We start from the raw sequence: 57,671 nt of genomic DNA on the forward strand, positions 1-57,671 counted from the left end.
CCGTTCTCTACCGGCTTGCCGGGTCGGATGAAGTCCAGCTTCACTCCATGCTGGTACGCCCAGCCGTCCATGATTCGGCTGCAAAACTCTGTCCCATTATCCACCGTGATTGATTGGGGATAGCCGCGCTCCGCCGCGACTCGATCCAATGCATACACCACCTTTGACGCGGTAAGCGATTCGGTCGCTTCCAGCACAGGGCACTCCCGCGTATACTGATCGACTACCGTCAACGTGCAGAAGTATCGGCCGTTTTCCAACCGGTCGGTTACGAAGTCCATTGACCATCTCTGATTGGGAGCTTGGGCCGCTTCAACAAGACCCCGCTGCATGCTCGCCAGCTTCTTGCGTTTCTTGGTTCGCATCTGCAATCCAAGCTCGCTGTAATGCCGGTATACTCGCCTTTTCCCTACGGTACATCCTTCTCGGCGCAGCATGACCGTCAGCCGTCGATAGCCGAATCTCACCCGCGTCATGGCGATATCTCTCAGTCGCATTTTTAATGCACTTAGATCTTTCGCCTGGCTTCGATAGTAGAATGTGCCCGGTTCATCATGAAGAGCCTGCATGCCCGCCGGGAGCCGATTTCAAACCGCTCTGTGATTTGCTTAACCAGTTCCCGCTTGCGTGCAGGCTTCAGAGCTTTTTTGAGATGACCTCTTGCAAAATGTGTTTATCCAGGCTCAGGTCGGCTACCAGTTGCTTTAATTTCCGGTTCTCCTCTTCGAGCTGCTTCAGACGCTGCAGCTCGCCCACTCCCATCCCGGCATATTTACGCTTCCTGTTATAAAGCGTCTGTTCGCTGATTCCCATTTCCCGGCACACTTCCAGCCCCTTCGTACCGGTTTCCAATCGCTTCATCGCGTAGATGATTTGCTCTTCGCTGTATCTTTTTTTCATTGGGTCTCCTTCTTCTCGGAGAACCCCTTATACCTTGAATCACTCAAGTTTCACCGGTCCTGTTTTCCGAGGCAACGTCAGGGGAACCCCTTGACTCAGGATAATCGACCCACTAGACTCTAGCCAACGATCCGCTACTTTTAACGCTCGGTAGGACATCAATGAGATCGCATAGAAATAAGTTTGCAAAATCGAATAAGCTATCCGGCATCAATGCTCGAGCCGCAAGGGAAAATCCGAAACGGAGCTCAAGTCGAGGGAGGTCACGATGAATCCAAACGCAGATACACCCCACTATGATGTGGTCGTGATGGGAGGAGGAACAGCTGGGGCGATTGCCGCCATCCAGTCCGCCCGCGCCCAGGCTCGCACCCTTGTCGTTGAAAAGAGCGGAACCCTAGGTGGAACCATCACGCTCGGGGGGGTCAATTTCCCAGGACTTTTCCATGCGTGGGGGCGCCAAATCATCGCGGGGATAGGCTGGGAACTGGTCAGTCAATCGGCGGCCTTGAGTGGGCAATCTCTTCCGGATTTTTCCAACTACTATCGACCTCATTGGATGCTGCAAATCCCGGTCAACCGTACCCTGTTTAGTGCGCTTGCCCACACAAAGGCTCATGCATCGGGTGCAGATCTGCTTTTCCACAGCATGCCTGCCGCCGTGGAATGGGATGAAGCACGCCAGCGGTGGAATCTCCAAATCTGCTGCAAGGAGGGGCTCATGTCCATTACAGCCAAAGTCATCATCGATGCAACGGGCGATGCCAATGCCGTGCGGATGGCCGGGTTCCCTCTGCGAAAGAATTCCGCACTCCAACCGGGAACACTGATGCTCCAATGTAGCGGCTATGATCCAGCGACCCTCCATTACCCCCTCATCCAGCAGGCATGGAACGATGCGCTAAAGACTGGAGAGGTCCGCCCCGGTGATGTGGGGGGCAAGGAGATGTCCGTCGAGCACTTTCTCCATACTTATGGGAAAAACTGCATTCATATTACTGGCATCGATGCCTCGACCAGCAAGGGAAAATCAGAAGCGGAACTCAAAGCACGGGAGGCCGTTTTACGCATTTACCGATTTTTCCATCAGCAGCCAGGGCTAGAACAGTTCTCTATCGAAGACAGCGCAACAGAATGCGGCATCCGCGAAAGTTGTGTGATTGAAGGCGAGGCGGATGTGACGATCCAAGATTATCAGTCAGGACGCCTATGGAAAGATGCGGTTTGCCACAGTTATTATCCCATTGATATCCACCGGGAAGATGGCAATGGAGTCGACGTTCGCCCTCTGGCGGAAGGTGTGGTGCCAAGCATCCCCCTGCGGGCGATGATTCCCAAGGGATCGACCCGGCTGATTGTGGCCGGACGCTGTATCTCTGGAGATAAGGGGGCGAGCTCTGCCTACAGAGTCCAAGCCTCATGCATGGCTATGGGCCAGGCAGCAGGAGCAATTGCTGCATTGTCTGTCGCGCTGGATCGGGATATCCGAGACATCCCGCGCGCTAATCTAGTTCGCCTACTACAACATCACGGTGCTATTGTTCCGGGAGAACCTCTGTCTGCTTGTCCGTAAAACGCCGATTTTTTAAGGGGGCGCGGATGTCTGGGTAATATGGATTAGCAGGCGACATCCGAATTCGGATAGGGGCGCGTTTTTCTAGCGCAAAACCCTGTTTGGGGCTGTTTTCTGGGTAGGCTCTGCCCTTGGTTGACGCTCGGTGTCGCCGGTCAGTCAAAGTGTACCAAGTAAGGTCGAAATGAAGTGGTTCATTCAAAATGTACCACCTATGAGGGGCGAAAACGGCTCCGTATGACCGCCTGAAGGCGGTTGGAATGGGGCGCATGTCCAACGTCTTCAAAGTGAGTCATCAAGAAACGATCCGTAATTTACACGAATAAGCGTGGTCGCAGCAGTGCATTGCGCAGGAGCTTGGACCGTGGGAGCAAGTTTCCACGCGCTCTGGCGCAGAACGTCCCCTACGCAACGTGTCAGCTCAGTGGCTTGATTACAAATCGGTTTGATGCTTTGACGGCTTCGACTTCGATGGCTTGCGCGAGGTGGCTTTAGGCGGGCGGGCCGACGAAAATGATGTCGCGGTGCTCTTTGGGCAGTGGAGCAACGTAGTGATGGGGCCCGCCGTGCTGCTTCCAGCCCCGGTAGACTAGGAACATGGGAAAGATGGATAGCGCGAAAAGCGCGGCGCTCCAGAAATAGATCATCCGGTAGTCGCTGTGGACCAAGTCCATGAATTGGCCCACAAGGTAGTTACCCAAGATGAGCGCGCCGCAGCCGAAGACGTTGAGGCCGGATGAAAATTGGCCAAATTTCTCCTCGGGGAATATCTTCATGGTCATCGCTTGCGATCCCAATCCCCACCCAACGCCGGGGATGGCGACGATGAGAGTGCAAATGAGGAAGCTGGTTTTATCGTTGACTAGATAATAGGTGCCGATGGCTCCAAGAATCTGGCCGACGAGTGCTAATAAAACAACGCGCAAGGCGGAGTACTTGTCGCAGAGCCAGCCCATAGGTAAGTAGGCCACGGCGGAGGCCGCCGAACCCCACGCAAATACTTTGCCCATGTTGTCCATGCTGATGCTCAGGGTGTCGCGATTAAAGAGCACGGTGAAAGGACCGGCACAAGATCCGGCGCAGGTGGCGAGGACGAAGGCGATAAAGAAGTTGCGGTAAATCGGGATGGATAGGCATTCCCGGAAGTAGATGGCGAAGGATTTCAGAATACCGGGGCGGTCTTCGACAGGCGGAGGGGGTAGGTATTCGCCTTCCTTTACGTGGCGGCACATCAGCATGAACGAGATGAGGTAAAAGACGCCGACACCTAGACACACTTCCTTGCGATGGGCAATCACATGGGGAAAAACGAACCAGAGAAATAGGGCACTGCTGACGGTGCCGACGATGCGGAACCAGGAGAGGAAGCGGGCCATGAGTTCCAGGGGAACCACATCGCGCAGGAGCCAATTGTAGGCGTTTACCAACACCATGTTGAAGAAGTGGAAGGAGACGACCAATGTGCAAAGGAGGGTCAGAATGACTGTCGTGATGGAGACAGCTGGAGCTAGGTGGAAAAGGATATGGATATCAAACCAAGTGGCAATTTCGGGGGCAAAACCAACGGCTACTAGCGCTCCCACGGTGAGCGGGGTGACGACGTAGAGGAACGGGATGCGGCGGCCCCACCGACTACGGTAGTTATCACTCCATTGGCTGATATTGGGGAGGAATAGGATGTTGACGAGCCCAGCGAAGCTCCCTGTCATGATGCCGATGAGGGAATTGGAGGCGTGCAGATCTTTTAGATAAAGCGGGATGAACCGGCCGAAGATTTGCTCGAAGAAGGTGAAGGCGAAGTCGCCCCACAGGAGCCACAGAAAGAGGACAACCAGCCCGCGTAGCGTATACTGAAGGGTTCCTGCCGAGTATACTTTCTTTGAGATGCGCTCTTTGGCGGATTCAGCAGAAGATTCCGGGGGAAGCTGGGCAACAAATGTTTTTGAAGGGGGGATATTCATATTGGGGGCTCAGGAGGCGGCCATGTATTTCGCTCTCAATGATTCGATGCGGTAATCCGGCTGATTGCAATCGGGGCGGTGTTTCAGAGAATTGTGGGGCTGGAAATATTGAAGTTTATCGGGCAGTTGTAGAAATTCCGAATTCTTGGTGGTAAGAGCTGTTGCAAAAGAACAGCAGCCATAGCCCCCCTCGCGCTATGGCTGCTGAATTTGTCCCAACTGGTATAGAGCGGGATCCCCTTGATTCTTACCTGATCGCACGCCGACGCAGGCGCTGACCAAAGGCGAGCATTCCCAGCCCGCCTACGAGCATTACCCAAGTGCCCGGTTCGGGAACCACCGTCAGGGTCACGTCGTTGAAATTGGCACCGCTGGCACTGTCCGTGTTGTAGCTCAAGAGGTATTCCGTGGTGCCGACCGTGAATGTATAGTCGGAATTCGAGGTGACCGTATAGGTGGAACCGCTTGTGATGATCGTGGAGAAGTAGCCCGTCGTGGTGCCGCTGCCTGTGTTGTCGATTAGGGTAATGGTGCTGCCCAGTGTCAGGCCGCCCAAATCCCTCAGATCCAGCGTGCCGGCAAGGGTGACAATTCCGTTGACCTTCACCTGGTCATAGGAGATTCCCGCCACCGTTCCGCTCACTTCCGCCACCAGCGTGGCCGTGGAGTTCAGGGTGAGATTTTCCGTCACCGTGCTATTACCCTTCAACCAACCGCTGATGTTGGCGCTTCCGGCAATGGTGCCGTTGGCGTTTAACGTGGCTCCCGCTGAGACCGAAAGCGTGCCGGTTGACTGTGTGGTGCCTGTCAGAGAAGTAGTGCCGCTATTCACCGTCACGCTGCTGGCGATGTTATAGCCGCTCAGCGCGCTATTGCCGTTTAGGGTGGTGGCTCCAATGCTCAGGCCGCTACCGTTGATCGTTGCGCTACTGCCGGAAACCGTGCCGATCACTTGGCCGCGACCAGCGAGGTTCGCCCCGCTGTTCACTGTCACGCTGCTGGTCGTCGTACCGCTGATGGTCAAGGTGCCTGAGTTGTCAGTGATACTCGTGGCATTGGTGATTCCGGCCAGGGTGCTGGCTCCGTCAAACGTTGTGGCTCCAAGGGTCAATCCCGTGCCGTCGACCGTGCCGTTCGTCACGCTCACGTTGCCGTTCGCCGTGCCGCTGCCCGCGAGGGTCGCACCGGTGACGCTCACCGCGCTGCCTGCCGCGAGCGAGCCATTGACAGTCAAGGTGCCTCCTGTAACCGCCGTTGCGCCGGTGTAGCCGTTGCTGCCGCCAAGCACAAGATTGCCGCCGCTTACGATAAGCGCCGTGGTGCCCAAGCCGTTGACAATGCCGCCGTTATACGTTCCGCCGCCGGTAACGGTCAAGGTGGACGTCGTGTTGGCTCTGCCGTTGGTCACGGTCTGGATGCCGGTTCCCGTGCCGGTCAGCGAGGTAATGGTTTGATTGTAGCCGTTCAGGTTGTAGGTGTTGCTGCTGTTATCCGTGCCGCCGCTTGTTCCGCCGAGCACCAAGGCCGTGTTGGTGGGCAGCACGTTGGCTGCGCCATTGACCAGAACGCCACCGCCGTAAACCCAAGTGGGACCGTAGTAGGTGTTTACGGCACTCAACGTGACGGAGTCGCCGGTAACATAAAGATCGGAATTGTAACTGGCGTTGGAACCGCTGATGACACCGGTAACGTTGATGCCGCTCGAGCCGCCGTTCAAGACCAGGATCGTGCCGTTCTTTACCAAAGATCCGGAGAGGATCAGCAAACCGCTGCCGCTGTTCTTCACGGTGTTGAGGCCGTTACCTAGAGCGTAGATTGTCTTGTCCAGCGTTCCCGCAGCGCCGGTATATTGCAGCGTGCCGGAACTGGTGGCCGCCCCCCCCAATGTCACCAAGGTGCCCGAACCCAGTGCTTGAGCTACTGCGCCACTGGCTACCGAGTTGAACGCCAAAATACCGCTCTGCACAATGGTCGAACCGCTGTAGGTGCTGGCACCAGTAAGCGCCCAGTAACCGATACCACTCTTTATCAAATTCGTCGTTTTACCGGTGGCTGGGTCGAGAATCCGCAACCCCATGATGTTGTTTGCGGTATTATTACCGGTTAATGTAATCGTTCTATTCGCCGTCCCGGAGGCACTTGTGTTATTCGCTAGAGTGCCCGCAGTATTTGAAAAGACCAGCGCGCCCGAGCCCTCGTTGTCAATGATACCGGCCGTATCAATCATCATGGTTCGGTCCGTTAACACCCCCGTCCCCGTATAAACCAAAGCGGCCCCACCGGACAGCTGAAGCAGATAACTGCTAGTGCCTGAGCTGCCAATGCTGCTGGCCACACCGCCATTGGCAAGCGTACTAACAGCCAACGTTCCTCCCTGAACTATCGTGGCGTATGTATATGTGTTTGAACCATTCAAGGTGAGGGAGCCATTCCCTGTTTTTGTAATTCCGGCAGTGCCGGAAATCACTCCCCCAACAACCAAATTGCCGCTAGTCACATTAATGGTCACAAACTTGTTGCTACCCACCCCGAGTGTAACCGCGCCAGTCCCCAAGTTTAGCGTATCGCTTGACGTATAACTGAACCCTGCTTCGTTCGTCCAGTTTTGGGCGTTATTCGTGGCTAGTGTGATCGCGCCGCCGGAGGTGTTGCCGAGAATGCCGCCCGAAATCGTCAGCGTGCCAGTGCCAATAGCATAGGCATTGTTGAGGTTCAGTTGCCCGCCGGTAAGTTTCGTACCGCCGCTGTAGCTGTTGGAGCCGGAGAGTGTCTGCGTTCCTGAGTTCTGTTTCGTGAGGATCATTCCCAACGCACCGTCGCTAATGGAGCCTGAATAGGTATCAGTGACTCCGCTGGCCGTGTTTAACGTGATACTCGTAATAGTGTTGTAGTTACCCGTGATCAGCGACGAGAGATTTTTACTGCCATTAAGACCGCCGACAAGGAGATTAGTGATGCCGCTGCCCATGGCAATAACGCCCGTCCCCGAGGTATCGATGCTGCTATATTGCAGTGCGTAGATGCCGCCAATCTGCAAAACACCGCCATTGATCAGCGTCGATCCGGTAAACGTATTGTTACCGGTGAGAACCCACGTTCCGACTCCGCTTTTCACAAGGTTTGTCGTTCCGGAAGTAGCGGGATTACCTATCATCAGCCCCATTGTGTTGTTGTCGGTGTTCGTGCCTGTAAGTGTGATCGTACGGCTGGTGCTGGCCGCGGTAGCCGCATTCGTGGTAATGCTTTTCGCTGTATTCGAAAATATAAGAGCCCCCGAACCCGAGGCATCAATGGTGCCGGAATAATCAATCATCAGCGCACGATCGGTCGATGAACCGCCCCCTGTATAAAGCAGCGTTGCACCACTGATAAGTTGCAAATTGCTGGGGCTATTGGACGAACTGCCGGTGCTGCTTGCCACGCCGCCATTGGCAAGCGTGTTGACGCTGAGAGTGCCACTCTGGACAATCGTCGCGTACCCATAAGTATTGAGTCCATTGAGCGTCAAGGTGCCGCTGCCGCTTTTGGTCAGTGAGCTTGCCCCGGCGCTATTGTCGGCAATGATTGCGCTGATGGTCGCAGTCACGCCGTCGGCGACCGTGATCGCACTTGACTTGTCATTCGCCAATCGAAAGGTCCCGGAAATGGCGTACCCCGATGTGTTAAAAGTGATGTCGTTGACCACCACCCCCGACGCGGTCACTGTGCCGCCCGTGGCGTTGAATAGAGCGTCGGAGTTTGCGACCCAGGTTGAACCGCTCCAGTTCGCATCCGTCGCATTCCACAAACTGGTGTTCGCCCCGTTATTCCATGTCATGGTGGCGGCGTGGAGGGGGCAAACCGACAGCCATGCCAATGCCACGAAGGGTAAAATGCTTTTGGAGGGACACGGGGTATTCATGGGGGATATATTGGTTATGGGGTTTTGATGCGGGCAGAGTTTGTCCGAAACGAGGGTTACAATAACTCTTTGTGTAGCGAGGGCAATAATTTTTTCCAATATTTTCAGCTCGCTGGTGTCGAGTAATAGAATGCTGCTGATTTTATTAAGAAACATCCGATAAATAATAGGCAACGGTAGAGATATTAGCATCGAGGGCACAATTGAGCGGCGGAAGTTAGGGCAACTTTTGGGTTCAGGCCAACCAACTGTTGAGGGCCACCCCGTCGGATTTTATTGGCGGACGAAGTGCGGGCTATCTGTGGCCCTGTATACGCGGAGGCATCCAGGGGCGGGCGACCGAGGATTGATCTGGTGGGATATCTCAAATTGCACATGGTAGCTTCGACGGCCTGCCCAGCGAACATTCAATCGCCTCACGCTGGGTCGACTCGCCCTTCGTCCGGGACTTGCTCGGCTACAGCGCTACAGAGACAACGTCCGACCATTCCTGCCTGAGCGTCATCCGCATCCTGCATGGAAGTTTACGGTCAACGGCTTGAGCAATCGCCGACTTCAAGTATTGCTGCCCAACGGTCTCGCAGATCGCCTGCATCCTGCGCCGTCTGCGCAATCATGGCCTGCTTAAGAGGGTCGGAAATACCTACCGCTATTACCTCAGCGCGCTTGGCCAATGATTATTGGTGGACGCACGCGAATTGACCGAACACCTCACCCCTCTTCAACCTAACTCAGCCAGCCTGTATATCCCGCGCTATCTGCGAAGAATTTAAGAAATAGGGGACTGATATTTCCACTGTTGCCTATTATTTGTCGGATGTTTCTCGATAAAAACAGCAGCATTTTTGAACTCGACACCAGCGAGCTGAAAATAGTGAAAAAAATTATTGCCATCGCAAACAAAAGGGTTACATTAACCCTATCGTTTCGCGCGAACTCCACCCCAGCCAACCCCCATATCTGCACCCTCAACTTTGTGACTATTCTGGTTGTTTTTAACATCCCTGGATATTATGCGCTCATTACTACCGTTTTTTTTGATTATAGCACTCATCCGTATCGCTCATGCGGGGGGATTTTCAGAGACTTTTGAGTCCCTCTCGGACGACACACTTGTTAATTCTGGTTCTATTCCGGACTGGTCTCAACGAGGCGATAATCCTGATGGAAAAGCTGTCGTGAAAGTGAAGTCCGGGTACAATGACAGCAAGGGGCTCGTGATTGAGTCGGCGAGCACTTTTGTTCAGTGGCAATCTAATAAAGCGGCATGGCGCGCCGCCGACGGTCCGGCAGAGTTTTCAGTGGATTTCTGCCTCATTGGAAAAATAGGTCAATTGAATATCGTTGTGTCTCAGTATGGATATTCGGGCTTTTGGATTGGAATCGAGCCTCAGACAATCAAAGTTTCGACCGGTGGAAAAACAGCCTTTGAGTGCAGTTCGCAAAGCTGCATTGCAACGATTGAGTCAGTGAAATGGTATACTTTAGTGCTTAAAAATATTGAACTTTCTGAATCCGTTGCGGGAGGGCCCATTTCCGGAATGTTGTATATTTATGAGAAGGCCAAGCCGATTAATACTGTATTGGATGGCATCAAAATTATTGCCGCCGGCCAGGATAGACCCTTTGTGGCTATCAATCAGATCGATTTTAGACGCTTTGGCGGAGTTGCTAACGAGGCTAATATACAACTGGACAACGTCCATATTGGCGAAAGCAAAAAAGATAGTGGAGCTAAATAAGGAACAGTCATGAATCGCTACATTCTGATTTCCATTGCAAGTATTTGGGGTGGATTAGTGTTTTCTGCACCCCTGCGGGCTGAGGCGCCCTTCTTAAGGATAGCTACTCCTTCTTCCTCTGAGGACAATGTTTTTTTTCCCGCTGAGGAAAAATCAGTTAAGGTTGTTGCTTTCAATTCCTCAAAAACTCCGATCACCGCAAAGATATTCGTTAAAGTAAAAACAGATCAAGGAAAGCTGCAGGAACTTGCCAAGGATATTGAGGTTCCCGCAGGTGGTCAAGTTGAAGCAGACTTTAAACCTGATCTGCCGGAACCGTGCTTTGCGACTCTTAAGGCAGTTTGTTTCAACGAGAATGGCGATGTCTTGGCGAGCAGCGAAACAAGTCTTGCTGTCGTCCGCCCGCCCGCATTACAGGATGTTCTATTTGAAAAAGCATTTTTCGGGTTTTCTTTTTTCGGCAATCCCGAAACGGCCAAAAAAATCGGCGGGCGCTTCATTCGAAGCATGATTCACTGGAAATTCTCAAATCCCGCCCCCGGAAAGTTCAACTTTGGCGAGTTTATTGATCAAGGAGCAAGGGCTCAACGAGCGGGCGTTGGCATGATTTATACTTTTGCCCTGTATCATCACCCAGATTGGCTAAAGACGAATAATACCGCTGAATTGGGATCGGAGGATGGATTCAGACTTTTCGACGATTGGATCGCGGCGGCGCTCAAACAACTTCCGAAAGGACCTTTCGCTATCGAAGTTAGCAACGAGCCGGATTTGGAGTTTGGAGGATCAAAAACATTAAATCGAAGGGAATCGGCTAAAGTAGCTTCCTCTTTTCTCGAACACGGATACAAAACAGTCAAGGCAGCCGACCCAAAAATCCCCGTGCTCGGCGCAGGTGTCTCGGGTGTGGATTTTCACAATAACCTTTCTTTTGCCCGCCAAATGCTGGAGGACTGTGCGGGTAGTATTGATTATTTCTCCCCCCACCCTTATACGGATGCTCGCTTCATTAATGCGGAGGGTTCAGCAGACTGGCCTGACTCATATCCGTTGGATTCCTATCTTCAGAAGTGCGCCGATATGGCTACCCAATTCACCAAGGGAAAGGCGGTTTGGTGTACGGAACTTGGGTGGGCAATTTCAAATGAAGCTCCGGCTGATTCCCCTCTATCGAGAGATTTTGCGGCCATTTGCGGCCAAGCGATGGTGTTATTTAAGACTGTTCCGCATGTAGAGAAATTTGCCTACTTTGCGGGACAGGTCGTCTGGCTCGAAAATAGATGTACTTATTCCCTATTCGGGGCCGACGACAAGGATGTAGGAAAAACCCACAAGTGGCATCCGCTGGCACCAGTAAATGCCTTCGCCACCGTTTCATCCCTTCTAGAAGGCAGCGAGACTGGACAGTTGCTTGATTTGGGCCCCGCAGTGAAGTCCTACCGATTTGAAAACTCTGCAACCGGCCAAACGGTGATTGCGCTTTGGGCCTCCAGTTACGAGGTGTCCCTTCGAGGTTCTCTGCCGAAACAGCTGAAACAAATAGATCTCTACGGTCGCGAATTTGATGGGGCCTCGGCATTAAATCTGACTCGCACCCCAACTTTTCTCTCCATCCCATCCTCAGAGGGAGAGCGGCTGGTCAAGTCCTTGGCAAAAGCCGAATGGAAGCCCAAGGTTCCTTTTCAAATTACACATATTTCGGCTGAAAAACTCGGCGTTTGGAAAATATCCACTCAATGCCTTCTGCAGAAACCAGCGACTGCAGAAATCTCGTTTGCGGGCTCTACGACGAAGTTCACTTTTAGCGCCGGTGCCAACCAGTCCATGATTTCGGCACCTGTAGAGGTTCCCCGTAACGGAAAACTCGAAATTCCAGTTTCCATCGATTCTTCTGCTGGCCATACCGAATACCGCTTTAGCAAGGCGTTTTGTTTGGTACCTTATGTTAATCGGGACGATCTATTAATCGACGGAAAAATATCCGCAAGCGAAGCGACCTTGCTTAACGGCACCCTTAATGATCGTTTATCAGTGCTGCCTCCTGACCCAGCAATTCACTGGGATGGTCCCAACGACCTCAGCGTTCGTTACGGCTATGCATGGAACGAGGAAGGGCTATATCTGGCTGTGAACGCCACAGATGACGTATTGGCCGCCAAACCCGAGGGTGGTAACTATTTTTGGAACTACGACAGCCTGCAGGCCGGGTTTGACATTGGGGCAGAGAGTTCCAACAACTACAAACCAGGCGACAGGGAGATCGGAATAGCGTTGAATAAATCAGGGAACGCCGAGATTTTTCAGATATATCCACCCAAAACTGATCCCCCAAGCATTCAGGCGGCAGTGAAGCGAGAGAATACCACAACGATTTACGAATTGTTTGTTCCTTGGTCGTATTTCCGAATACCTGAAGGTCAGTCCATGGAGAACGCTATCATCGCCGCCAACTTTATCATTAACGACAACGATGGAGCAGGCCGGAAGTATTGGATGGGGCCTGCGGATGGAATTGCGTCTGGAAAACGTCCGGCATCTTTTCCATGGCTTGTTCTTGCCCCCAAAAAAACACCAATTCACCCTTGAAAAAAATTCTAAAAGCAACAATGGAGACCACCCCTCCACTCAAAAATCGCCTCACGCTCAAGGACATTGCGGATGAATTGGGCGTCTCCACAATGACTGTCTCCAAATCCCTTCGGGGCATAGGACGCATCAGTGAGGAAACCCGCCGTCTTGTAAGGGAGAAGGCAGAGGAAATCGGGTATTTTTCCTCCAGAGAGCGGCTCTTTCCCTTGCTTGCCAAAATGTTAGGAGGCGGCGAACACCGGATGAGGCTTCTCTGCCCCACGGTGGGGGACTTGGACCGAGGCGATTCGCGCGTCTACCGTAATGACATGATTGTTGGTCTCGAATGCGCTCTGCAGCATCAAAACGGAGATCTTCTCACCAGATCTTTCACGGCGTTGGATGATCTGTTGGCGGCTCTGGATAAGGAACTCATTCACTGTGTTGTTCTTAGCGAGCCCTATCCTTCGGACTGGGTCGAAGCCATTAGCAAGCGATCTCCTGTCGTTTATGCGTGCGGGCATGATTTTCAGCTTGGGGTGGACGCGGTGTATTACAATGAATCTCGCGCAGCCGCGCTAGCGGCGGACAAGTTGCATGAAGCAGGGCACCGACACATCGCATGGCTCGGCATCCTGGATCGGCATGCGCCATTTCTGGAACCTGACGAGGCGTTCAGCCCAGACAAGACTGCGGATTGGCTATCCCACTCGACGCATGGAACTCGCTATGCCGCATGGCTCTATCTCGCCAACCAGCATCCCGGTCTTGTCAATTGGCCGGTTAAGTTCGTCGATCGTGACTGGAAAACATGCTCCCTCACTGACGCGGTCAGACAGGGATGTCGGGAAATCTTCAATCTCCAACCGAGACCTACAGCAATTGTCTGTGTTGGTATATCGGTTGCCAGGGAGCTCATTCTTCAACTCGAACAATCAGGATTGAGAGTTCCTAAGGATGTGAGTATCGCAGTCTACGGTGCTGAGGAACAGAGCAGCACAGAGAACGTTCTCCAAATTTCAGGGCTCTCGATGCCCATGGACAAGGTAGGCAACCTCATACCCGAAGTCGTACAACGACGCCTTGCGTATCCCGAAGGATTACCTCTCAGCCTGCAACTCGACGCCAGTTGGTTTCCAGGAGAAACAATACATCAATTACTCACATGATATCAGATACACAGCCGACTTCTTTACTTTACCAAAACGGCATTCTCGAACGGCATTCTCAAAACCCAATCATCAGCCCCGGCGATATGCCCGTACGTTGTTCGTCCGTTTTTAATTGCGGGGCGGTCTGGTTTGAGGACCGTGTGCTTTTATTGCTGCGGGTTGAGGATATGGCGCGCGATAACAAGTTTTACGTTGCCACGAGCGAAGACGGAATCGATTTCGATATTTGCGACACGCCAATTGACTATCCGCTGCGTGACATGGAAGCGCGGTATTTGGAGAACCGCTTCGATATGCGCATCACCCCCTTGGAGGGACGCTTTTATGTGACCCATGCCAGTTGGCTGGGTGGATACGGAAGCTGCATCGGTACTGCAAAAACAAAAGACTTTCAAAAATTTGAAGCAGTCGGGAATCTTTCCGTGCCATCAAATCGCAACGCAGTGCTATTTCCAGAAAAAATCAAGGGCCGCTATGCACGTCTGGAGCGTCCTCAGGATATTAACGGCACCGGCCGTATTTGGGTTAACTACTCGCCAGACCTCCTCTATTGGGGGCAGGGGCAGCCTATAGTCCTGCCAAAAACCCCTTGGAGCTCGGAAAAAAATGGAGCCGGAGCGGTCCCCATCAAGACAGATCGAGGATGGCTCTGCGTCTACCATGCAACGGCAAAAAACTGCGCAACTGAGAACTATTACCTTGGCGTAATGCTGCTTGATCTTGAACATCCAGAACGGGTTATCGCCGCCCCGAGGCAATTTATTCTGCAAGCGGAAACGCCTTATGAATGCATGGGGCAGGTACCAAATGTAGTTTTTACCAATGGCGCAGTGGTTATGCCTGATGGGACATTGAACATTTATTATGGTGCGGCAGATACGCGTATATGCCTCGCGCAAGTTCCGGTAAATGATCTTCTGAAATATTGCCTCTCTGAGGCTTAAACTAGGCCATCGAAAGTCATTCTTGCATATGTAATTGCGATATTGACGTTATAGCAAATTGCCAAAAGCATCCGGGCGCGGGTCATTTTTGGGGGGTGTTGACGGCTTTTTTGATCGTTTACGGTCTCCTATGCACGAGTCTCCTCAACTCTTCGCTTCAGCATTTCCTCACGTCACGAAGGGCTTCACGCTCTTGGAGTTGATCGTCGTGATTTCCATCATGGTCATCATCGTCTCGCTCTGCATTCCCGCTGCCACCTCTATCCAAAAAAGCTTCCAACTTACTGCGGGGGCACAAATGGTCGGCAATCAACTCGGGCTTGCCCGGCAGGTGGCGATCACTCGAAATCATTCAGTTGAGATCCGCTTTTACCAATTCGGCGATTCGGAAGTCCCTGGCGAGCAGGTGACCGTTCCGGGTTCGGGCCAATATCGCGCATTCCAGGCTTTTGAAATCCAGGAGACCGGGTCAGCGAATGCAATGGGCAAAATGCAACGTCTTCCAGTCTCAATCGTCATGGATTCCGGGGTGACGCTTTCTTCGTTGATTAGCGGATTTGTCCCGATGACCGGTGGGACGCTGGGTGTTTCGCTCCCCCGAGTGCAAACGCAATACAACGCGGTCTCCTTTCGCTTCCTGCCCGATGGTTCGACTAACCTCGCAAAAACAGAGCGGTGGTTTCTTACCCTCCACAATATGAACGATGGCAACGCGCTTGCCCTGCCGCCCAAAAATTTCGCAACCCTCCAAGTCAATCCATCCAATGGACACATTAAAAGCTACCGACCTTAAGCACGCTTCCGGTGCTTTGAAGTCCTGGAAAAACGCTGCCTTCAGCCTGGTAGAAGTAACCCTGGCGCTCGGTATCATGGCGTTTTCCTTCACCTCTATTATTGGACTGCTTCCGCTCGGTCTGACGGTTTTTCGGCAGGCGATCGACGTTTCGGTGAGTTCTCAAATCGTGCAACGGGTTGCCAACGATGCGCAGCAAACAGACTTTAGCCTCTTGATTGGAGATGTCAGCGGTACGCCCCTTGTGGGCACCGATGGAACTAAGGCAACGCGCTACTTCGACGAGCAAGGCAGTGAGATCGTGCCCGCGACCCCGGGGGCTAATCTGACGAGTGAGCAAAAAAAACGGGTGATCTATTGGGTCAACACTCGCATCCGGCCTGCCACAACCCTTGTGGGTAACGCCAATGCCAATGCGAGGCTGGCGACCGTCACGGTTCAAATCGCTAATAACCCGGCGAACCAAACCCCCAACATGGATACTTCCACCAAGCTTTGGAAGGAATCGAATTTCCCCGTGACCACCTATTCAGTGCTGGTATCCGGCAAATGAAAACGAGCGCACCGCACAGGCGTCGATGGGAGCGAGGGTTCACCCTCGTGGAAATCCTGGTTTCCATGGCCATCCTCACGCTACTGTTGCTGACTTTGGTCGCCGTCACGGATTCCATTCGCCGGACTTGGACCTACACCTCGGGAAAAATCGAGCAGTTCCGCGAAGCCCGCGAAGCTTTCGAAGCCATCAACCGCCGCGTCAGCCAAGCCACACTCAATACTTATTTGGACTACCAGAGGGATCCATCCGGCAATCTGTTGCTCACCGGCACCAATAACTATGTTCGCCAATCCGAACTCCGGTTCATCAGCGGCCCAAGCCTGTTGGATGGAGGGACACATCCCACCCACGCGATTTTTTTCCAGGCTCCACTCGGCTATGTGGAAACCTCGACCTATTCGGGCATGGAAAACCTCCTCAATACGTGGGGTTACTACCTCGAGTTTAGCGATGACAGTGCCTTGCGCCCCCCGTTTCTTAGTGCCGCTATTGCGCCGCTCCACAGCCGCTTCCGGCTTATGGAACTCATGGAGCCCGCCGAATCGCTTACGCTCTATTCGGCAGAAGTCGCCGCGGGAGGCAACTCCAGCTACTCGGCCAAAACATGGTTCACCACGCCGCTTGCGAGCAAATCGCGCGTACTGGCCGAGAATATCATCGCCCTCATCCTCCTGCCCAAGCTGAGCCCGCAGGAAGACACCACCGGCACGATGCTTTCGCCGAATTACACCTACGATTCCACGACCATCGGCCCGAATGGTTCGAACAAGGACTACAACACCAAAAGCCAACTTCCCCCCGTCGTCCAAATCACTATGGTCGCAGTGGATGAAGTCTCGTACAACCGGTTGCAGGGAAACAGCACAATGATGCCTGACCTGGGTCTGAGTGCGCTATTTGCAAACGTAGGCGATATTCAGGACCCCTCCAAACCTGGTTACGCCCAGGATTTGAAGACGCTTGAAACTACCTTGAAAAGCAAGAAACTCACCTACCACATCTTCACTACCAACATCAGCATCAAGGGGGCAAAGTGGAGCCGCGAGCAGAAGAACTAAATTTATGAGACTAAATCTACAGGGATTACGGCTGCGGGGGAAAAACCGCGGCGTTGCGCTCGTTCTCGTCCTTGGTTTTCTTGTGCTCATTACCGGGTTGATCATCGCCTTTTTTTCCAGCGTCTCCACGGAACTGAGCGGGGCAAAGAGCTACGCCTCGGGCGTCACTACCCAACAAATGGCCGATTCCGTCGCGCAAATCGTGATGGCCCAAATCTCGACGGCCACCTCCGGAACCAACATCGCCTGGGCCTCGCAACCGGGTATGATCCGCACCTACGGCGACGGCAGTGGCGGCGCATCACCGAACGAACTGGCCTTTTATAAGCTCTATTCCTCCGATGTCATGGTCGTGACCGGTTCCTCGACGCCGTCGATCACTTCCTTCAAAACCAATCCCGCCGCCGATTTCCCATCCGCCTGGAGTTCTCAACCCGCCGTCTTCACCGATCTCAACGCCCCAGTAGTCACCGAAAGTGGCACGAACTACCCGATCCTCGATCCGAGCGCCTTCGGGAATGTCGAGGGAGCCAACATCTCTGGCGCGCCCACGGCCGGAACGACCAACACCGCGCCCATGCCCACGCGCTGGCTCTACGTCCTCAAAGACGGCACGCTCATCGCGCCCGACTCGCCAGCAGGCGCCAGCACCACTGCTACCTTCCTCTATGCATCTACGCCACCCAGCGCCACCAACCCCATCGTGGGCCGCATCGCGTTCTGGGCCGATGACGAAACATGCAAGGTCAACATCAACACCGCATCAGAAGGAACCTTTTGGGACATGCCGCGGGTTAAGACAGATTACGACTACACCAATCTGGCCAAAAACCAGCCCCTACACCACGAATTTCAGCGTTACCCTGGACATCCGGCTATGACGAGCATCTCCACCGTCTTTCCCGCCCTGACGGCTGAGGAAATTTATAAGATTGTCCCCAGAGTGAATGGGGGCGGTTCCGTGGGCGGAACTGTGTTTGCCTCGGGAACACTTGCGCTACGTACCGACCGTCTCTACGCCAGCTTGGATGAGTTGATGTTCACCCCGGGGCGCACTCCTAACAACTCTGCAGTTCTTACCAAGTCCGCACTCGAAGCGTCCAAATTCTTCCTCACGGCCCATAGTCGCGCCCCCGAAACCAATCTCTTTAACCAGCCGCGCGTCGCCTGTTGGCCGATCTTCGAGGGGCTCGCCGCAAATAGGGTGACACCTTACGACCAACTCATCGCGTTTTGCTCCTCTATTCCAGCGACAAACGCGCTCCTGCCCTACTACTTCCAGCGGAACGATCCCTACAGCACTAGCAATGACATCGGCATCGGGAGAAATAGGGATATCTATTCGTATTTGCAAAACCTCACCTCCCGCGACATTCCGGGTTTTGGCGGAAAATTCAGCAACAAATACACGACAGTCAATGGGGTATCTGAGCGCGATCAAATCCTCACAGAGATCTTCGACTATATTCGTAGTACCAACCTGCGTGATTGCAATCTTGCCGGAGGCAATACGTTCTCTTACTGGTGGAAGCCCGGTTGGGGAAGTTCGCCTGGCTGGGTCGTTCCCACTCACCACCCTAACGGTACGGCTGGATTTGGCCGGGCATATACGCTTTCGGAGCTCGGGATCGGCTTTATTTGCAACGCCGATTACAATGAATCATCGAGTAATATTACTTCTGGACAGGGGGCCAACCTAGTACTTGGCGGCACAGATCAACTCAAGTCGGGCGAGAAATATATCCAAGCCATCATTGTGCCTGAGTTCTTCTGCCCCATGCTGGGGTTCCCCAGCATGTATATGGATATGCAGGTACGAATCACCGGGCTGGACCAATTAAAAATTACAGTAGGTGGAGTCACTCATCCGTTAAATTTTCCCCACCAAGACAACAAAATCTACAATCACAGGGGAGATTGGGTGGATTGCGGACAAATATTTGGCGGAAACCCCTCTTGGCGTTTGTTTAGTAACAGCGTCAATGGCTCGATTGCCCGCGGCCCTTTTACCGCAGATCCCTACCCATCAGCATCCAATGATCTCTCAAATCTCTATCCTTTTATCAGCGAACCTGTGAAAATCTCAGGAACAAGCGCAACCATGGGGTTCACTGGCGGGCCAATCACGATCGAAATCTACGCGGGGCAATATGCCAGTCAGCTCATTGCGGAGAATCTTCTTCAAACCATAGCCATCTCCCTTCCTGATGCCCCGGCCTTTCCCATACCAAACCTTGTGACGAAGGATACTTCCGGGAACTCATCTGATAGCTGGAACCCGCCGACAACCAAAGAAAACTGGTGGGCTTTTTCCAAAAATGGAGCCGTTTCTGGGAAGCCGGGCCGATTGTTTTATATAAATTATTACCCCGGGGTTTTTTATCCAAACAACCAACCCCATGCAGGCGCATTCTTTCTGGCCGACTTCGACGTTGTGCGCACGGTGTTGCCAAAGCATGGGGACTACCGGCTTGTGGCCGCTCGCCAAACAGTTGAATCCTCGGGTTTTGTCAAGCATCCCTACTATGATGACCCAGGCAGAAGGATGGCCTCCAATTTGACCTCGCAAATGCAGGCCGACATGGATCAAGGCTACGACAATGGCGGAAGATATATCAGCTCATTGAATTACAGCAACTGCGCCGTTCCGCCCGACATCCCCTCTAGTGCCTATCAAACCGACTCAGAACACCTCACTCCGACGGTGACAGGCGATTTTGATTCTACACTGCCTTTCAATCAAGACGGAGCTTTTATCAACAAACCCGACGAAGGAAGTACGGTGGATAGCAGCGGCGACGTTCCCTATTTCGATCTACTAGGCAGTGAGAGATTGAACACCCTTACTTACTTTTCCCCGAACCGCCAGATGCCATCGCCCGGGATGTTCGGCTCGCTCTCAACCGGGGTTCTGCATGATATTCCCTGGAAGACATTGCTCTTCCGTCCGCAATCCACCCACCCCAGTTATGTGGATCCTGACAACTACGCCGCCAGCCCGAACAAGCCGAGCGACCACTTGCTGCTCGATCTCTTCTGGATGCCCGTGGTAGAGCCGTATGCCATTAGCGACCGGTTTTCCACATCGGGCAAGATCAACCTGAACTATCAGATCGTTCCATTCACCTATATCGAAAGATCTACCGGTATCCGCGCCTTGCTAAAAGCAGAGAAAGTGACAGCGATCCCCAATGATGCGATGGCAACCTACAAGTCGAGCGATGTTAAAACATCAAACATCCGCCCCGATATCGACGTGAATGATGCCTCCTGCGCGAAAAAAAAAGATATGGAGATTGGAACCCTTAGCCAGTTCGCGCAAAAATTTACGCACGGCGGCATCTTCAAATCCGCCTCGGAAATATGCGACCTGCACATCGTGCCTACCGGCGTGACCCTGGATAAGATGAAGGACTTTACCACCAACGGCTTCTGGCCTCTACATGCCCTTACCGGCGAAAATCTGAGAGAGAAGATATACACCACCCTTTACCCCAGGCTCACCACCAAATCCAACACCTTCACCGTTCACTTCCGGGTCCAGGCGCTGCAGAAACGCAAGAACGACCCGAATCAGGTCCAGTGGGTGGAGGGCAAAGATGTGGTCACGGGTGAGAACCGGGGATCGACCATTATCGAGCGCTACATTGATTCCAGCGATCCCGATCTACCCGACTTTGCGACGAAGACGGCAAATCCGCCGATAAACTCCGCGAGGTTTTCCTCGACGGCAGACCGCTTCAACATTGACAATTACTACAAATTCCGGGTCGTGAGCACGAAGCAGTTTGCGCCTTAACGTATCTTTTTCCTTTCACCCGCCCATTTCACATCTATAGGCATTAACACCGTAAAATCTAATCGTCAAAATATCACCTTATGAGAAATTCTCCTTTAATTACACTATCCGCATATCTATTTACGTTGATTCCCGTCGAAACCCGAAAGTTCTTATGCTTTTTATGTTGGGGCTCCCTCATTTTTGCTTCTACCGCATTAACAACCGCACATGGTGAAAACGTTTCCTCCATGTTGTCTCCGGATATTATTCAACGCAGCGTAGTCAGTATGGGAGAAACTGCCCGCCTTCAGATGGCGATGGCGAAAGCTAGGCGGGGGGAAAAAGTGGTCATTGCATTCGTTGGAGGCTCCATCACAGCGGGAGCAGGGGCTAGCGCGCCCAATAATACCTATGTCAGCCTGGTCGGTGACTGGTGGCGCCAGGAATTTCCCAAAGCCCAGATCGAGGTGGTCAATGCTGGCAGAGGGGCAACTGGAACAAACTATGCTGTTTTGAGACTTCAGCGGGATGTTCTTTCAAAGAACCCAGACGTCTTGTTTGTGGAATTCGCCGTTAACGACAACAATCTCAAGGAAAGTGCGGAAACAATGGAAGGTGTCGTGAGGCAAGGACTTAACAGTCCTAGTGCCCCAGCTTTGGTTCTTCTGTTCATGGTAAACAAGGTTGGCATCAGCGCCCAAGAATGGTTCACCAAAGTCGGGAGCCATTATGGGCTGCCGATGATCAGCTACCGCGACGCGCTAACCCCGGAGATACAGTCGGGAAAAGTAAAGTGGGAAGATTTTAGCGCGGATATTGTTCATCCAAACAATATAGGCCACTGCTATACGGCACAAATGGTGAGCGGCTATTTGGCGAGTATTCTAAAAACTCTCCCGGAGGACAGCAAACTGGATAATGCTCATATGATTCCCGCCCCGCTGCTTTCGGATATATATGAGCACACAACGCTTGTCGCAGGAAATGACTTGAAGCCGGTAGAGAATCAGGGGTGGATGGCTTTTACGGATCATAAAGTCGTGGGCTGGAAAGCGGTTGAGCCGGGCAGTGAAATCGCATTTGACGCGCAAGGTACTGTCGTTTTTCTGCAGTACTGGAAGATCAAGGGGCCCATGGGAAAGGTGAGCGTCACTGTGGATGGAGATACTCCTCAAGAGGTTGATGGGTGGTTCGATCAAACTTGGGGAGGCTATTTCGGCATGCAAGTTATTGGGAAAAATCTTGCATCAGGCAACCATCGGGTTCGGATTAAGCTGCTTCCGGACCGAAATGCCAATAGTAACGGCAATGAGTTTATCATAACCGCCATTGGCGGTGCTGGAAAATAGGCGCAGGGTCCAATATTAATAGATAGTGTGAGCTCTGACGTTGCAATTCTGAAGATAATCCAAAGACGACTTTACCACCAACGGCTTCTGGCCTCTGCATGCCCTTATCGGCAGAAAATCTGCGGGAGAAGAGATACCCCCCGTTTACCCCAGGCTCATCACCAAATCCAATACCTTCACCGTTCACTTCCGGGTCCAGGCGCTGCAGAAACGCAAGAACGACACGATTCAGGTCCAGTGGGTGGAGGTTCCCCCTCCCCACGGAGGATTCGGAATTCGCCTCGCAACTTGCTTAGCAAACTCCCGGAGGTGCGCTGGAGCCTATCCGGAAATATGTGTGAGGGAAGCACCCTGAGATAGAGAACGAATGCCCCGGAAATAAAACGGTCGCGGTAGGGACGCGGGTTACCCCGCGCCCCCCGCACAGATCCCGGCGGGCGGAATTACCGCACCGGGCTCCTACCTTGAGTGCTTGGCGTCGAAGCGCTCGTTGGGCCAAGGGTGACAGGTTCGGGAGGCAGGTATCCAACGTTGCGCCAAACGGTTCATCTTCTGCCACGTAATGCGCCGCTTTTCGCTGCGCCGTCGGAGGCTGCGGTACCAGCATCTCGCCAGTTCTCCGCGGAAGTTGTTGACCGCCCGGTAGTTGGTTGGGACTGCGTAGTATTGGGCAAAGCCGCGAAAGACCTGCGCGAGCCATTGCCCTTGTTCGGCGATGGCCCGATGCAGGCGCTTGCGCATTTCAACCCGAATTGCATGGAGCTTGCGCTTCACGCGTTTTGCCACGCTGTTTCGCATCAGGAGATACCCGCCTTCCTTATTCATCCCACAAATGTGGGTGAACCCAAGAAAGTCGAATGTTTCCGGACGGCCCAGATTTCGGCGACCGCGCTTCTTGGCGGCGAACCGCCAGAACTCGATCAGCCGCGTTTTATCCGGGTGCAATTCCAGAGCGAATTGCGCCATCCGTTCCCGCAGCAGCGAGAGCATCCGTTGGGCGTCCTCCTTTTGCTGGAAACCCACCAGGAAATCATCGGCATAACGCACCACAATCACCTCGCCCACGGCATGCTTGCGCCGCCATTGGGCAATCCACAGATCCAATACGTAATGCAGATAGACGTTCGCCAGCAAAGGCGACAGTGTCGCTCCCTGCGGCGTCCCCTTCTCGGTCGGCTTCAGGATGCCGGCCTGAAGCCATTTGTCGATCAACCGCAGAATGCGGCGATCCCCGATCCGGTGCTGGAGGAACTTGCGTAACCACTCGTGGCTGATGGAATCAAAGAAGCCACGAATATCCGCGTCCAGCACCCAGTTCACTTTACCCCGCGTCAACGCCAGCGCATCCAGCGCGTCGTGTTGGCTGCGGCCCGCTCGGAAGCCGTATGAGAACCCGAGAAAATCCGTTTCGTAGATGGCGTTGAGAACCTCGGTCACTGCCCCTTGGACGAGCTTGTCCTCCAAGGATGCAACTCCAAGCGGTCGCTCTTTACCATCCGCTTTGGGAATGTACACCCGCCGCGACGGTTTTGCTCGATAGGTTCCCCGTTGCACCCGCTCGTACAACCTTTGCAGGTTCACTTCCAGATGCTCGGCATACTCTTTCCAGACCATGCCATCCACTCCGGGTGCCGCCTGCTTCTTCAGTCCAAAGAAGGACTGGCGCAGGCGTTCCACGCTGAGGTGATGTTGCAGGGCTGTGAACCGTACCTTCTTGTCCTTACGCGCTCTTTGGCGCACGCGTTCCAACTCCTGGGACATCTCATGTGCCCGGCTCTGAGTCCGGGAGATGCTTTGTTGGTTCGCGTTCCTCTTGGTCGAGGCCCTTGGCTCCACGGGCTCCGCCCCGCCCGCCCACAGATCGACCTGTGGGGCATTCGGTTTGTTCGCCCGCTTCTGCGCTACTATGGCCTCGTCCGACTTCCCGGAACCGTGCATTGGTGCAGTTCGGTCTTGGACCTTGGCACCACGCTCCAGGGGCCCATCAGCCCCCGAAGAATTCCAGGATCTCTCAGTTCCCGCACACGAACTGTCCGTGCATGCAGAGGGTCGGGCACGCTTACGCCACTTGGAAACGGGACACCAGCGAGTTCCGTAGCGCGGCGATCAACACCACGGACGAGGCTTTCTACCGTTAATGCCCGGCCGTCTTCGAAAACAGGTTCATTACGGCAACGCCAATAACGATGAAGCTCATCCCGATGATCGCGGGAGCATCCAGTTTCTGTCCTTGAAAAAGCCACGCTATGGCGGCGATTAGCACAATGCCCACTCCAGACCAGATAGCGTAGGCGACTCCCACGGGGATGCTTCGTAATGTGAAAGATAGGAAATAGAAGGCAGCCCCATATCCCGCAATTACAATACCTGACGGAATCAGTTTAGTGAAACCGTCAGAAAGTTTTAAAAACGAAGTTGCAACGACCTCGGAAATGATTGCGATAGTCAAATAGAGGTATGCCATGCCGGGGATATTACATGAGCGGAATTTTGAATAGAAGGGCATTTCTGGCAGAAAAACACCCATGGTTCGCTCAGGGATTTATATATGAGCTCAACGAGAGCGGTTGCTTAGTGAGGGCTAATCAAAGCGTGTGCCAGGTGGCCTGAATCACTTGTAAATAAAGGCAGAAAGTTAAGTGGATGTAATTCAGGAAAAGAGCGAATGACACCTCCATGGAAACAAATCCAAGTTCTGAAAGCTACAAAATCCTCCGGAGCCAACACGTCGTTTTCGTCCTGCGTGAAAGAGATGGCGGTTCCGAATTTATTGCGTTGCAAGGAAACACAACTGATGAGGAAGCCGTACAGGTCGCCGGTTCCATTCCTCCGGACGAGTGGAGGATAGTCAAAACAATTAACTTCGATTCGATCGAATCAAAAGCCATGCCTAAACCTGAGAAACGAAGCGAATAAATAATACTAGATAGCTCGATGATAGCTGGAGTCAGAGCGAATGTCGCACCGATGAAAACAACCGAACAAGACATCGAAGCAGCCCTCCTTGAACTGGAATATCAAACCGGCGAGGACGGCGAACCCATCATTGAGCAAGCCATTTCCGGCGTGATGGAGGATGTTTCATTCATGCCAACCGAGGGAGTGTCAAATGAGCTTTACAGTTTTACACCTTTGCGAACTATGACAGCGGGTGATTGAACGGCTCCACGCCTTGAACCGTGGCCGTTTCGCGAGTGGCCTGGAAGTGGAAAAGTGTAAAGCGCGAAAAAATGACTTCTCATTCAAATTGAGCGAGGGACTTTTGCCACCCAAGCTTTCCGCCGCCACAGGGACCCCGAAAGTCTGCCGAGGAGGTCGAGGCTCGCCTCCAAACCGCCCCGCGTTCGCGCGACGTTGGCCCGTGTGGGCCGCATTTGCGCCTGGTTGGCAAAGATCATTGGCTTTGATTGAGGCCGTGTATCGTGGCTTGAAGAATACTGAGTAGGTCATTCGGTTCGATGGCCATGCGAGCGGCTTGGTAGCTTCACCCGCACGTCTGGTTACCTATGGAATCGTGTCAACTATACTGCTATGTGACGGATTGGGCACTTGTGATAGGAACTCGGTTGCCCGGTATCGCGTGTGGTGGGAAACCAAAGACGACTGGACGACGTCTTCCCCAATGTTTGCTCGACGTTAAGTACGGCCTCTCAAAACGGGCATTCCGCGCCATCAATGATCGGGTGGCCGGACTTTGGATCAAATCGGCAACGGTCCCATAGGTGAATATAGAAGCGGGGCGGTTTGACGTGGCGTTTGGCAACGATATCCCAAAACAGATCCACATCTGGGTCGGCCCACAACATCACAGGCGTGACTGCTTGGTTCCCATCCCGGTAAAGTCCCAAAATCAGTGCCCCGTCCTTTGGTTCGTTAAAATTTGGGTCGGAACACTCCAGCGAACGGATCAGAGGCGAAAGGTCTGGAATAGAAAGGAAGTTGGGACGTTTGGGACACTTTTCGGCCACTCTCTCTAATACGTCTGTATTAATATTTTTCTCTTTCTCTTCATTACCGAAATCAAATTGATTTTCCTTATATTCTGGAATGGAAAAGAAGTGTCCCAAATGTCCCAAGTTCTGATCCGTTGCGGGCTTTGCATCTGTATTCATGCGGCTTGTTCCTACTCAATTTCGTTGATCCGAACTTTTCGATAGCCCCGCTGGTTTTTCGTGGTGCCGTCGGGCATTTGGCGCGGAACGCTATTGGCTTCGGAAACGTGATGAAAGCGAAGCATGAGTTCTGGGATCTGGCTCTGCTGGATGCGTTTCGGCAGCGGTGTAAACCCGCGACCTTCGCAGAATAGGGCATAGGCTTCCTCGATCTCATCTTTGAACAGGTTGCCTTCGTCTGTGCGTTCGATACAATCCTTGACGAAGAGTTCCAGCGATGAAGATTCGGCTAAAAGATCGTCGATTCGTTTTTCCTGGGCGGCGGTGAGCATATAGTCTCCTGTGGTGGCGGTTTCATGCAGCAGATTTACCGCACCTTGAATGGCCCAATTAAGAATCCCGCAGCCTTCCTCCCGAAACAAAAGAGCGCCGAAATCGTCGATCTTTTTCCTGGGCGGCGGTGCCTCGAACCGGATAATCAAGAGCCGCCTGCGCCACGCTCCGGCATCCGATTCCAGCCGCACCGTCAGTCGCTCGTTGCAGGTGATGAGCACGTTGAAATGGCCGTAAAGAGTGAATGATTCATTGCTGTTTTTCGCCTCGGCTTCCAGCGGGTCACCTCCGACCAGTGCTTTCAAACAGGATGCATGGGGATGCATTAGAAAATTGCCGGGCACGTCCGCACCGATCAACAGCGTTTTGCGAGCCAGGCGAAATAACTCGAATCGTTCATCGAGATGCTTTGTCCGTAGCGCGCCGGTATTGCATGCTCCCACCAATTTTTCCGCCAACACCGACAACTGCGATTTGCCGCGCCCCGCGGCACCGTCGAGAATAAGAAACCGTTGCGGGACATTGTGCTGCAAAATGGCGCACCCGAACCACCGTTGGATGAGGCTGGCATCTTCGGGGCATGTGGCAGGAAGGAGCAGTTCATTAAGGAAGCGATGGCATTGCGCTGATGGATCAAATGGAACCGGCAGGGCATTGCGGGAATAGAAATCCGGGGCGAAGGTTTTGCCAACTGGAATTGCTTGGCCACCCTCAAATTCAATCATTTGGTTGGCGCAATGAATGAAGCGGCGGGTTCGTGCAAACGGGGCTCTCTGTTCCGCCACACCGCGCAGGTGGCCAACAATGGCTTGGAGCGTGCGATGGCTGCGTGTTTGTTCCAGAAAAGCGAGAGTATCGTCATAATCTCGCGCTGCGGAGAGGATGCGGCTGGAAATCCGTTGCTCGATTGCTTCCGCAGATTCGGGTGACCAGATTCCGGTGTGGTCGTCATACTGATAGAACCGCTTTTCGGCGGGTTCGTGCAACACGATGTTTTCGGCAGCGTAGAGACCAGCCCAGAATGGCTGGTTGATCTGGCCGCCGCCGTCCAGATTGCCCTCGTCGTCCCGGCTAAGAAATGCGGGAGGACCAAACTCCCCTTCCACGACATAAAACTTACGCGGCCATTCCTTGTCCTGCTTCGGATTCGCCGCCCGAGCCTTGGCTCGGATTTCCTCGCGCTCTGCTTGCGCTGCCTGCTTCAAGGAGCGAATGCCCACGCCGAAAATCTCGGACGCGATATGGGCTAGGCGTTCCGCGGAAATTGCGTCGTCATGGCATTCGGCGATCACCCGGACCACCCTGCGCATTTGCTTGTCGCGGTCTGCATCCTTGGAAGCCGCAAGCGCGTCTTTTTCGCGTTCAAGAAAACGCACTGCCAGAGAGCCGCAACTTGCTTTCGCATCAAGCACCATGGCATTTTCCACCAGTTGCTGCCAGAACTCAGGAAATCTATTTTGCACGGATGCACGGCAATCGTCGATCCCCTTGCCAGGGCCGTTGATTGGGATTCGCGGCAGCAATACGGGCAAAGGATGGACAAGCCGCGCCAGCGTCACGGCATTTCGGGAAAATTCGAAGTTGGTGGATGTGTCGGAGTCGCCGAGGAAGAAAATACGCGGCGGATTCCACCGCGTGATCGCCTCCCGAATGCCTGGCAGCAATTTCGCTTCGCCGTCTTCGCCTCTCGTGTAGGTACTAAAACCGGGCAGGCCAATCGACAGCACCCCTGCCTCTCGCAGGCTGATGCTCTTAAACTCGCCTTCCGTTATGACGAGATCAACCAAAGTGCAATGCGGGGAGCCGAACGGAGGAAAATATACGTGTACGCCGCTATTGGGCAGTTGATGGTATTTTTGGCCGTTGGGGCGTTCTTTGGGCAAGCGCCAGCGTTTAAAGCCGGTAGCCCGCCCCTCTATATCGTAGTAGGGAATCTCAATGCTGCCCGGCTCCGGGGAATTAACCAGATTGATTCCGCACGCCGCAAGCGTCTCCGGTGCGATGCCGGGGCGCCGAACCAAATTGACAGACTCACTCACGCGCAGTCCTCCGAGTGGAGGTGATCCTCGCAGCGCTTATCATTAAGGCCGGGTGCCTTGCAAGGGACACCCGGTCTTCTTTTCCGCCGCGCATGGGAGGCAATCTGAGCCTTACTGTAACTCTCGCGGACTGTCTCTCTTTTCATCAGGACATTGCGGATTTGATTTTCGTCGCAAAACTTCCGCACAATATGCGAAAGGCTCGCCCGCGTTACGTGCAAATGTGGGGCAAGAGCAGCCAGGGACATATGATCGAATAATTCTGGACGCAATACCCAAACGATACAGGCAAAACGCCGAAAGGCCCGCGAGAGATCGGGATTCCCATTTTTGCAATTCTCGAAACAGAAATGCAGCACCCGATTCATCACTTTTGCCATCGCCGAAATCGCCTCGTCATTAGCAACGGCGCTTTCCTCCGGCCCGTCAATGAGATCGGCCATGTCTGGCGAGTAGGTGGGCTCCAGGTGATAGCTTTCATTTTTGTTATCAACCCATGCGGCGCAGGATTGCCATTTGGACGTTTGAAGTTCAGCCGCGCAAGGCACGGCCCCAACGGGTGATGCAGCAAGGTTTTGCATGGGCGAACCTTAGCAACCCGGATTGGTCGGCTCTCTGCCAACGGCCCCGTAAGATTTGCCACTTCACCCACAAAAAACGCGTCGAACTGCCAGCATCCACAGTGAAACTGCCAGACGCCATATCCCGCGCAATCGCTACTTGCCAGACCCTCGACGCTTTTTGCCAGAAACAGGCTTTTGGGCCGCGTCAAAATGTTTTCTTATTTTTTCCGCGGATGTTTGATGGCGTTTATACGCGTCCACGATCTCGCGCCATTCTTTCCTGGAGACCGCCTTATAATCCTTGGCAAACGAGGCCACTTCCGAAGGCAGAAAGCCTTGCTTCATTTCCCGAGAAATCACTTCCTCGGAAAGCCAGGGCTGGTCGAACAATTCAAGCCGATACGCGGTGAATGCGAGATGAGCTTCAACGTTGCGGCTCAATCGCGAGCGTCCGTAAATCTTCTCAAGCGCGTTACTAAACGGAATGCGCCTGGCTGTCCGCTCCTCAGTCTTCCGATCCTCGCAAGTCTCTTCGATTTTTTCCAGCGCGGCCTTATTTCGAAGCGCCTTCCCCTGATACCGCTTGCAGGCGTTTAGCAGCGCAACCGCGCTCTCCACCGCGCCGTCGTAATCGTCGCCTTTGAGCAACCGCGCCGCCGTGGCCGCCAGCAGTTCCAACGGATAAATTTGGGCGTCAAGTGAGATGCCATCCGGTGTGTTGTGCATGGTATTCATAGCAAAACTTTCAACCCGGCTGCTCTTGTTTCGAGCGCTGCGAGAGCGGCAATCACATTGCCAGTTGAACTTTGTCCTATCATGAGGGAATTCTCGCAGGATTTTATTTCAAACGCATTTCAAAAAGTGCCCCGTCACAAGATCACGGCAGAGTGCGCCTGCAGAACCCCTCCAGCAACGACGCAAGAAGCTGAGGACGATTTTTGATAAGCGAAAGATTCAATAGCTGAAAAATTCGCGGCGTTTCACGCCCGGTTCTCGCTCCAGTTGATCAGCCGGAGCGAGAATCTTAGGGAAAAGAAGCGCAACGACAACGCGCGGATTCGTAGCCAAACCGCCCTATAATGAATCTTTCCGTTCAGCACGGCTTGCGCGACTCGGCAATCTTCTGACGGTAACGGTGCCGGGCAAGGTTCCGGTCATTGGTGAGGAATTGCAGCACCTCATCTTTGCGGAACCTGATGAGCGATCCCAGGCGGAAGTGCGGCAGCCCGCGCAAGATTAGGTTTTGCATGTGCCGCTCGCTACAGCGGAAATAAGCCGCCGTTTCCTTGAGGGTCATGATTTCGGGTAAATGTTCGTTTTCATTCATGCCTACGATGGCATGTCAAAACAGAAGCGCTCCCGCCGGGAAGTTTTTCCAAACGGGGCGCGACAGAATTGGGCGATCATGCGGCGATGGGAACCATTGCCGGTTTGGATTGAACCGGCTCCGCAGCTTTCGTATCCGCAAAGGTTCGGAAACCGGTTCAGGTGTAACCGGTTGGTCCGGCATAATCGCAAGCCATTCCTTCACATCCTCGGGCGCGACCAGCTCCCGGTAATGCTTGAAGATCATCTTTGGGCTATTGCCGCACTCCATCGCCACCTTCGGGGCGTCATTGATCTCCGCTAACCGGTAGCTGATGTAAGAATGCCGCAACGCATTGTGCTTGCGGGGCATTCCCGGCTTGGTCAAAAGCCCAGAAACCCAGTTTTCACTCATTGGAATCACCGCCCCCTCGGCCTTCGCATAAGGCTTGAGCCACGCTGTGAGCGTCTCCGAGATCGGAACCAGCCGCCGTGCCGCCGTTTTCGTTTTCATCCCCCGCACAAGGATAAATCCGCGCTCCAGATTGATCTCGCTCCAGTCCAGCCTCATAATCTCCGAGGATCGCAGCCCGGCAAATGCCCCAATCGCCACAAACGGCACTACATCCTTTCGCGACTTGCCCAGGATGCACCGCAACTCCGTGGGAGTATAAATCTCCACCTCTCCCATCGTCTCTTTCCACAAATCAATCTCCGAGATAGTCTCAAACGCCTCCCTTTTCTCCTTCACCGCCCACCGCGCAAAAGCCTTGAGCGCTTTCAAATACGAATTTTTCGTTCCCGGGTGATGGTAGATTTCCTCCAGCCACCTCACAACCTTCTCCCGAGAGGGAAGTCCGTATTCCGCCGTCGAAAACCGCTTTGCCATCATGCGAAAGACTGAACCCACCGCGCCAATCCGTTTCTTGGAAAGCCCGATGCGTTTGCGCGAATCAATGTAAGCCTGCATCATTTCCCCCAACGTACTCCGCCTAAACCCAACGGGGTGGTGCTTTAAATAGAACGAAACCGCCTCATGCACTGCCACCACTGGATCGGCGGGAGCTCCCAACTTCCTGACCGCCTCCGCAAACCCCTCGACGGCCAGATGAAGTGGCAAATCAATCCCCTTAAGCGCTCGCCGGGCGGCAACCAACGATTCAACGTCCGTAGCCGTGATCGCCTCCTCAACATCCGCTGCCTGGGAGGCAAGCTGCCCCAAAATCGCCTTTGCCTCCCGCTTCGCCTCTTGTTTATCCGAGAAAGTCCGGCGTTCCCGCCGCCCGGCCCGGTAAAAAGAGATTTGATAATAGGGCCGCCCGTTGATAGAGCCGGTGTAGATTTTGACGGTGTTCTGACCGTTGCTGATTTCGATAGGTGAATTCATTGTCTTTGTCGTGTTGTCAATTTTTTGTCAGACACGACAAAAGCCGCCTAAAACCAGCCTCGGAAAACCGAGTCATAAAAGAACGCAAGTGTCTTGATTTAAAACACTTACGTCTTATTTTTTCCACCCAAAAACGGAAATGCCAAGCCCTCCGGCAGGAGGCATTGCCTCCTGCACCTCATCCGGGAAACTACGTTTCCCTTTTTGCTTTGCGGTACTCCGAGGGGGATGTGCCGGTCTCGCGCTTGAAGGCGGTGCTAAACGCAAACGGATCGTTATAACCAACGCGCTCGGCGATGGAGATCAGTTTGTCGTCGGAGACCAGCAACAACTCTGCGGCCCGCCGGATGCGCAGCCGCAAGACATGGTTGAGCGGGCTCGTACCGGTTTCTTTAAGGCAAACCCGCCGCAGGTTCTCTTTGCTCATCGCGGCGGCGCGCGCCAGTTCATCAAGCGTCCATGGCCGGGCAAGATCGGCATTAACGCCCCCCCAAAGCCCCCCCAGGCGGTTCCCCTCGCGGTGGTTCGCGTTAAAGGTCTGAAGCACGCTGAAGTGGATTATCTGCACCCATAGCTCGATCTGCACCCTCGGCATCTGCCCGATGACCGCATCCCAAGCTCCTTCGATGGAGTGCCTAAGCTGCGCTGCCATCACCGGCACCACGCGCGGTTCCCTCGGCAGCAGCCCTGCCAGCCCGGGCGCTTTCGCGTCGTAAATCACCCACCCGACCGTCCAAGGCTGCCCGCGCACGGCCCGGTAGGCATGGGCCACGCCGGGCGGTGTAAGGTAGGCCTCCCCAGGTCGCAACCGCCGCCACGCCGTCCCCTCCCAGACCTCCCCCTCCCCATCCAGAGAGGCCAGGAGCTGGGTATCCGCCGGGTGCAGACGCGACCACGAAAAACCAAACGCCGTTTCCGAAATCCCCGCCAGCCGGATGCCAAAGGAAGCCAGCGAGGGCACGCCGTGGACCCCAAACATCCGCTCCCGGGTGTCCGCGCCGATCGAGTGGATTTCACCAATATGATTGGGGATGTGAGCCATGGATTTACCCAGGGGTTAGGGGCATCATTGGCACATCATGCGTGTTTCTCAAAGCAATTTTTCCACCGGCATTCCCCGTCCCGAATATCCGCGTCCCCAGTGGGTACGGGCCGACTGGCTCACGCTGAATGGCGAGTGGGAATTCGAAATCGACCAGGGCGACAGTGGCCTGGAGCGCGGGCTGCTCCAGAGGCCGTTGAGGGACCGCATTCTCGTCCCGTTCTGCCCGGAATCGCCTCTCTCGGGCATCGGCAACACCGACTTCCTCAACGCCGTCTGGTACCGCCGCGAGATCACCATCCCGCAGGAATGGGAGGGCCGCCGGGTGGTGCTCCATTTCCAGGCGTGCGACTACGACACCTTTGTCTGGGCCAATGGCCGCGAAGTCGGGCGCCACCGGGGCGGAATGACGCCCTTCTCGTGCGACCTCACCGACGCCGCCCTGCCTGGCGGAAAAATCACGCTCGTCGTCCGGGCCCGCGACAACGCCCGCGAAACCATGCCCTCGGGCAAACAAGCCTGGCACCACAGCAACAGCGGCTGCCACTACACCCGAACGTCCGGCATCTGGCAAAGCGTCTGGCTCGAAGCCCTCCCGATGCGCGCCTTCATGCAGCGGCCCAAGATCGTCCCCGACGTGGCCAACGGGCGCTTCCTCATCGAAGCACCGATCACCGGCCACCAGAACGGGCTTCATTTCCGCGCCCGGCTGCGGGCCGGGGCCGAGGTGCTCGCCGAGGCCGACACCCGCTGCGGAGAAAACTTCTACCCGCGCCTGGAGCTGATCATTCCCGAAGCCCGCGTGCGCCTCTGGTCGCCCCGGGACCCGTTCCTCTACGACCTCGATTTCTTCCTCGTCGATAACGACGGGCAGATCCAGGACCACGCCACGAGCTACGCCGGGCTGCGCAGCGTTTCCATCGACGGCATGGCGGTCAAAATCAACGGCCAGCGCGTCTTTCAGCGCCTCGTGCTCGACCAGGGCTACTACCCCGAGGGCATCCTCACCGCGCCGACCGACGAGGAACTCGTGGGCGACATCGAGCTCTCGCTCGCCGCCGGGTTCAATGGCGCGCGGCTGCACCAAAAAGTCTTCGAGGAACGCTTCCTCTACCACGCCGACCGGCTCGGCTACCTGGTCTGGGGCGAGTTCAGCGACTGGGGCCTCGGCGGCGGCGATCCCTGCCCGGGCTGGCACCGCAACGACCGGGAGGAAATTGTGCGCGCCGGTCACGCCGTGGGAGCCGAGCTGCCCCCCGCCTACATCACGCAATGGCTGGAGGCGCTGCAACGCGACTTCAACCACCCGAGCATCGTCGGCTGGTGCCCGCTCAACGAATCAAGCCAGCGCATCGCCCCCGAGCGGATCACCGCCCACGACGATGTCATGCGCGGGATGTTCCTGGCCACCAAACTCTACGACGCCACGCGCCCCGTGCTGGACGTCTCGGGCTACAGCCACCGTATCGCCGAGGCCGACATCTACGACTCGCACGACTACACACAAAATCCCGCCCTCTTCGCCCTGCGCCACGGCGCGATGACCGCCAGCGAGGCCTGGGCCAACGACTCCGAGGCGATCGAATCGGTGCCCTACAACGGACAGCCCTATTTCGTCAGCGAATTCGGCGGCATCCGCTGGGCGCCGCACGTGAAAGCAGACGGCGAATCGTGGGGCTACGGCGATGGTCCTAAGACGCTGGAGGAATTCTACGAACGCTTCGAAGGGCTCTGCCGCGTGCTCTTGGATCACCCGCGCATGTTCGGCTACTGCTACACGCAGCTCACCGACGTCTTCCAGGAACAGAACGGGCTCTTTTACTTTGACCGGAGCGCGAAATTCGACCTCTGCCGACTGCGGGCCATCCAGCACCGCGTGGCGGCGATCGAGAAAGAGAGCGCCGCGCCCCAGGCCGACGTGCTCGCACAACGCGAAAGGGCGATCCGGGAAAATCAGAAACAGGCCGTGAAGTAAGCTCCCGGGGCAGGCGAGCGCACGGAAACGAGGTGCCCGCTATCTCTTTCTCCAATGCCCCGACACATAGGTCCCGTTTTTTCGCCAGTAGCCGTTCACCCAGATGGCCCCGGCTGGAGCAGCTGGGGTGGCCGCAGCCGAGGGCATCGCGCTGGGGCTCGGGCTGGAACTCGGACTCGGTGTTGCAAGGCTAGGAGTTGGCCGGGCGGATAGCTGCTGCTTTTGCCGTTCAGCCCACCGAGCCGCCAAATCAGTATCTGCCGCCAAGACCCGGGCGCTTGCGTCGCCGAATTTGAGCAAGAGCTCGTTGGCTGAAATCTCCAGAACCTTAACCTGGACGCCGGGATTAACGGTGATTTGCCCCACGCTTCCATCACCGTTTTTGACCACAAAAGGTTTGGCGGATTTTAGCTGAACCTCGCCAACCCACTCCTCTTTATGATCGCGAATGGACCGGAGGATTGTCTCGGTCTGATCCGGAGAAGGCGCGGGGGTCGGCGTGGAGGATGGGGTGGGCGTTTGCGCCAGCAGACCGACGTTTAACAAGGGAACCAGCAGTAAAAAGAAAATCCTGCGCATACCTGAAGGCATCTTCATATCCCTTTTCCTCATTCCGATGAAGCGCAAAAAGCAAGGCCATGCCATTGACCCCATTTCCAAAAAAAAAGCGCAAAGCGAGTTTCCCCGCTTTGCGCTTTGGCGTCTTTGCGTAACGCGAATTTTTAGTTCTTGCTCGCGAGCAACTGCTCGATCAACTCATTGGCGCGCTTGAGCATTTCACGCGGATCTTCCAGCAACCCCGCGGCTGCCCGGGCGTTGTCGAAGACCTGCTCGGCGATCTTGCCCGCCAGTGAGGCGTCGTTCTGGCGCAGTTTTTCCAGGCTGGCCATCATTGAGTGGTTCGGGTTGATCTCCAGATCGGGCTTCGACTCGAAGGGCGTGCCTCCCTCGCGGTTCATGGCGCGCATGATGCGGCGCATGCTGGAGGTCATGAATTTATCGCTCTCCAGCGCAACCGCCGGGCTGCCCACAAGCCGCTTGGAGGGCCGAACTTCGTTGACGCGATCCGCGAGCGTTTCCTTGATGAACGCGGCGAGCCCCTTGGCCTCCTCCTCGGTCATGGCGGTAAAGGCCTGGTCGAGCGAAAGATCGGCTTTCTCGGCGGCCTGGAGCGGTTTGCCCTCGAACTCCCGCAGGTTGTCCATCACGAATTCGTCGCGCGGATCGTAGAGGAAGAGCGCCTCGAAACCCTTAGCTTTCAAGCCCTCGTAATACGCGCTCGCTTCCGCCGCCTCGCGGCTTCCGGCCAGGATGTAGTAAATGGCCGTCTGCTCCGTGGGCATCCGCGAAACGTAGTCGGCCAGCGAGGTCACCTTCCCTTTTTCCGTAAAGCTCGACTCGAACCGGAGCAGCTTGGCGAGCGCCTCGCGGTGCTCGTAGTCGGTCGCCACGCCTTCCTTCAGGCAGGGCCCGTGCTCGGCGAAGAACTTGGCGTACTTCTCGGGATCGGCCTTGGCCTCCTCGTCGAGGAACTTGATGAAGCGGCCCGTCAGCACGCGGTTGAGTTTCTGCATGAGCGCGCTATCCTGCATGGTCTCGCGCGAAATATTGAGCGGCAGATCCTCGCTATCAACCACGCCGCGCAGGAACCGGAGCCACTCAGGGAAGAGCCCCTCGGCCTTGGCTTCGATGAGCACCTTGCGGCAGTAGAGATGCACCTCAGATTTCGCCCGCGTCATGCCGAGCGCCTCCAGGCTGTGGCTCGGGACAAAAAGCAGCGCGCGAATGTTGAGCGGAGCGTCGGCGTTGAAGTGGAGCCGATAAGTCGGGGCGTCGCTGTCGTGGCCGATGTATTCGTAGAACTCGGTGTACTCCTCTTCCTTGATGTCGCTCTTGTTGCGGGTCCAGATGGCCTGCACGGTGTTGATCTCCTCGCCGTTGAGCTGGATCGGGAAGGGCACGAAGTTGGAATAGCGCCGGATGATCTCCTTAATGCGGTCGGCTTTGGAGAATTCCTCCTCCTTGAGATGGAGCGTGATCGTGGTGCCGCGCGGGGTTTCCGCCGGGGCCTCGTCGATTTCGTAGCCGGTCTTACCGTCCGAAACCCACGTCCAGGCTTTCTCGCCGGGCGTCGCCGAGCGGGTCGTTACGGACACTTTGTCGGCGGCCATGAACGCGGCGTAGAAGCCGACGCCGAACTGCCCAATCAAGTGAGCGTCCCCCGCGCTCTGCCGGGCCTTAAGCTGCTCCAGAAAGGCCTTGGAGCCGGAGTGGGCGATGGTGCCGAGGTTGTCGATCAGCTCGCCGTGGGTCATGCCGACGCCGGAGTCCTTGAAGGTCAGCGTCTTGGCAGCTTCGTCGGTGGAAATGGAAATCGAGAGAGGCGTATCGGGATCGGTCACTTCCTGCCCGGAGGTTTGGAGGAATTTGACCTTCTCCGAAGCGTCAGAAGCATTCGAAATCAGCTCCCGGACAAAGATTTCCTTATCCGTGTAAAGGGAATGGATGACGATATCGAGCAATTGCGCGATCTCGGCCTGAAATTCATGCTTTTCGTTGGTGCTCATAGGTAGAACACCCATCCTTACCAGACCGCCCGGCGGGGCTTCAAGCGTACAAAAAGTGGGACGGGCTCCCCCGATACCCGTCCCACTGCACCGGACTTATCATTCCGGTATCTTCTAAATTCTCTTTTACTCTCTCTCGATTGCCGTCTCGATCCATAGTTAGTTTCGCACAAAAGCACCGCACTGAAGGGGAAATCGCGCAAACAATCCCCCGATTGAGCCACCGGGGAAGACCCGAGGCCTCATCCATGCGCAAATCTGCGGAAGGGCCCAGGGAAGCCTGAAAAACAGACACCTTCCCGGCAAAAACGCGCTTGAAAAATCTTCCCGCAATCAGGATGCTTGGCGTATCGATACCCCCCTCTCCATTTCGATCGCCGAAACGCTGACACCGGAAGAACGGGAAGAACTCGTTCAAACGGTCGCGGCGCTCAAAACATATACCGAGGCCACCCCCGACGACGACCAGTCCCTGGAGATCCTCAAGGACGCCTACTGGAAGCTCGGCGACACCGCCGAAGGCCTCCGCATCACCCGCAAGCTGGCCGACACCTACCTGCGCCAGGGCCAGTTCTCCGCCGCGTTGCTGGAGTACGAAGGCCTGCTCCTCCACCAACCCGGCTCGCCGGAAATCACCAAAATCATCGCCGGGCTCGAAGCCACGCTCAACCCGAGCGCCAAGGCCGAGATATCCCTCGACTTCGGCGTGGTGGACGAACCGGCGCCCGCCCCTCCAGCCCCCTCGGCCCCGTCAGCAGCCCCCGTCACGGCCCCCCTGGACGTCGTGGAGCCGGGCCTCATCGCGACGGAAAAAACGCAACGGCCCGAAATGCCCTTGCGCAACGTCACGGCAGCAGCCGCCGCCCCCACCGTCCAGGACGCCAACGAATCCCTCGCCCGCTTCCTTGTCCAATACCGCATGGCCTCCCGCCAGGACACCGATGCGGCGCTGGCCCGGGTCAGAGCCATCAACGCCAAGCTCCAGGCTGAGCCGGAAACCCAGGGCCTCGTCGCCGGGCTGCTCCACGAGCTCATCAAGGGCGGCCTGGAGACCGAGCCGCTGCTGACCGCCATTCTCGACCGCACGAAATTCGCCTACGTCCCCCTGGAGTATTACGACGTCGACCGCCAGATCGTCAAAATGCTCCCCGAGAGCCTCACCCTGGGCCGCCGCGTACTCCCCTTCGACATCGTCAGCCGCACCCTCTTCGTCGCCATCGACAACCCCTTTGACAACAACGCCAAGACCGTGGTCCAGCAAAGCGTCGACTACCACGTCCAGTGGTACTTCGCCAACCCGGCCACCATCGACCACATCCTGCGGGAGTGCTACCGCCTGAAGTAACGCCATGGCCGCCAAAAGTTTCGGAGAACGCATCGCCGACATCCTCATCGAGGATGGGCTGCTCACGCCCGCGCAGCTCGAAGAAGCCACCGCGCTGCAAAAACAGCAGGGCGGGCGCATCGTCAAGCTCTTAACCAGCAACGGCTACGTCACCGAGGCCGACATGGCCATCTCCATGGGCCGCTGCCTGGACGTCCCGCCCATTAACCTCTCGAAAGTCCACCCGCCCGACGACCTCGCCACGCTCATCCCGAAGGAAATCTCCCGCAACCTGAAGCTCGCGCCCATCTGCAAGCTCGGAGGGAAACTCTTCGTGGCCATGGCCGACCCGATGAACGTGCTCGCCATCGACGACCTACGCCAGCGCACCAAGCTGGAGATCGTCCCGATGATCGCCACCGAAAAGGCCATCGACGACGCCCTCTCCGGCGTCAACACCGGCATGGCCATGGACGCCGTCATGCGCGACGCCGCCGAGGAGGCCGACTCCGGCGTCGAGCAGGTCAAACAGAGGACCGACAACCTCGACCTCGATGAGATGCAGAACCAGAGCGAGGACGGCCCCGTCATCAAGGTGGTCAACATGATCCTCGTCCAGGCCATCAAGGAAAAGGCGTCGGACATCCACATCGAGCCGTTCGAAAAGTCCATCAAACTGCGCTACCGCGTCGACGGCAACCTCGTCGAAGCCAGCTCGCCGCCGAAATCGCTCCAGCTGCCGATGGCCTCGCGCATTAAAATCCTCGCCGGGCTCGATATTTCCGAGCGCCGCCTGCCGCAGGACGGCCGCTTCCGCATCCGCGTGGCGGGCAAGGAGATCGACCTCCGTATTTCGTTCCTGCCGACCGTCTATGGCGAAAAAATCGTCATCCGTCTCCTCGACAAAAGCGCCCTCTGCGGCTCCGTGCGCAGCCTCGGCCTCGACGACCGCACCATGGCGCAGTTCCAGGGCGCCATCGACGCCCCGCACGGGATGATCCTCGTCACGGGCCCCACCGGGTCCGGTAAAACCACGACCTTGTACTCCGTCCTCCAGGAACTCAATCACCCCGAGTACAACATCGTCACCGTCGAGGACCCCGTGGAATACCAGCTCGTGGGCATCAACCAGGTGGCCGTGAAATCCGAGATCGGCCTCACCTTTGCGAGCGCGCTTCGCTCGATTTTGCGTCAGGACCCCGACATCGTCATGATCGGTGAAATTCGTGACCAGGAAACCGCCGACATCGCCGTCAAAGCCGCGCTCACCGGCCACCAGGTCTTGAGCACGCTCCACACCAACGACGCCGCCGGGGCCATCAGCCGCCTGGATGACATGGGCATCGAGCCCTTCCTGCTCTCCTCCTCCATCCTGCTCACCTGCGCCCAGCGTCTCGTGCGCCGGATTTGCACCAACTGCAAAGAAGAGTTCATCCCCGAGCCCGAAGTCTTCCAAAAGCTGGAAATCCCCGAGCTCATCGGCCAGACCTTTTACCACGGAGCCGGGTGCGACCGCTGCAAAGGCCGCGGCTACTCCGGCCGCGCCGCCGTGCTCGAAGTCCTGCCGGTGAGCGAAGCCATCCGCAAACTGATCGTCAAGCGCGCCTCGGCCTCCGTCATCAAGTTGCAAGCCGTGCAGGAAGGCATGAAAACCCTGCGCATGGCCGGTATTGACAAAGCGCGTGAAGGGATTACGACCTTGGAGGAAGTCCTGCGCACCACGGCGGAAGACGCCTAGCCAACCCCACTGGCCGCAATACTGGCACCCCTCATGCTTCATCTTCAGTATTCCGAACCTTAGCCCCTATTTTCCCCATTCACCATGGCCCGTATTGATACGTTCTTTCGCTTCATGATGGAGCAGAAGGCGTCAGACCTTCACCTCTCCACCGGCAACCAACCCATCCTCCGCATCAACGGCGAACTCGTTCGCGTTGACGCCCCTCCCCTCGAAAACGACGACCTCAAGGCCCTCGTCTACGAAATCGCGCCAGAAGCCAAGATCAAGCTCTACGAAGAAACCGGTGACGTCGACTTCGGCTACGAATACCCCGGCATGGCCCGCTTCCGCGCCAACTTCTTCAACCAAAAAAACGGCATCGCCGCCGTCTTCCGCCTGATCCCCAGCAAAGTCTTCACATTGGAGGACCTGGGGCTGCCGCCGGTCTTGAAGAAATTTGCCATGCTCCGCAAAGGCCTGGTGCTCGTCACCGGCCCCACCGGATCCGGTAAATCCACCACACTCGCCGCCATCATCGACTACGCCAACGTCCACCGCAAAGAGCACATCATCACCATTGAGGACCCGATCGAGTTCGTCCACCAGTCCCAGAACTCGCTCGTGAACCACCGCGAAGTCGGCGTCAACACCAAGTCCTTCGCCGCCGCCCTGCGCGGAGCCCTGCGCGAAGACCCCGACATCATTCTGGTCGGCGAAATGCGCGACCTGGAGACCATCGAACTGGCCCTCACCGCCGCCGCCACCGGCCACTTGGTCTTCGGCACCCTGCACACCTCCAACGCCCCGAAAACCATCGACCGTATCATCGACGTCTTCCCCACCAACCAGCAGAACCAGATCCGCGCGACCCTGGCCGAGTCCCTCAAAGGCGTCATCGCTCAGAACCTCTTTAAGCGCATCGACAAACCCGGGCGCGTCGCCGCCCTCGAAATCCTGGTCGTCGACAGCCCCATCGGCAACCTGATCCGCGAGGCCAAGACCCACCAGATCCCCGGCATGATGCAGGTCGGCAAAAAGAAAGGCAACCAGCCCATCGACGACGCCATCGTCGAACACCTCCGAGCCGCCCGCATCTCCCCCGAAGAAGCCTACGACAAGGCCACCGACAAAAAGAAATTCCGCGCGCTACTCAAAGACCCGCCCGACGACGACGAATAGCCCCACCCCGGCGCACCCAGGAAAATTTTCGCATGAGAAAGCCCGACCTCGACTCCATCCTGACCAGCATGATCGAATCCTACGAGGGGATCTCGGATTTGATCTTCGCCGTGGGCCGCCCGCTGCAAGTGGAAGCCCAGGGCCAGCTCAAGCCCGTCCGGACCAAGCACAACATCAACGCGCTCACCCCCATCCAGGTCGAGCAAATCGCGCTTTCCTTAATCCGCGACGACCGTCGCCTCCTGAGTAACCTCATCCGCACCGGCTCGTGTGACTGCGGCTACGGCATCAACGACCGCTCCCGTTTCCGCGTCAACATCTTCCGGCAGCGCGGCAACTGGGCCATCGTCATGCGGCGGCTGCAGACCGAGATGCCCTCCATCCAAACCCTCAGCCTCCCCCCCATCTTCATGGACATGGTGGAGGAAAAAAACGGCCTCATCCTCATCACCGGGGCCACCGGCAGCGGCAAAACCACCACCTTGGCCGCGCTCCTCAACGAAATCAACCGCACCAAGCCGATCCACATCGTCACCCTCGAGGACCCGATCGAGTTCGTCCACCGGCACCAGAAAGCCACCTTCAACCAGCGCGAGCTCGGCGCCGACTTCGACAGCTTCCCCAACGGCCTGCGTGCCGCCCTGCGCCAGGCCCCCAAAGTCATCCTCGTGGGCGAAATGCGCGACCGGCCCACCGTGGAAATTGCCCTTACCGCCGCCGAAACCGGCCACCTCGTCTTGAGCACGCTCCACACCATCGACGCGGGCCAGTCCATCAGCCGCATCCTGGGCATGTTCAACCGCGAAGAGGAAAAGCAGCTCCGCCTGCGCCTCTCGGAAATGCTCAAATACATCGTCAGCCAGCGCCTCGTACCCAGGAAAGACGGCAGCGGCCGCTACCTGCTCATGGAAGTCATGGGCAACAACCTCCGCACCAAAGAAGCCGTCGCCCTGGGCGAAACCGAGAGCCGCGAATTCTACACCATCATCCAGGACAGCCACCCCTTCGGCTGGATGACCTTCGACCAGTGCATCTGCCACGCTTACGAGACCGAAACCCTCGACGAAACCACCGCACTCGCCTACGCCACCCGCAAAGGCATCGTACAGCGGCACATCGACCAGGTTAAAAAAGAGCGCGGCCTGGAAAAAGACAACCGCACCAACCTCCGCCTCGACTCCTCCTCCAGCCTCAGCCTGCAAGGAGAACGCTCCAAGGATACCCCGAAACGCAGCCTCTTTGGCCTGTAGTAAACCTCCCAAAAGCGCCCCATGTCCGAACCGTACAATCCCCGAGAATTCACCGCGCTCCTCTGCTGCGATGACGCCGACTTGATCGCCAGCGCCACCGACCAGATGACCGCGCTCGGCTTCGCCATCGAAACCGCCGAAACCTCCGAAGCCGCCCTTTCCGCCCTGCACAACCAGCTCTGCGACATCGTCGTCGTCACCGAAAACTTCGGCGGGAGCGACGCCTTTACCAACTCCGTCCTCTCCGAAATCAACGAATTTACCCAGGAACTGCGGCGCTCCATCTTCGTCGTCGTCATCAGCCCGAACCGCAAGACTCTTGCCGAAATCGACGCCTTCGCCCTCAGCGCCGACCTGATCTTGAACCCCCAGGACCTGCCCCGGCTCCAGGGCTTGGTAGGCCAGGGGCTAACCCGCAAGGAAGAGTTCTACCGCGTCTATCGGGCGGTCGAAAAACAGATCCAGCAGGAAATCTAGGGCCTATCACCGGGGTCGCCTGACACTTTTTTGGCACAACCCAACCCTTCGGCTTGCAAAGCGAGCCTCTCCGGCCTAAGCAAGAAACTGCATGAAAAAAATCGAGGCGATCATCAAACCATTCAAGATGGAAGACGTGAAAGAATCCCTGGCCGAAATCGGCGTTGAGGGGATGACCGTCACCGAGGTCAAAGGGTTCGGCCGCCAGAAAGGGCACACCGAAATCTACCGCGGCAGCGAATACACGGTCGATTTTCTTCCCAAAATGAAAATCGAGCTCGTGCTCCCCGATGAACGCGCCGAGCGCGCGGTGGCCGCCATTGTGCGGGCCGCCAAGACCGGCAAAATCGGCGACGGCAAAGTCTTCGTCTCCAAAGTAGAGGAAGCGATCCGCATCCGCACGGACGAACGCGGCGAAACCGCAGTGTAGTCTTTCCCGGAAGCCCTTCGCCTTACCCAAACCCACATGGCATCCTGGCTGGTTGTTGTTTTGCTCGGCATGATCGAGGGTCTTACCGAGTTTATACCCGTGTCCTCAACCGGCCATCTTTTGCTGGCCGAACAGTGGCTCCCCAAACAGAGCGAACTCTTTAACGTCGTCATCCAGTGCGGCGCGATGCTCGCCCTGCTGCCGATCTTTTCCCGGCGCCTTCGGGAAATGTTCTTTAAAATCGGCGAACCGGCCAACCGGGACCTTTTCTTAAAGCTCGTCGTCGCCTTCGGGATCACCGGTGCGGGCGGGCTGCTCATGAAAAAGCTCGGGTTTGCCCTGCCCCAGGACCCGATGCCCATCGCTTGGGCCACTTTCATCGGCGGGTTTGTCATCCTGGCCGTGGAACGCTGGGTCAACGGGCGCAATCTCCCCGATGATATCACCTGGACCGTGGCGATTACCGTGGGGGTGGCACAGCTCATCGCCGCCGCATTTCCCGGCTCCTCGCGTTCCGGCACCACCATCATGATGGCCCTCGCCATCGGGCTCAACCGGCCCCGGGCCACGGAATTCTCCTTCCTGCTGGGCATCCCGACCATGTTTGCCGCGGGCCTCTTCGAGATCCACCATGAGCTGCACAACGCCCCTCCCGGCGCCCACGAAAGCTGGGGCTTGGTGCTCCTCGGCACGGCAGTTTCGGCTGTTATGGCCTTCATCGTGGTGAAATGGCTGATCCATTTCGTCAAAAGCCACACCTTCCGGGGCTTCGCCGCCTACCGGATCATCATGGGCGCGGCCATGCTCTGGTACTTCTGGCCCCATAAAGCGTAGAAAGTGGTTTCATGCACAGCACTCCCACGGAGATCACTGCTGTTATTTTTCCCGGTTTTGAGCTTCTAGACCTTTACGGGCCACTGGAGCTATTGGGCCTTCTGGGGGACCGGGTAAAAATCTCTGTCGCGGCCGAGCAACCTGGGATTGTCGAAAGCAGCCTAAAAGTAAGGAGCGTTGCCGATATTGCGATATCGGAGGTCGCGCGAACTGACATTTTGCTGGTTCCGGGAGGAAGGGGCACCCGAACCGAAATTTCCAACCCCTCGTTGCTGAGCCAGCTTCAGCGGCTGAGCCAGTCGGCAAAATACACCGCAAGTGTTTGCACCGGCTCGGTGCTCTTGGCAAAAGCAGGGTTACTTGATGGAGTCAAAGCCACGTCAAACAAGCGCGCATTTGACTGGGTTGTTTCCCAGGGCCCAAAAGTGCATTGGATCCGAACCGCCCGCTGGGTTGAAGACGGAAAATTCTTCACCGCGTCCGGCATTTCCGCAGGAATCGACATGGCATTGGCTCTGATCGGTCGGCTTTTCAGTCCCGAGATTCGAGACGAGGCGGCCACCCGCGCGGAATACATTTGGAACAGGGAAAGCACCAACGACCCGTTCGCCGTAGTTTAAATTTCAAAAACGCGGGCTGCGCTTTGTTGCCCGCGCGCTTTTAGCGCACCTGGTCCCTCACACGTGAGCCAAGGCTCGCAGGGCGCGCTCGGGGGCGGGCTTGCCAAGTTCGCGAGCTTCGTCGTAGCTGGCCTCCAGCTTGGCGATGGCCCGGCTCGGAGCAAACTCCTCACGGACACTCAGCGAGGCGCGGCGGCCCATCTCAAACGCCTGCTCAGGCGAGGCCGCAAGGTATTTCAGCGCCTGGGCCAGCGCGGCGTTGTCGCGTTCGGGCACCAGGAAACCGGTTTCCCCATCCTCGACCGCCTCGGGAATGCCGCCATGCAGCGTTGCCGCCACGGGGAGGCCGGTCGCCATGGCCTCCAGCATCGAGTTCGGGATGCCCTCCTGGTCTTTCTTCTCCGTCAACTCGCTCGGATGCAGGAAGATATGAGACTCCGCGTAGAGCCGGTTGAGGTCGCTCTGGCCCAGGAAACCGGTAAAACGGAGCGCCTTGGCAATCTTCAGCTGGCTGGCCATGTGCCGCAGCTCCTCCCGCATCGGCCCGTCTCCGGCGATGGTGAAGGTGGATTGGGGGTAAAGGCGATGAAACTCGGCAAAGGCGCGCAGGGAAGTGCGAAGGCCTTTTTTGGCAATGAGCCGGCAGCTCTGGACCAGCCGCCAAGCGCCATCCTCCGGAGCCCGGCGCTCCACAAAGGGGAAATCATCCAGCGGAATCCCCGTGCGGTTGAGGCGGATTTTCTCCTTCGGGCAGCCAAGATCCACCAAGCGGTCCGCCAGTGACTGCGAGCGCGCGAGGACCAGCGGCACCAGCGTAAAAAGCTCCCACATCCGGTCGAGATAACCCCGATCCTGGAGCCGGGGCATTACATCGGCCCCGTGGAAGGAAACGATGCAGGGCTTATCCCACTTTTCCACAAACTGGCGCAGGTGGACGCCGATGTGGCCAAAGTAAATGTGCATCAGGTCGGCCGGTTTCGTCTCGAAAAGCCGCACCAGCTGATCCAGTTCGCCCCGGTACTGGAGCGACGGCACCCGCTTGATGTACTTCAGATAAAAGCGGCGCAAGACCGGCTGCGGCGGCTTGGGCAGCAAGATGAGATCGTCATACGGAAACCGTTGAGCTCCCAGCCGCTGTTGCGTCACTACAAAGGTATTGTAGCGCTGCAATGCAGTGACCTGCCGGTAGATGTGGCGCATCTCCGGCTTCAGAAATATTCCGCAATAACTGGCGACGACGGGTTTTTCCGATTCAGCAAACATTATTGAGGAATCGAGGAAGAACCGATATCGGTCGTATCGGATCCCCTATTTTCCTCAAATAAATGCCGGAACAGGCTCGCTTTGACTTCCTCGACCCCCTCGCCCAGTTCGGCGGAAATGGGGATGATCTCCCGTTTCGGGAAACGGGCGTTGAAATGGCGCAGATTTTCCTCTGCCGCCGGATCGTCCATTTTATTGGCAATGATCAGCCAGGGACGGTCGGGCAGGGTCGGATCGTAAAGCTCCAGTTCGCGCCGCAGGTTGCCGAGATCCTCGACAGGGTTGCGCCCGTCGGTACCGGCCATGTCGATGACGAACAGAAGGATGCGGCAGCGCACGATGTGGCGCAGGAACTCGTGCCCCAGCCCGACGTTCTCGTGGGCTCCGTCCACGAGGCCGGGAATGTCGGCCACGGCGGCGCGGTGAAAGCCCGGGAACTCGACGATGCCCACCAGCGGGTGGAGCGTGGTGAAGGGGTACGGCGCGACCTTCGGGTGGGCGGAGGAAAGCTTGCCCAGCAAGGTCGATTTTCCCGCGTTGGGGTAGCCGACCAGCCCGGCGTCGGCGATTTTACGCAATTCCAGGAGGAAATACCCTTCCTCGCCCTTTTCGCCCGGGTCCCACTGGCGCGGGGCGCGGTTGCGCGAACTCTTAAAGTGGAGGTTGCCCCGGCCGCCGTCGCCGCCTTTGCAAAGAATCAGCTGGGCCCCCTCGTGGTCGAGGTCGGCGATCATCTCCAGCTCGCCCGAGGCCACGGCCCCGGCGGCCTGCTGGCCAACGCTTGAGGGAGCGGCTTCCGCTTCTGTGTCTTCCTGTTCCCAGTTCTGGGGCTTCGGAGCGAAGGGCGATACGCCCTCCGGGAGCCGGTAGACAATGGTGCCGATGGGGACCTTGATGATCCGGTTTTCGGCCGCTCTGCCGTATTTCTGTTTGCCCATGCCCCGGGCGCCGTTCTTGGCTTTCAGGATCGGCTCGAAAAAGAATGGCGTCAGATTGTCGATCTGAGGATCGGCAACGAAGATGATATGGCCGCCCCGGCCGCCGTCCCCGCCGTCAGGGCCGCCTTTGGGCACGAATTTTTCCCTTCGGAAGCTGCAGCTTCCGTCTCCCCCGTCGCCAGCCTTGGCATAAATTTTAATGTGGTCGACAAACATGGTCAGTGATGGTTTCCGGAGGGTTCAAATCTCAGCCGGGAGGTCCTTATATACGGGCGGGGTAGTCCCGGCAATTTTTCTTTCATGATTGTGCGCCGGGAGGGGGCAAAGCGCCCTACAGACTTTCCCGCATGAAGGGAACAGGTCGCCATCTGGCTTTGGGATGCGAATTCCTATCAAACGCCGAAAAACGATGAGTCGCCGTCTTGTTCATCCCACCCATCTCTCGTTTAGACAGCTCAACCTCCTCGAGAAGATCAACGCCCGCGAGGAAGCCCTCGTCTTCTCATGGAAGCAGGTGATCCGCCCGGAATTCCTGGGCGGTGCGGTTCTGGGGCTGGCGCTCGGGTTCTCTTTTTCCGTCTACTATCTCTCCAACCAGGCCAACGGCCTCGCCGCCGCCGCCCGGATCAGCCACCCAGCCTATACGCTCTCCGCGGCTGCCGAACCGGCGGCAACCTCCAACCCGCCCAGCCTGGAAACGGATTCGCGCAAGGCGGATGCCAGCGCCTTCCGGTCGGCTCCCGGCTCGACGGAGGCCCCGTAGCTGATGCTCGCGAAAATGCGCCTCCGGCCCAGCAGCCGGAATAGGTGGAGCCCAAAAACGGTCTCGGGCCGGTAATAGGCCACGTCGTCCTCTACGGTGCCGTCCCCGGGTTCCAGGCTGTAGCGGATAAAGGCGGGCGTGACCTTCCAGCAATGCTCGACGATGGGGGCCAGGAGGGAGGGCCGAAAGGGGAGCAGGCCGCTGCCGTCCGAGCTGGTCCCTTCCGGAAAAAACGTCAGGACGTTGCCCGAACTGACGACTCGGGGCATTTCGTCGGCCACGCGCTGTACGTCTTTGCGCACTTCGCGCCGGATAAAGAGCGTGCCCGCCCAGCGGGTCAGCGGGCCAAAGATAGGCCAGTTCTCCACCTCGGCCTTGGAGATGAAGACCAGCGGGGTGCGGGTCGCATGGACGATGATGTCGATGTAGCTGATGTGGTTGCTGACGAGCACGCCCTCCCGGGGGGGCTCTCCTTCGTAGGTAGCCTGGATCCCGAGCACCCAGGCCATACGCCGCGCGGTGACGTGCATCCAGAGCGAGCAGGATCTCACCGAGGCGGCCTTCCCCGCCCACTTGACTGTGAAATAGTAGCGTAGGGTCGCCTCAAAGCATACGCACAGCACGCCCAGGAGCCGCAGGAATATCAAACAGAAACGCCTCAACATGCGGCCAGTTTAGCCGATTCCGCCGGTTTCGAAAATAGTTACTGCGGAAAGCCTTTAGGGCACCTCTAGAAACCGGGGTATGGCAGCCATGAAGGATTTTTGATGACCTTTTGGCCCCATTTTTCGGGCAATATTGATGAATATTGACTGAAAAATGGGGCCAAAAGGGCGCAAAAAGACAAAATGGATGACATGCCGCCGGTTTCCAGAGGTGCCCTTTACTTCAGCTCGTAGCGGGAGGCGACGCGTTCCGGCAGGGCCAGGACGTCCACCCAGGTAAGGAAATCAATGGTCTTGAACTCAGAGTCGATGGCCGGTTGCCCGCAAATCTTCGCCCCGATGGAGAAATAGGCGCTCATCAGCTTGGGCGCGCGGACGGGGGTGGGGTCGGTGCGCTCGCCCTGGCACTCGAAGCCCGGCATGGGGTGCGTGACCCACTCGGGAGCGGCGAGGTGGCGCTCTTTCAAGGCGTGGTAGAGGGCGAGGCCTTCGGCCGGGTCCTGCGAGGTGAGCGACGAGCAGCCCATCAAGTAGCGGCCGTTGTGCTCCTTGGCGTAGTGGGCGATGCCCTTCCAGAGGAGGCCCAGGACGACGAGGTTGCGGTGACGGCGATGCACGCAGGCGCGGCCCAGCTCGACAATCTCGGAAGCGCGTCCCAGGAAGGGGCCAAAATCAAACTCCCGGGCGCTGTAGAACCCGGACCCGGCGAGCGCCCGGTCGCCCATTTGCACTCGGTAGGTGCCGACCAGCGTGTTGCTGGCGATATCCTCGACCAAAAGGTGGTCGCACACGGCATCGAACTCATCGACGTCGAGCCCGCTTACGACGGCGCTGGAGAGCCCTTCGCCCAGCTCGACGTTGAAGATTTCGTAGCGCAAGCGCTGCGCCGCTTCGACGTCACGGGTGGAATCCGCGAGCCGCAGACGGTAAAGCTGTTGAGTCCTGGATGTGGAAAGCCTATCGGCAACGGAGGCTGCCGTGGCAGCGGTTGGGGTGCTCATGTTCCTGGTGGTTTTATTGCGAGATCATGAAGCCCTCATGACAGCCTTGTTACGATTCCGTAAAATGGGGGGTCGCTTCGGCTGTCTCAGAGTCACTTACGAAGTATTTTGCCCCCGCGAACCAAAAAAGTCCAGCGATTGCGATCATGACCGAAACGGCCAGGAAGGCGGCGTTCATCTGCCAGCGGTCGGCGATCGCTCCGATAAGGGGGGGCGATATGGCGTCGCCCAGGGCGTGAATGAGGAAAATATTGACCGCAAAGGCGGTGGAGCGGATGGCGGGCGAGGTCACTTCCACGAGCGCGGCATTGGCGGGGCCGGTGTTGAAGAAAAGGAAAAACTCCACCCCAAAGAGCATCCACCAGAACCATGGGAACGGGGTGAAAAGCATGGCGGCGGTGAGCGGAAAGGCGATCATCATCCCCATGCCTGAGACCCAGAAGTAAGCGCCCGGCAGGCGGCGTTTGAGGGCGTCGGAGAGCCACCCTCCGGCGAAGGTCGCCAGGAGCCCGGCGGCCACGGTGATGGCGCCGAAGCGCAGGTTGATCGCCCCCAGGTCGGGCTGGCCCCGGTATTCGTGAATATAGGCGGGTACCCAGAAGGAGAGGCCGCCGATGGAGAAGGTCATGGCCGTCATGGCGGCGGTGTTCAGGAGGAAGGAGCGGTTCCCCCACAGGCTGCGCAGGACTTCGCGAAGCGGCACGCCCCGGGCGCGTTTTTCCGCTTTGCCTCCCTTTCGAGGCTCGCGCATCAGGACGCAAAGCGCGGCCAGGATCAGCCCGGGAATGGTGACGAGGTAGAACGGCCAGCGCCAACCGAACGCCTTGCCAATGACGCCGCCGAGGACGTACCCAAGCGCGCTGCCGACCGGGATGGCCAGGTAGAAGAGCGAGAGGACGCGGCCCCGGGCCGAGGGGTCAAAGTAATCGGCAATGAGCGTGGGACCGGCGGGCCCGTAGCTCGACTCCCCCACCCCAACGAAAATGCGGGTCAAAAACAGTACGGCGAACGAGGCCGCCAGCCCCGAGGCTCCGCTGGCGAGGCTCCAGAGGCCCACGCCCACGCCGACCAGGACCCAGCGCGAATAACGGTCGGCGAGCCAGCCGAATACCGGGGCTAGCACCATGTAGCTGACGAGAAAGGCCGTGACGAGCATGCCGGTCTTGGCCATGGCCGAGGGATCGCCCGGCGCGAAGAAGGCGCGGCGTACCTCGGGCTCGACGGCCGCGAGGATGTACCGGTCGATGTAGTTGAAAAGGTTGATCGCCAGCAGCAGCGACAGAGCGCGCCATGCGCCGGGAAGCCGGGTTTGGAGTGACATGGGAGCCGGGATTCAATCAGGCGCGCGAGCGATGCGCCAGCGGGAAGTGCTTTGCGGCCTGGCGGCCTATGACATCATCCGCCCGAGCCAGCCGAGGAAGCCGGAATGCCCCTTGGGGGGCTGGATGACCACGCGGGTACCGACCTGCACGAGTTTATAAAGCTCCACGACGTCCTGCGAGCGCATGCGGATGCAGCCCCAGCTCACCGGTTTGCCGATGCGGTCTTCCTCGACCGTGCCGTGAATCCAGATGCCGCGCTGGCGCGCGTGGCAGTTCTGCGCTTCAAGGCCCTTGAGGCGGATCACACGCGTTACGATTGGATCACGCCCGGGAGCATTCGGTGGCAGCACTTCGCCGGTCGGTTTGCCGCCTTTGATCACCGCGCCCACGGGAAGATTTTCGCCGGATTTGTCACAGACTTCCAAAATGCCCGCGGGCGTTTTGTAGCTGCGCATTTCGTCGCCGAGACCGAACCGGGAAGTGGAGATTTTGTATTTCGCCACTTCCTGGCCGTCCTTGAGGATGATCATCTGTTGATCATCCACGTTGACGACGACCTCGGGGACGTTCGCACGACCGACGCCCGGCAGGGCCAGGGCGGCAAGCAATACGAGTGCAGGAAGGAGATACCGGCGCATACGCCTCTTTGTACTAATCTGGATGCCATTAGTGAATTGAATTTTGCGATTTTCACGCAATTGTAACAATTTTTTGCGTAACCCAATTCATGAACCCGGCGTTTATCAGCTTGTATATGGCACCGTTTATCCGGCCAATCATAGGTATGCCCCACTATTTTCGAAGGTTCCGGAAATTATTACCGCTGTTACTCGGCTGTTTATTCCTAGCCACCGCGCAAGCCTTGGAGCCGTTGGAGCGAACGTGGATGATCGACGGGCAACGGCGCGAGGCGCTCCTTTTCCTCCCCGCTCAAACGACGGCGGCACCCACGGTTTTTGTATTTCACGGCCACGGAGGCACGATGCAACATGCCGCGCGCACGATGGCCTTGCAGGCGCTCTGGCCCGAGGCCGTGGTGGTTTACATGCAGGGGCTGCCCACGGTGACTCCGCTGGTCGATCCCGAGGGACGCTTCCCCGGCTGGCAGATCCAGCCCGGCGCGGCGGGGGACCGCGATCTGCATTTTTTCGATTCGGTGCTGGCGACGCTGGAGCGCGATTATCACGTCGATCCCAAGCGCGTCTTTGCCTCGGGGCATTCCAATGGCGGCGTTTTTACTTACTTGCTGCTATCCGCGAGACCTGATGCGATTGCCGCCTTTGCGCCGTGTGCGGCGATTGCACCGCCCGGCACGCTCCGGTTTGCACAGCCAAAGCCGATCCTTCACGTGGCCGGGCAACAAGATGCGCTGGTCCGTTTTGAATGGCAGCAACGCACGATGGAGGTCGTCCGCCGATCGAATGGCTCGGAGGTTACGGGACGACCATGGGGGGCATCGGGCAGCGTGGTTGCGACGCTTTACCCGTCACCAACCGGCGCGCCTTTTATCGCGGCGATTCACCCCGGCGGCCATCCGTTTCCCGATGGAGCCGCCGATTTGATGGTCCGCTTTTTCAAGGAGCAGAGCGGGCTGCCTCCCGCACGGTAGCTGCTGTTACTTGCGCCTATTTGCAGTGCGGCTTGGGCCCGATGCTCGTGGGCTGGCCGGTGATTTCGCACACCGCCTGCCAGAGCTCGCCCTGAGGGTCCACCTTGCGGCGGCCGTGGATGACGAGGTCGATGGGCATGTTGACGTAGCGACCGTGCCAGCGGCCAACGAGCATGGCGGTCTTGCCTGCCATGGCGGCGTGGACGGCGTGCTGAGCGAGGAGCGAGCAGTAGACGTTGTCCTGCGTGGAGGCCGGGACGCTGCGGATGGTGTAGCTCGGGTCGATGTACTTAAGGGTATGCTCGACGCCGAGGCTCTTGAAGTGCTCGGAGATGCGGTCGCGCAGGTAGACGCCGATGTCTTCCAGCTTGCGGTTGCCGGAGGCGTCGACGCCTGCTTCGCCCACGAGGTTCTTGCCCGCGCCCTCGGCGACGACGATGACGGCGTGTTTGCGGAGGTTAAGGCGGCTTTGCAGGTGCTCGAAGAGGCCGCCGGGGCCTTCGAGTTTAAAGGGGACCTCGGGAATGAGGACGTAGTTGACTTCGCCGCAGGCGAGCGTGCCGAGGCAAGCGATGAAGCCGGAGTCGCGGCCCATGAGCTTGACGACGCCGATGCCGTTGAGGGCGCCCTGGGCTTCGGCGTGGGCGCAGAGGATGACTTTCACTGATTCGGCCACGGCGGTCTCGAACCCGAAGCACTTGTCGACGTACATGATGTCGTTGTCGATGGTCTTGGGGATGCAGACGACGGCTTTTTTAAGGCCGCGCTTCAAGATTTCGTCGGAGATCTCTCCGGCGCCGCGGATGCTGCCGTCACCGCCGATGACGAACAGGATGTCGATGCCCATGTCGTCGAGCGTATCGACCATGACGCCGACGTCCTGCGGGCCGCGCGAGGAGCCGAGCATGGTGCCGCCGAGCTTGTGGATGGAGACGACTTTCTCCGGCGTCAGCTGAACGGGAACGCGCCCGAAGCTGGGGACGAGGCCTTCGTAGCCGTAGCGGAAGCCGTAAATTTCTTTGATGCCGTAGTTGTAGGAGAGCACCATGACGAGGCTCCGGATGACGTCGTTGAGGCCGGGACAGAGGCCGCCGCAGGTGACGATGCCAGCTTTGGTCGTCTTCGGGTCAAAGAAAATTTTGCCGCGAGCGCCAGCCATTTCGAAGCTCGGAAGCGGCTCCTTCTTCTCAACGGCAGCTTTTACAGCTTCGACGGAATCGTCACAAAGCACCCGCTCGTCGTCGGTACGGAAGTGCTGGCCGCAGCGCATGAGCGGCGATGGATATTGGCACGGGCCAAGCGAGGTAATGGCAGTCTGCATGATGGGGGCCGTTTTATAGAGATAAAATCAAGATCGGGCAATCCCTGAAATGTCGGGAACCACCCAAACCTTGGCTTTCCCAGGGTCCGGAGGCGCTCGGGGGACGGCGCTGCGCCGATGAAAGGTGCAACTCCTTTTTTTACTACGTGGAACTATCCCTGGAAGGCCACCGGCCTAGAAATGTTGACTGGAAACGCGCTGCGGCGCTCCTTTATGGAGACTGGGGCACGAGCAAGGCCTATGTGACCGGCCTCGCCTTTCTGGCGGCGGGTTTTTCCTCGCTCTGGCTGATCCTGGCCGTCTGCGCGCTGACGGGCCTGGTGGCGGTGAATTATTCCGTGATCTGCCGCCATTTCCCCGACGGCGGGGGCGTTTACTCGGCGGCCCGCTCGCAGGGGCGGCTGCTGGCGGTGGTGGGGGCGCTGCTCTTGATTGCCGATCTGACGGTGACGGCGGCCTTGAGCGGCTGGTCGGGCTTGAGCTACCTGACGGCGAGCGCGGAGCAGGTGGCCTGGATCGGGTTTCTAAAGGAGCACATTGTTTTCGCAACGATCGCGGTGCTGCTTTTCATGGGCTGGCTGAACTCGTACGGCCCGAAGCACAGCGGCAGCCTGGCGGTGCTGCTCTCGGCGCCGGTGATGGCGGTGGTGCTCGTCTTGATCGGCGTCAGCGTGCCGCATCTGAGCCTTCACTACGTGGAGCCGCCGCACCAGAGCGCCGCCCGGGTGTGGGTGCAGTTTGTGGGGGTGATCCTGGCCTTAAGCGGCGTGGAGGCGATCGCCAATATGACGGGGGTGATGAAGCTCGACCCGGGTTCGACGCCGGAGCACCCGAAGGTGAACCGGGAATCGGCGCGGGCGATCTGGCCCATCGCGGCGGAGGTGGTCTTTGCGACGGCGATTCTCGGCTGGGCGATGACCTCGCTGCCCTCGGTGCTCGGCCCAAATCTCGGCCTGCACGATAAGGCCGCCTGGGTGGCGGTGATGGATAACCGCAGCGAGGATATGCTCCGGTTCATGGCCGAGCAGTACGGGGCGTCCACCGTTGCGCCCTGGTTCGGGACGTTCTTTGGCTGGATGGTGGGGATTTTGATGGCGCTGCTGCTTTTGAGCGCGGCGAATACGGCCATTGTGGCGCTGGTGGGGCTGATGTACATGATGGCGCGCGACGGGGAGATGCCCGTGGAGTTGACGCGCCTTAACCGCCACGGCGTGCCGTTCATTCCGCTGCTGGTGGCCGTTGGGCTGCCAATTATCGTGCTGCTCTCAGCGAGTAATTTCGCCTCGCTCGCGGGGCTTTACGCGATTGGCGTGGTCGGGGCCATTACGGTGAATTTGGGTTCGTGCGCCTCGAACCGGCACATCGGGTTCACGTGGTACGACCGGATGCTGTTTGCGCTCACGTTTTTGATTTTGTTCGCGGTGGAGTTCACGCTCGCCAAGACGAAGCCCGATGCGCTTTTTTTCGTAACCTGCGTGCTGCTGGTGGGCCTGGCATTCCGCGCGTACACGCTGAAACGGGCCGGGCTGACCAGCGTGACGGTCTCGCAGGAGCTGGCGGAGATTGTTACCCCGGAGGCGATCCACAAGCTCCAGCCGCACCTGAAGGAGGGGCAGAAGATCATGGTGGCCGCGCGGGGTTTGACGCCGGTGGTGCGCTTCGCCCTGGACGAGGCGCAGCTGCGCAAGGCCCAGCTCTGCGTGCTCTACGTGAAGGAGCTGGCGGTATTCCTGCCGCAAGGCCCGGCCTCGGGCCTGAGCCGGGGGCGCGCCCGGTGGCAGGAGGACCCGGCGGCGGCGGCGGTCATGTCGCTGGTACTCAAGGCCGGGACGGAGCGGGGCGTGGATGTGATGCCGATCTACGCCGTGAGCGACGCCCCGGCGGGGACGATCCTGGACTTGGCGGCGACCCTCGGCATTGATTTCCTGCTGCTGGGGGCGTCCCACCGCCTAAGCATGACGAAAATCCTCAAAGGCGACGTGATCTCGCAAGTCGCCGCGGGCTTACCGGAGGACATCCAGCTCATCATCCACGGCTGACCCTAACGCGACGGCAGCCCCGTCTCTGTGGTCTTCTTTAAAGCGCCACTTCCAGCGCGCGCAGGCTGGCCAGGAACTCTGCGGCATCAGGCGCGGCGGCCAGGGCGGCCTCACCTTTGTCGGTGTGGAAGATCCGCGCCAGGGCACCGATGATCCGCAAATAATCAGAAGCGAGCGCCACGGGAACGCCGATGACGAAAACGAGCTTGGAGGCCACGGCTGATTCACCCGGGACCGCTGGGGCCGCCGGAGCAGCCACGGGAGGGAGCGCCACGCGGCCTACGGCCATTGTCATGGCGCTGACCGCCGTCGTCCGGGCATGGGCGATGCAGAGCACCGAGCCGTTTTCCTTCGACATACAAGAGGTCCCCTTCGCCAGGCCGCTGTAAAACTGTTCCCAGTCGGTGACGCGCGGATCTTTTTTGAGCTTTTCCGCGATGCGCTCAACCAAGTGTTCCTTGGTGTCGTCCTCGAGGTCGAGGAGGATGTGTTTGGGGAAAAGAATGTCGCTGATGGTAATCATACCGCACTGCCGCTCCATTTCAGCTTCTCGCGCAGCACTTCGCAGAACGAGAGCTCGGGGAGCATGGCCAGAGGAAGTTCCAGGTTGCTCTTGCGAAGGCGGATACGATCCCCTTCGCGAACGGGTTCGGGCCCGGTGCCGTCGACCGTGAGAACTACGTCCGGCTGGCCGTGAACGGGCCGGACGATGATCTCCTCGCTGTCGCTGACGACCAGGCTTCGATTCGTGAGTACATGGGGGCAGACCGGGGTGACCACGAACACTCCGGCAGTGGGGGAAAGGATGGGGCCGCCAGCGGATAGCGAGTAGGCGGTGGAGCCGGTGGGGGTGGCCACGATGAGGCCGTCGGCGTTAAACTGGGTGAGGCTGTCGGAGCCGATCCAGGTATCGAGCTTGACGAGCCGGGAGACGGCGCCCCGGCTGATGACGGCGTCATTCAGGGCGGTGCGGCGCAGGGCCACGGTGCCGTCCTCGCGCTCCAGGGTGACCTCCAGCAGGGCCCGCAGGCTCAGGACGTAGCGGCTGGCGCAGACGGCTTCCACGGCCTCCAGGGCGTTCTCGGAGCTGACGCAGGTAAGGAAGCCGAGGGAGCCTAAGTTGATGCCGAAAATGGGCCGAAGGGCCTCTCCCAGCTCTTGCACGACCTTTAAGATGGTGCCGTCGCCGCCCAGGACGAGCAGGATGGCGCAGCGCTCGCCGAGCTGGGCGTAGGTGAGGCCGTGGGGTTCCCCGGCCAGGCGGGCGCTCTCGGCCTCCATCCAAACCTCGGCCC

The 57,671-nt window shown here is 57.4% G+C and carries 47 protein-coding genes (1 of these 47 running past the window's edge); 23 read left to right on the forward strand and 24 right to left on the reverse strand.

What is annotated here, in order from left to right:
* Together B2828_RS03845 and B2828_RS03850 are read right to left on the reverse strand one after the other, a co-directional pair.
* The coding region (locus tag B2828_RS03845) for a DDE-type integrase/transposase/recombinase (RefSeq protein WP_479632370.1) at nt 1-569 on the reverse strand (569 nt) is incomplete at its 3' end.
* Nucleotides 570-636: 67 nt separating this feature from the next.
* Nucleotides 637-900: a transposase gene (locus B2828_RS03850; protein WP_479632371.1), complete on the reverse strand. Its 264-nt coding sequence runs from the start codon at nt 898-900 to the stop codon at nt 637-639.
* A 268-nt stretch (nt 901-1,168) separates the two neighbouring features.
* On the opposite strand from B2828_RS03850, the gene B2828_RS03855 reads away from it, so the two are divergent.
* On the forward strand, nt 1,169-2,473 hold the full coding sequence (locus tag B2828_RS03855) for an FAD-dependent oxidoreductase (RefSeq protein ID WP_479632372.1): 1,305 nt from the start codon (nt 1,169-1,171) through the stop codon (nt 2,471-2,473).
* A gap of 491 nt (nt 2,474-2,964) precedes the next feature.
* On the opposite strand, the gene B2828_RS03860 is transcribed toward B2828_RS03855, so the two are convergent.
* Both B2828_RS03860 and B2828_RS03865 read right to left on the reverse strand, forming a co-directional pair.
* Complete coding sequence (locus B2828_RS03860; protein WP_479632373.1) at nt 2,965-4,434, reverse strand: MFS transporter; 1,470 nt, start codon at nt 4,432-4,434, stop codon at nt 2,965-2,967.
* Nucleotides 4,435-4,681: 247 nt separating this feature from the next.
* Nucleotides 4,682-8,335, reverse strand: a complete 3,654-nt coding sequence (locus B2828_RS03865; RefSeq protein ID WP_479632374.1) for a beta strand repeat-containing protein — start codon at nt 8,333-8,335, stop codon at nt 4,682-4,684.
* A 1,013-nt stretch (nt 8,336-9,348) separates the two neighbouring features.
* On the opposite strand from B2828_RS03865, the gene B2828_RS03870 reads away from it, so the two are divergent.
* The 9 genes from B2828_RS03870 (at nt 9,349) to B2828_RS03910 (ending at nt 22,298) form a co-directional block, all read left to right on the forward strand.
* Nucleotides 9,349-10,077, forward strand: coding sequence for a hypothetical protein (locus tag B2828_RS03870; protein ID WP_479632375.1), 729 nt, complete (start codon nt 9,349-9,351; stop codon nt 10,075-10,077).
* A 9-nt stretch (nt 10,078-10,086) separates the two neighbouring features.
* On the forward strand, nt 10,087-12,663 hold the full coding sequence (locus tag B2828_RS03875; protein ID WP_479632376.1) for a sugar-binding protein: 2,577 nt from the start codon (nt 10,087-10,089) through the stop codon (nt 12,661-12,663).
* A complete protein-coding gene (locus B2828_RS03880; protein WP_479632377.1) occupies nt 12,660-13,814 on the forward strand; it encodes a LacI family DNA-binding transcriptional regulator in 1,155 nt (384 codons plus the stop codon). Before B2828_RS03875 ends, B2828_RS03880 begins: the two co-directional genes overlap by 4 nt.
* Nucleotides 13,811-14,761 (forward strand): glycoside hydrolase family 130 protein, encoded by a 951-nt coding sequence (locus B2828_RS03885; protein ID WP_479632378.1) that lies wholly within the window; start codon nt 13,811-13,813, stop codon nt 14,759-14,761. The genes B2828_RS03880 and B2828_RS03885 overlap by 4 nt, the downstream gene beginning before the upstream one ends.
* 130 nt (nt 14,762-14,891) lie before the next feature.
* Nucleotides 14,892-15,554, forward strand: coding sequence for a Verru_Chthon cassette protein D (gene vccD / locus B2828_RS03890; RefSeq protein ID WP_479632379.1), 663 nt, complete (start codon nt 14,892-14,894; stop codon nt 15,552-15,554).
* Nucleotides 15,526-16,107, forward strand: a complete 582-nt coding sequence (gene vccB, locus B2828_RS03895; protein ID WP_479632380.1) for a Verru_Chthon cassette protein B — start codon at nt 15,526-15,528, stop codon at nt 16,105-16,107. The genes vccD and vccB overlap by 29 nt, the downstream gene beginning before the upstream one ends.
* On the forward strand, nt 16,104-17,168 hold the full coding sequence (gene vccC, locus B2828_RS03900; protein ID WP_479632381.1) for a Verru_Chthon cassette protein C: 1,065 nt from the start codon (nt 16,104-16,106) through the stop codon (nt 17,166-17,168). The genes vccB and vccC overlap by 4 nt, the downstream gene beginning before the upstream one ends.
* 4 nt (nt 17,169-17,172) lie before the next feature.
* The gene (gene vccA, locus B2828_RS03905) at nt 17,173-20,967 is read left to right on the forward strand and encodes a Verru_Chthon cassette protein A (RefSeq protein WP_479632382.1); all 3,795 of its coding nucleotides are present in this window, start codon (nt 17,173-17,175) and stop codon (nt 20,965-20,967) included.
* A gap of 80 nt (nt 20,968-21,047) precedes the next feature.
* Nucleotides 21,048-22,298, forward strand: a complete 1,251-nt coding sequence (locus tag B2828_RS03910) for an SGNH/GDSL hydrolase family protein (RefSeq protein ID WP_479632383.1) — start codon at nt 21,048-21,050, stop codon at nt 22,296-22,298.
* A gap of 459 nt (nt 22,299-22,757) precedes the next feature.
* Here the strand turns inward: B2828_RS03910 and ltrA are convergent, their stop codons facing one another.
* Both ltrA and B2828_RS03920 read right to left on the reverse strand, forming a co-directional pair.
* A complete protein-coding gene (ltrA, locus tag B2828_RS03915) occupies nt 22,758-24,236 on the reverse strand; it encodes a group II intron reverse transcriptase/maturase (RefSeq protein WP_479632384.1) in 1,479 nt (492 codons plus the stop codon).
* Nucleotides 24,237-24,432: 196 nt separating this feature from the next.
* A complete protein-coding gene (locus B2828_RS03920; RefSeq protein WP_479632385.1) occupies nt 24,433-24,762 on the reverse strand; it encodes a DMT family transporter in 330 nt (109 codons plus the stop codon).
* Nucleotides 24,763-24,974: 212 nt separating this feature from the next.
* On the opposite strand from B2828_RS03920, the gene B2828_RS03925 reads away from it, so the two are divergent.
* Entirely contained in the window at nt 24,975-25,214 is a 240-nt protein-coding gene (locus B2828_RS03925) for a hypothetical protein (RefSeq protein ID WP_479632386.1), read from the forward strand.
* Nucleotides 25,215-25,265: 51 nt separating this feature from the next.
* Nucleotides 25,266-25,457 carry a hypothetical protein gene (locus B2828_RS03930; protein WP_479632387.1) on the forward strand — a complete coding sequence of 64 codons (192 nt, stop codon included), beginning with the start codon at nt 25,266-25,268 and terminating at the stop codon, nt 25,455-25,457.
* 491 nt (nt 25,458-25,948) lie between these two features.
* On the opposite strand, the gene B2828_RS03935 is transcribed toward B2828_RS03930, so the two are convergent.
* From B2828_RS03935 to B2828_RS03965, 7 genes are all read right to left on the reverse strand, one after another.
* Nucleotides 25,949-26,410: a hypothetical protein gene (locus B2828_RS03935; RefSeq protein ID WP_479632388.1), complete on the reverse strand. Its 462-nt coding sequence runs from the start codon at nt 26,408-26,410 to the stop codon at nt 25,949-25,951.
* Between the two features lie 11 nt (nt 26,411-26,421).
* On the reverse strand, nt 26,422-28,782 hold the full coding sequence (locus B2828_RS03940; protein WP_479632389.1) for a DUF5906 domain-containing protein: 2,361 nt from the start codon (nt 28,780-28,782) through the stop codon (nt 26,422-26,424).
* A complete protein-coding gene (locus B2828_RS03945; protein ID WP_479632390.1) occupies nt 28,779-29,363 on the reverse strand; it encodes a hypothetical protein in 585 nt (194 codons plus the stop codon). The genes B2828_RS03940 and B2828_RS03945 overlap by 4 nt, the downstream gene beginning before the upstream one ends.
* 135 nt (nt 29,364-29,498) lie before the next feature.
* Nucleotides 29,499-30,080 carry a hypothetical protein gene (locus tag B2828_RS03950; RefSeq protein WP_479632391.1) on the reverse strand — a complete coding sequence of 194 codons (582 nt, stop codon included), beginning with the start codon at nt 30,078-30,080 and terminating at the stop codon, nt 29,499-29,501.
* Nucleotides 30,081-30,438: 358 nt separating this feature from the next.
* Nucleotides 30,439-30,672: a helix-turn-helix domain-containing protein gene (locus tag B2828_RS03955; RefSeq protein WP_479632392.1), complete on the reverse strand. Its 234-nt coding sequence runs from the start codon at nt 30,670-30,672 to the stop codon at nt 30,439-30,441.
* Nucleotides 30,673-30,687: 15 nt separating this feature from the next.
* On the reverse strand, nt 30,688-32,037 hold the full coding sequence (locus B2828_RS03960) for a tyrosine-type recombinase/integrase (RefSeq protein ID WP_479632393.1): 1,350 nt from the start codon (nt 32,035-32,037) through the stop codon (nt 30,688-30,690).
* Between the two features lie 190 nt (nt 32,038-32,227).
* Entirely contained in the window at nt 32,228-33,079 is an 852-nt protein-coding gene (locus tag B2828_RS03965; protein WP_479632394.1) for a helix-turn-helix transcriptional regulator, read from the reverse strand.
* A gap of 37 nt (nt 33,080-33,116) precedes the next feature.
* Here B2828_RS03965 and B2828_RS03970 point away from each other — a divergent pair, with 37 nt between their 5' ends.
* The gene (locus tag B2828_RS03970) at nt 33,117-35,054 is read left to right on the forward strand and encodes a glycoside hydrolase family 2 protein (protein WP_479632395.1); all 1,938 of its coding nucleotides are present in this window, start codon (nt 33,117-33,119) and stop codon (nt 35,052-35,054) included.
* Between the two features lie 39 nt (nt 35,055-35,093).
* Here B2828_RS03970 and B2828_RS03975 read toward each other — a convergent pair whose 3' ends face one another.
* Nucleotides 35,094-35,681, reverse strand: a complete 588-nt coding sequence (locus tag B2828_RS03975; protein ID WP_479632396.1) for a hypothetical protein — start codon at nt 35,679-35,681, stop codon at nt 35,094-35,096.
* A 95-nt stretch (nt 35,682-35,776) separates the two neighbouring features.
* Nucleotides 35,777-37,621 carry a molecular chaperone HtpG gene (gene htpG / locus B2828_RS03980; protein WP_479632397.1) on the reverse strand — a complete coding sequence of 615 codons (1,845 nt, stop codon included), beginning with the start codon at nt 37,619-37,621 and terminating at the stop codon, nt 35,777-35,779.
* A 583-nt stretch (nt 37,622-38,204) separates the two neighbouring features.
* On the opposite strand from htpG, the gene B2828_RS03985 reads away from it, so the two are divergent.
* The 8 genes from B2828_RS03985 to B2828_RS04020 all read left to right on the forward strand — a co-directional run bounded on the left by B2828_RS03985 (nt 38,205) and on the right by B2828_RS04020 (nt 45,455).
* A complete protein-coding gene (locus B2828_RS03985; protein WP_479632398.1) occupies nt 38,205-38,966 on the forward strand; it encodes a GspE/PulE/PilB domain-containing protein in 762 nt (253 codons plus the stop codon).
* A 4-nt stretch (nt 38,967-38,970) separates the two neighbouring features.
* On the forward strand, nt 38,971-40,683 hold the full coding sequence (locus tag B2828_RS03990; RefSeq protein WP_479632399.1) for a GspE/PulE family protein: 1,713 nt from the start codon (nt 38,971-38,973) through the stop codon (nt 40,681-40,683).
* 84 nt (nt 40,684-40,767) lie between these two features.
* Nucleotides 40,768-41,844 carry a type IV pilus twitching motility protein PilT gene (locus B2828_RS03995; RefSeq protein WP_479632400.1) on the forward strand — a complete coding sequence of 359 codons (1,077 nt, stop codon included), beginning with the start codon at nt 40,768-40,770 and terminating at the stop codon, nt 41,842-41,844.
* Between the two features lie 32 nt (nt 41,845-41,876).
* Entirely contained in the window at nt 41,877-43,094 is a 1,218-nt protein-coding gene (locus B2828_RS04000; RefSeq protein WP_479632401.1) for a type IV pilus twitching motility protein PilT, read from the forward strand.
* A 21-nt stretch (nt 43,095-43,115) separates the two neighbouring features.
* Nucleotides 43,116-43,571: a hypothetical protein gene (locus B2828_RS04005; protein WP_479632402.1), complete on the forward strand. Its 456-nt coding sequence runs from the start codon at nt 43,116-43,118 to the stop codon at nt 43,569-43,571.
* Nucleotides 43,572-43,662: 91 nt separating this feature from the next.
* Complete coding sequence (locus tag B2828_RS04010; RefSeq protein ID WP_479632403.1) at nt 43,663-44,001, forward strand: P-II family nitrogen regulator; 339 nt, start codon at nt 43,663-43,665, stop codon at nt 43,999-44,001.
* Nucleotides 44,002-44,037: 36 nt separating this feature from the next.
* Nucleotides 44,038-44,835, forward strand: a complete 798-nt coding sequence (locus B2828_RS04015) for an undecaprenyl-diphosphate phosphatase (RefSeq protein ID WP_479632404.1) — start codon at nt 44,038-44,040, stop codon at nt 44,833-44,835.
* 11 nt (nt 44,836-44,846) lie between these two features.
* Nucleotides 44,847-45,455, forward strand: a complete 609-nt coding sequence (locus tag B2828_RS04020; RefSeq protein WP_479632405.1) for a DJ-1/PfpI family protein — start codon at nt 44,847-44,849, stop codon at nt 45,453-45,455.
* A gap of 57 nt (nt 45,456-45,512) precedes the next feature.
* Here B2828_RS04020 and B2828_RS04025 read toward each other — a convergent pair whose 3' ends face one another.
* The 6 genes from B2828_RS04025 to B2828_RS04050 all read right to left on the reverse strand — a co-directional run bounded on the left by B2828_RS04025 (nt 45,513) and on the right by B2828_RS04050 (nt 52,045).
* Nucleotides 45,513-46,718: a glycosyltransferase gene (locus B2828_RS04025; RefSeq protein ID WP_479632406.1), complete on the reverse strand. Its 1,206-nt coding sequence runs from the start codon at nt 46,716-46,718 to the stop codon at nt 45,513-45,515.
* Nucleotides 46,718-47,872 (reverse strand): GTPase ObgE, encoded by a 1,155-nt coding sequence (obgE, locus tag B2828_RS04030; RefSeq protein ID WP_479632407.1) that lies wholly within the window; start codon nt 47,870-47,872, stop codon nt 46,718-46,720. Before obgE ends, B2828_RS04025 begins: the two co-directional genes overlap by 1 nt.
* A gap of 423 nt (nt 47,873-48,295) precedes the next feature.
* Nucleotides 48,296-49,084, reverse strand: a complete 789-nt coding sequence (locus B2828_RS04035; RefSeq protein ID WP_479632408.1) for a lysophospholipid acyltransferase family protein — start codon at nt 49,082-49,084, stop codon at nt 48,296-48,298.
* Between the two features lie 218 nt (nt 49,085-49,302).
* Nucleotides 49,303-50,085, reverse strand: a complete 783-nt coding sequence (locus tag B2828_RS04040; RefSeq protein WP_479632409.1) for a GNAT family N-acetyltransferase — start codon at nt 50,083-50,085, stop codon at nt 49,303-49,305.
* A gap of 49 nt (nt 50,086-50,134) precedes the next feature.
* On the reverse strand, nt 50,135-51,406 hold the full coding sequence (locus B2828_RS04045) for a spinster family MFS transporter (protein WP_479632410.1): 1,272 nt from the start codon (nt 51,404-51,406) through the stop codon (nt 50,135-50,137).
* Nucleotides 51,407-51,472: 66 nt separating this feature from the next.
* Nucleotides 51,473-52,045, reverse strand: coding sequence for a L,D-transpeptidase (locus B2828_RS04050; RefSeq protein ID WP_479632411.1), 573 nt, complete (start codon nt 52,043-52,045; stop codon nt 51,473-51,475).
* A 248-nt stretch (nt 52,046-52,293) separates the two neighbouring features.
* Here B2828_RS04050 and B2828_RS04055 point away from each other — a divergent pair, with 248 nt between their 5' ends.
* Nucleotides 52,294-53,016, forward strand: coding sequence for a CE1 family esterase (locus B2828_RS04055; RefSeq protein WP_479632412.1), 723 nt, complete (start codon nt 52,294-52,296; stop codon nt 53,014-53,016).
* A 16-nt stretch (nt 53,017-53,032) separates the two neighbouring features.
* Here the strand turns inward: B2828_RS04055 and B2828_RS04060 are convergent, their stop codons facing one another.
* Entirely contained in the window at nt 53,033-54,337 is a 1,305-nt protein-coding gene (locus tag B2828_RS04060) for an ATP-dependent 6-phosphofructokinase (RefSeq protein WP_479632413.1), read from the reverse strand.
* A 146-nt stretch (nt 54,338-54,483) separates the two neighbouring features.
* Here B2828_RS04060 and B2828_RS04065 point away from each other — a divergent pair, with 146 nt between their 5' ends.
* A complete protein-coding gene (locus B2828_RS04065) occupies nt 54,484-56,376 on the forward strand; it encodes an amino acid permease (protein WP_479632414.1) in 1,893 nt (630 codons plus the stop codon).
* Between the two features lie 37 nt (nt 56,377-56,413).
* Here the strand turns inward: B2828_RS04065 and B2828_RS04070 are convergent, their stop codons facing one another.
* Together B2828_RS04070 and B2828_RS04075 are read right to left on the reverse strand one after the other, a co-directional pair.
* Complete coding sequence (locus tag B2828_RS04070; RefSeq protein WP_479632415.1) at nt 56,414-56,899, reverse strand: PTS sugar transporter subunit IIA; 486 nt, start codon at nt 56,897-56,899, stop codon at nt 56,414-56,416.
* Nucleotides 56,896-57,671, reverse strand: partial view of an NAD(+)/NADH kinase gene (locus tag B2828_RS04075; RefSeq protein ID WP_479632416.1) — the 3' portion only. The gene runs 124 nt beyond the window's last position; only the last 776 of its 900 coding nucleotides appear in the window; the start codon falls outside the window, past its right edge; its stop codon occupies nt 56,896-56,898. The genes B2828_RS04070 and B2828_RS04075 overlap by 4 nt, the downstream gene beginning before the upstream one ends.

The organism is Spartobacteria bacterium UBA695 (assembly GCA_002298145.1).
Lineage (GTDB): Bacteria > Verrucomicrobiota > Verrucomicrobiia > Chthoniobacterales > Chthoniobacteraceae > UBA695.

Excerpts from the sequence above, each read along its gene's own strand:
- B2828_RS03855 (WP_479632372.1), top strand. The coding sequence starts at position 1,169 with ATGAATCCAAACGCAGATACACCCCACTATGATGTGGTCGTGATGGGA.
- B2828_RS04070 (WP_479632415.1), bottom strand. The coding sequence starts at position 56,899 with ATGATTACCATCAGCGACATTCTTTTCCCCAAACACATCCTCCTCGAC.
- B2828_RS03885 (WP_479632378.1), top strand. The coding sequence starts at position 13,811 with ATGATATCAGATACACAGCCGACTTCTTTACTTTACCAAAACGGCATT.
- B2828_RS03945 (WP_479632390.1), bottom strand. The coding sequence starts at position 29,363 with ATGCAAAACCTTGCTGCATCACCCGTTGGGGCCGTGCCTTGCGCGGCT.
- vccD (WP_479632379.1), top strand. The coding sequence starts at position 14,892 with ATGCACGAGTCTCCTCAACTCTTCGCTTCAGCATTTCCTCACGTCACG.
- B2828_RS03995 (WP_479632400.1), top strand. The coding sequence starts at position 40,768 with ATGGCCCGTATTGATACGTTCTTTCGCTTCATGATGGAGCAGAAGGCG.
- B2828_RS03950 (WP_479632391.1), bottom strand. The coding sequence starts at position 30,080 with ATGAATACCATGCACAACACACCGGATGGCATCTCACTTGACGCCCAA.
- B2828_RS03935 (WP_479632388.1), bottom strand. The coding sequence starts at position 26,410 with ATGAATACAGATGCAAAGCCCGCAACGGATCAGAACTTGGGACATTTG.
- B2828_RS03860 (WP_479632373.1), bottom strand. The coding sequence starts at position 4,434 with ATGAATATCCCCCCTTCAAAAACATTTGTTGCCCAGCTTCCCCCGGAA.
- B2828_RS03920 (WP_479632385.1), bottom strand. The coding sequence starts at position 24,762 with ATGGCATACCTCTATTTGACTATCGCAATCATTTCCGAGGTCGTTGCA.
- vccB (WP_479632380.1), top strand. The coding sequence starts at position 15,526 with ATGGACACATTAAAAGCTACCGACCTTAAGCACGCTTCCGGTGCTTTG.
- B2828_RS04040 (WP_479632409.1), bottom strand. The coding sequence starts at position 50,085 with ATGAGCACCCCAACCGCTGCCACGGCAGCCTCCGTTGCCGATAGGCTT.
- B2828_RS03930 (WP_479632387.1), top strand. The coding sequence starts at position 25,266 with ATGAAAACAACCGAACAAGACATCGAAGCAGCCCTCCTTGAACTGGAA.
- B2828_RS04010 (WP_479632403.1), top strand. The coding sequence starts at position 43,663 with ATGAAAAAAATCGAGGCGATCATCAAACCATTCAAGATGGAAGACGTG.
- B2828_RS04050 (WP_479632411.1), bottom strand. The coding sequence starts at position 52,045 with ATGCGCCGGTATCTCCTTCCTGCACTCGTATTGCTTGCCGCCCTGGCC.
- B2828_RS04000 (WP_479632401.1), top strand. The coding sequence starts at position 41,877 with ATGAGAAAGCCCGACCTCGACTCCATCCTGACCAGCATGATCGAATCC.
- B2828_RS04045 (WP_479632410.1), bottom strand. The coding sequence starts at position 51,406 with ATGTCACTCCAAACCCGGCTTCCCGGCGCATGGCGCGCTCTGTCGCTG.
- B2828_RS04020 (WP_479632405.1), top strand. The coding sequence starts at position 44,847 with ATGCACAGCACTCCCACGGAGATCACTGCTGTTATTTTTCCCGGTTTT.
- B2828_RS03960 (WP_479632393.1), bottom strand. The coding sequence starts at position 32,037 with ATGAATTCACCTATCGAAATCAGCAACGGTCAGAACACCGTCAAAATC.
- B2828_RS03870 (WP_479632375.1), top strand. The coding sequence starts at position 9,349 with ATGCGCTCATTACTACCGTTTTTTTTGATTATAGCACTCATCCGTATC.
- B2828_RS03955 (WP_479632392.1), bottom strand. The coding sequence starts at position 30,672 with ATGAATGAAAACGAACATTTACCCGAAATCATGACCCTCAAGGAAACG.
- B2828_RS03925 (WP_479632386.1), top strand. The coding sequence starts at position 24,975 with ATGGAAACAAATCCAAGTTCTGAAAGCTACAAAATCCTCCGGAGCCAA.
- B2828_RS04055 (WP_479632412.1), top strand. The coding sequence starts at position 52,294 with ATGATCGACGGGCAACGGCGCGAGGCGCTCCTTTTCCTCCCCGCTCAA.
- B2828_RS03970 (WP_479632395.1), top strand. The coding sequence starts at position 33,117 with ATGCGTGTTTCTCAAAGCAATTTTTCCACCGGCATTCCCCGTCCCGAA.
- B2828_RS04060 (WP_479632413.1), bottom strand. The coding sequence starts at position 54,337 with ATGCAGACTGCCATTACCTCGCTTGGCCCGTGCCAATATCCATCGCCG.
- vccA (WP_479632382.1), top strand. The coding sequence starts at position 17,173 with ATGAGACTAAATCTACAGGGATTACGGCTGCGGGGGAAAAACCGCGGC.
- B2828_RS04005 (WP_479632402.1), top strand. The coding sequence starts at position 43,116 with ATGTCCGAACCGTACAATCCCCGAGAATTCACCGCGCTCCTCTGCTGC.
- B2828_RS03875 (WP_479632376.1), top strand. The coding sequence starts at position 10,087 with ATGAATCGCTACATTCTGATTTCCATTGCAAGTATTTGGGGTGGATTA.
- B2828_RS03910 (WP_479632383.1), top strand. The coding sequence starts at position 21,048 with ATGAGAAATTCTCCTTTAATTACACTATCCGCATATCTATTTACGTTG.
- obgE (WP_479632407.1), bottom strand. The coding sequence starts at position 47,872 with ATGTTTGTCGACCACATTAAAATTTATGCCAAGGCTGGCGACGGGGGA.
- ltrA (WP_479632384.1), bottom strand. The coding sequence starts at position 24,236 with ATGCACGGTTCCGGGAAGTCGGACGAGGCCATAGTAGCGCAGAAGCGG.
- B2828_RS03850 (WP_479632371.1), bottom strand. The coding sequence starts at position 900 with ATGAAAAAAAGATACAGCGAAGAGCAAATCATCTACGCGATGAAGCGA.
- vccC (WP_479632381.1), top strand. The coding sequence starts at position 16,104 with ATGAAAACGAGCGCACCGCACAGGCGTCGATGGGAGCGAGGGTTCACC.
- B2828_RS04015 (WP_479632404.1), top strand. The coding sequence starts at position 44,038 with ATGGCATCCTGGCTGGTTGTTGTTTTGCTCGGCATGATCGAGGGTCTT.
- B2828_RS03865 (WP_479632374.1), bottom strand. The coding sequence starts at position 8,335 with ATGAATACCCCGTGTCCCTCCAAAAGCATTTTACCCTTCGTGGCATTG.
- B2828_RS04025 (WP_479632406.1), bottom strand. The coding sequence starts at position 46,718 with ATGTTTGCTGAATCGGAAAAACCCGTCGTCGCCAGTTATTGCGGAATA.
- B2828_RS03965 (WP_479632394.1), bottom strand. The coding sequence starts at position 33,079 with ATGGCTCACATCCCCAATCATATTGGTGAAATCCACTCGATCGGCGCG.
- B2828_RS04035 (WP_479632408.1), bottom strand. The coding sequence starts at position 49,084 with ATGTTGAGGCGTTTCTGTTTGATATTCCTGCGGCTCCTGGGCGTGCTG.
- htpG (WP_479632397.1), bottom strand. The coding sequence starts at position 37,621 with ATGAGCACCAACGAAAAGCATGAATTTCAGGCCGAGATCGCGCAATTG.
- B2828_RS03990 (WP_479632399.1), top strand. The coding sequence starts at position 38,971 with ATGGCCGCCAAAAGTTTCGGAGAACGCATCGCCGACATCCTCATCGAG.